This window comes from Parabacteroides sp. Y3-G-102 (genome assembly GCF_023656845.1).
GTDB classification, from domain to species: Bacteria; Bacteroidota; Bacteroidia; order Bacteroidales; family Tannerellaceae; genus Parabacteroides; species Parabacteroides distasonis.
In genome coordinates, this window is the sequence record NZ_JAMOKU010000019.1 from 1 (window position 1) to 57,671 (window position 57,671).

At 40.2% G+C, this 57,671-nt stretch carries 54 protein-coding genes and 6 pseudogenes (1 of these 60 running past the window's edge); 35 read left to right on the forward strand and 25 right to left on the reverse strand.

The features are described from left to right. Positions 1-355: 355 nt before the first annotated feature. From NBH16_RS11110 to NBH16_RS11125, 4 genes are all read right to left on the reverse strand, one after another. On the reverse strand, positions 356-904 hold the full coding sequence (locus NBH16_RS11110) for an SLOG family protein (RefSeq protein ID WP_009017692.1): 549 nt from the start codon (positions 902-904) through the stop codon (positions 356-358). 11 nt (positions 905-915) lie between these two features. Then, positions 916-1,125, reverse strand: a complete 210-nt coding sequence (locus NBH16_RS11115; protein ID WP_032532203.1) for a hypothetical protein — start codon at positions 1,123-1,125, stop codon at positions 916-918. Positions 1,126-1,167: 42 nt separating this feature from the next. Continuing rightward, positions 1,168-1,818 carry a hypothetical protein gene (locus NBH16_RS11120; protein WP_250788525.1) on the reverse strand — a complete coding sequence of 217 codons (651 nt, stop codon included), beginning with the start codon at positions 1,816-1,818 and terminating at the stop codon, positions 1,168-1,170. 70 nt (positions 1,819-1,888) lie between these two features. After that, positions 1,889-2,863 (reverse strand): ArdC family protein, encoded by a 975-nt coding sequence (locus NBH16_RS11125; protein WP_117899912.1) that lies wholly within the window; start codon positions 2,861-2,863, stop codon positions 1,889-1,891. Positions 2,864-3,100: 237 nt separating this feature from the next. On the opposite strand from NBH16_RS11125, the gene NBH16_RS11130 reads away from it, so the two are divergent. The 7 genes from NBH16_RS11130 to NBH16_RS11160 all read left to right on the forward strand — a co-directional run bounded on the left by NBH16_RS11130 (position 3,101) and on the right by NBH16_RS11160 (position 6,427). Beyond that, complete coding sequence (locus NBH16_RS11130) at positions 3,101-3,541, forward strand: hypothetical protein (protein ID WP_115649164.1); 441 nt, start codon at positions 3,101-3,103, stop codon at positions 3,539-3,541. A 106-nt stretch (positions 3,542-3,647) separates the two neighbouring features. Then, on the forward strand, positions 3,648-3,986 hold the full coding sequence (locus tag NBH16_RS11135; protein WP_117899916.1) for a hypothetical protein: 339 nt from the start codon (positions 3,648-3,650) through the stop codon (positions 3,984-3,986). Positions 3,987-4,022: 36 nt separating this feature from the next. Beyond that, entirely contained in the window at positions 4,023-4,394 is a 372-nt protein-coding gene (locus NBH16_RS11140; RefSeq protein ID WP_029427320.1) for an SMI1/KNR4 family protein, read from the forward strand. A 75-nt stretch (positions 4,395-4,469) separates the two neighbouring features. Beyond that, positions 4,470-4,811, forward strand: coding sequence for a hypothetical protein (locus NBH16_RS11145; protein WP_029427319.1), 342 nt, complete (start codon positions 4,470-4,472; stop codon positions 4,809-4,811). Between the two features lie 195 nt (positions 4,812-5,006). Next, positions 5,007-5,513 carry a hypothetical protein gene (locus tag NBH16_RS11150; protein ID WP_032581692.1) on the forward strand — a complete coding sequence of 169 codons (507 nt, stop codon included), beginning with the start codon at positions 5,007-5,009 and terminating at the stop codon, positions 5,511-5,513. Between the two features lie 87 nt (positions 5,514-5,600). Continuing rightward, positions 5,601-6,191 carry a DUF4948 family protein gene (locus NBH16_RS11155; protein WP_032581693.1) on the forward strand — a complete coding sequence of 197 codons (591 nt, stop codon included), beginning with the start codon at positions 5,601-5,603 and terminating at the stop codon, positions 6,189-6,191. A gap of 17 nt (positions 6,192-6,208) precedes the next feature. After that, positions 6,209-6,427, forward strand: a complete 219-nt coding sequence (locus NBH16_RS11160; RefSeq protein ID WP_173023019.1) for a hypothetical protein — start codon at positions 6,209-6,211, stop codon at positions 6,425-6,427. Here the strand turns inward: NBH16_RS11160 and NBH16_RS11165 are convergent. Further along, positions 6,385-7,179: an EFR1 family ferrodoxin gene (locus tag NBH16_RS11165; RefSeq protein WP_004326137.1), complete on the reverse strand. Its 795-nt coding sequence runs from the start codon at positions 7,177-7,179 to the stop codon at positions 6,385-6,387. The two genes, NBH16_RS11160 and NBH16_RS11165, sit on opposite strands and share 43 nt — an antisense overlap. Before the next feature lie 123 nt (positions 7,180-7,302). On the opposite strand from NBH16_RS11165, the gene NBH16_RS11170 reads away from it, so the two are divergent. Next, a complete protein-coding gene (locus NBH16_RS11170) occupies positions 7,303-7,656 on the forward strand; it encodes a winged helix-turn-helix transcriptional regulator (protein WP_004326138.1) in 354 nt (117 codons plus the stop codon). 228 nt (positions 7,657-7,884) lie between these two features. On the opposite strand, the gene NBH16_RS11175 is transcribed toward NBH16_RS11170, so the two are convergent. Further along, complete coding sequence (locus NBH16_RS11175; protein WP_172680561.1) at positions 7,885-8,286, reverse strand: hypothetical protein; 402 nt, start codon at positions 8,284-8,286, stop codon at positions 7,885-7,887. 197 nt (positions 8,287-8,483) lie between these two features. Here NBH16_RS11175 and NBH16_RS11180 point away from each other — a divergent pair, with 197 nt between their 5' ends. Together NBH16_RS11180 and NBH16_RS11185 are read left to right on the forward strand one after the other, a co-directional pair. Continuing rightward, a complete protein-coding gene (locus NBH16_RS11180) occupies positions 8,484-8,777 on the forward strand; it encodes a helix-turn-helix domain-containing protein (protein ID WP_004326140.1) in 294 nt (97 codons plus the stop codon). Position 8,778: 1 nt separating this feature from the next. After that, positions 8,779-9,096, forward strand: a complete 318-nt coding sequence (locus NBH16_RS11185; protein WP_005858007.1) for a helix-turn-helix domain-containing protein — start codon at positions 8,779-8,781, stop codon at positions 9,094-9,096. 93 nt (positions 9,097-9,189) lie between these two features. Here NBH16_RS11185 and NBH16_RS11190 read toward each other — a convergent pair whose 3' ends face one another. Further along, the gene (locus tag NBH16_RS11190) at positions 9,190-10,485 is read right to left on the reverse strand and encodes a site-specific integrase (protein ID WP_005789089.1); all 1,296 of its coding nucleotides are present in this window, start codon (positions 10,483-10,485) and stop codon (positions 9,190-9,192) included. Between the two features lie 337 nt (positions 10,486-10,822). Between NBH16_RS11190 and NBH16_RS11195 the strand changes: the two genes are divergently transcribed. From NBH16_RS11195 to NBH16_RS11230, 8 genes and pseudogenes are all read left to right on the forward strand, one after another. Next, the gene (locus NBH16_RS11195) at positions 10,823-11,671 is read left to right on the forward strand and encodes a FecR family protein (RefSeq protein WP_008779440.1); all 849 of its coding nucleotides are present in this window, start codon (positions 10,823-10,825) and stop codon (positions 11,669-11,671) included. 251 nt (positions 11,672-11,922) lie between these two features. After that, a complete protein-coding gene (locus NBH16_RS11200; RefSeq protein ID WP_333558129.1) occupies positions 11,923-15,234 on the forward strand; it encodes a TonB-dependent receptor in 3,312 nt (1,103 codons plus the stop codon). A gap of 18 nt (positions 15,235-15,252) precedes the next feature. Beyond that, the gene (locus NBH16_RS11205) at positions 15,253-16,740 is read left to right on the forward strand and encodes a RagB/SusD family nutrient uptake outer membrane protein (protein WP_008772533.1); all 1,488 of its coding nucleotides are present in this window, start codon (positions 15,253-15,255) and stop codon (positions 16,738-16,740) included. Further along, the gene (locus NBH16_RS11210) at positions 16,727-18,175 is read left to right on the forward strand and encodes a sulfatase family protein (RefSeq protein WP_036616062.1); all 1,449 of its coding nucleotides are present in this window, start codon (positions 16,727-16,729) and stop codon (positions 18,173-18,175) included. Before NBH16_RS11205 ends, NBH16_RS11210 begins: the two co-directional genes overlap by 14 nt. A 6-nt stretch (positions 18,176-18,181) precedes the next feature. After that, on the forward strand, positions 18,182-19,777 hold the full coding sequence (locus tag NBH16_RS11215) for a sulfatase family protein (protein ID WP_250788529.1): 1,596 nt from the start codon (positions 18,182-18,184) through the stop codon (positions 19,775-19,777). Between the two features lie 80 nt (positions 19,778-19,857). Next, positions 19,858-20,808, forward strand: a complete 951-nt coding sequence (locus NBH16_RS11220) for a glycerophosphodiester phosphodiesterase family protein (protein WP_250788531.1) — start codon at positions 19,858-19,860, stop codon at positions 20,806-20,808. 18 nt (positions 20,809-20,826) lie between these two features. Next, entirely contained in the window at positions 20,827-22,329 is a 1,503-nt protein-coding gene (locus NBH16_RS11225) for a glutamine synthetase family protein (RefSeq protein WP_044546068.1), read from the forward strand. Positions 22,330-22,832: 503 nt separating this feature from the next. Further along, positions 22,833-23,861 (forward strand): annotated as a pseudogene (locus NBH16_RS11230) (MATE family efflux transporter); the annotation flags it as partial. Here the strand turns inward: NBH16_RS11230 and NBH16_RS11235 are convergent. The 3 genes and pseudogenes from NBH16_RS11235 to NBH16_RS11245 form a co-directional block, all read right to left on the reverse strand. Beyond that, positions 23,854-24,483: pseudogene (locus NBH16_RS11235) on the reverse strand (cation:proton antiporter domain-containing protein); the annotation flags it as partial. The pseudogenes NBH16_RS11230 and NBH16_RS11235 overlap by 8 nt on opposite strands. Before the next feature lie 91 nt (positions 24,484-24,574). Then, positions 24,575-26,361, reverse strand: a pseudogene (locus NBH16_RS11240) (glycoside hydrolase family 15 protein). A 5-nt stretch (positions 26,362-26,366) separates the two neighbouring features. Next, complete coding sequence (locus tag NBH16_RS11245; protein ID WP_250788533.1) at positions 26,367-28,628, reverse strand: bifunctional alpha,alpha-trehalose-phosphate synthase (UDP-forming)/trehalose-phosphatase; 2,262 nt, start codon at positions 28,626-28,628, stop codon at positions 26,367-26,369. A gap of 702 nt (positions 28,629-29,330) precedes the next feature. Here NBH16_RS11245 and NBH16_RS11250 point away from each other — a divergent pair. From NBH16_RS11250 to NBH16_RS11295, 11 genes and pseudogenes are all read left to right on the forward strand, one after another. Then, positions 29,331-29,804: a hypothetical protein gene (locus NBH16_RS11250; protein ID WP_005868619.1), complete on the forward strand. Its 474-nt coding sequence runs from the start codon at positions 29,331-29,333 to the stop codon at positions 29,802-29,804. Positions 29,805-29,896: 92 nt separating this feature from the next. After that, a pseudogene (locus NBH16_RS11255) lies at positions 29,897-30,031 on the forward strand (helix-turn-helix domain-containing protein); the annotation flags it as partial. Positions 30,032-30,402: 371 nt separating this feature from the next. Further along, complete coding sequence (locus NBH16_RS23415) at positions 30,403-30,483, forward strand: potassium-transporting ATPase subunit F (protein WP_080504992.1); 81 nt, start codon at positions 30,403-30,405, stop codon at positions 30,481-30,483. Positions 30,484-30,509: 26 nt separating this feature from the next. Beyond that, positions 30,510-32,219, forward strand: a complete 1,710-nt coding sequence (kdpA, locus tag NBH16_RS11260) for a potassium-transporting ATPase subunit KdpA (protein ID WP_057326909.1) — start codon at positions 30,510-30,512, stop codon at positions 32,217-32,219. 16 nt (positions 32,220-32,235) lie between these two features. Next, positions 32,236-34,275, forward strand: a complete 2,040-nt coding sequence (gene kdpB / locus NBH16_RS11265; RefSeq protein WP_250788536.1) for a potassium-transporting ATPase subunit KdpB — start codon at positions 32,236-32,238, stop codon at positions 34,273-34,275. Positions 34,276-34,355: 80 nt separating this feature from the next. Then, entirely contained in the window at positions 34,356-34,937 is a 582-nt protein-coding gene (locus NBH16_RS11270) for a K(+)-transporting ATPase subunit C (protein ID WP_146376117.1), read from the forward strand. A gap of 32 nt (positions 34,938-34,969) precedes the next feature. Then, positions 34,970-35,740, forward strand: coding sequence for a hypothetical protein (locus tag NBH16_RS11275; RefSeq protein ID WP_005868608.1), 771 nt, complete (start codon positions 34,970-34,972; stop codon positions 35,738-35,740). 13 nt (positions 35,741-35,753) lie between these two features. Then, a complete protein-coding gene (locus tag NBH16_RS11280; protein ID WP_005868607.1) occupies positions 35,754-36,875 on the forward strand; it encodes a sensor protein KdpD in 1,122 nt (373 codons plus the stop codon). Positions 36,876-36,885: 10 nt separating this feature from the next. Continuing rightward, the gene (locus NBH16_RS11285) at positions 36,886-38,604 is read left to right on the forward strand and encodes an ATP-binding protein (RefSeq protein ID WP_250788538.1); all 1,719 of its coding nucleotides are present in this window, start codon (positions 36,886-36,888) and stop codon (positions 38,602-38,604) included. Positions 38,605-38,632: 28 nt separating this feature from the next. After that, complete coding sequence (locus NBH16_RS11290; RefSeq protein ID WP_057327956.1) at positions 38,633-39,979, forward strand: aspartate kinase; 1,347 nt, start codon at positions 38,633-38,635, stop codon at positions 39,977-39,979. 331 nt (positions 39,980-40,310) lie between these two features. Continuing rightward, positions 40,311-40,751, forward strand: a pseudogene (locus NBH16_RS11295) (ATP-binding protein). Positions 40,752-40,903: 152 nt separating this feature from the next. On the opposite strand, the pseudogene NBH16_RS23420 reads toward NBH16_RS11295, so the two are convergent. The 14 genes and pseudogenes from NBH16_RS23420 to NBH16_RS11360 all read right to left on the reverse strand — a co-directional run. Next, positions 40,904-41,118, reverse strand: a pseudogene (locus NBH16_RS23420) (site-specific integrase); the annotation flags it as partial. A gap of 641 nt (positions 41,119-41,759) precedes the next feature. After that, positions 41,760-42,404: a hypothetical protein gene (locus NBH16_RS11300; RefSeq protein ID WP_008779435.1), complete on the reverse strand. Its 645-nt coding sequence runs from the start codon at positions 42,402-42,404 to the stop codon at positions 41,760-41,762. Between the two features lie 4 nt (positions 42,405-42,408). Next, complete coding sequence (locus NBH16_RS11305; RefSeq protein ID WP_250788540.1) at positions 42,409-43,083, reverse strand: DNA-binding transcriptional response regulator; 675 nt, start codon at positions 43,081-43,083, stop codon at positions 42,409-42,411. Positions 43,084-43,088: 5 nt separating this feature from the next. Beyond that, positions 43,089-45,659 (reverse strand): ATP-binding protein, encoded by a 2,571-nt coding sequence (locus NBH16_RS11310; RefSeq protein WP_008779433.1) that lies wholly within the window; start codon positions 45,657-45,659, stop codon positions 43,089-43,091. Positions 45,660-45,662: 3 nt separating this feature from the next. After that, a complete protein-coding gene (locus NBH16_RS11315; RefSeq protein WP_250788542.1) occupies positions 45,663-46,874 on the reverse strand; it encodes a DNA cytosine methyltransferase in 1,212 nt (403 codons plus the stop codon). Positions 46,875-47,018: 144 nt separating this feature from the next. Continuing rightward, positions 47,019-47,987, reverse strand: a complete 969-nt coding sequence (locus tag NBH16_RS11320) for a DUF5712 family protein (protein ID WP_250788544.1) — start codon at positions 47,985-47,987, stop codon at positions 47,019-47,021. Between the two features lie 4 nt (positions 47,988-47,991). Then, the gene (locus tag NBH16_RS11325) at positions 47,992-48,573 is read right to left on the reverse strand and encodes a BfmA/BtgA family mobilization protein (protein WP_250788545.1); all 582 of its coding nucleotides are present in this window, start codon (positions 48,571-48,573) and stop codon (positions 47,992-47,994) included. Between the two features lie 284 nt (positions 48,574-48,857). Further along, on the reverse strand, positions 48,858-49,190 hold the full coding sequence (locus NBH16_RS11330; protein WP_118034144.1) for a helix-turn-helix domain-containing protein: 333 nt from the start codon (positions 49,188-49,190) through the stop codon (positions 48,858-48,860). A gap of 155 nt (positions 49,191-49,345) precedes the next feature. Beyond that, the gene (locus tag NBH16_RS11335; protein WP_118034145.1) at positions 49,346-49,726 is read right to left on the reverse strand and encodes a hypothetical protein; all 381 of its coding nucleotides are present in this window, start codon (positions 49,724-49,726) and stop codon (positions 49,346-49,348) included. Positions 49,727-49,745: 19 nt separating this feature from the next. Further along, positions 49,746-49,973 carry a hypothetical protein gene (locus NBH16_RS11340; protein WP_118034153.1) on the reverse strand — a complete coding sequence of 76 codons (228 nt, stop codon included), beginning with the start codon at positions 49,971-49,973 and terminating at the stop codon, positions 49,746-49,748. Positions 49,974-50,055: 82 nt separating this feature from the next. Beyond that, entirely contained in the window at positions 50,056-50,580 is a 525-nt protein-coding gene (locus NBH16_RS11345; protein ID WP_118034146.1) for a hypothetical protein, read from the reverse strand. After that, positions 50,577-51,299, reverse strand: a complete 723-nt coding sequence (locus NBH16_RS11350) for a T9SS type B sorting domain-containing protein (protein ID WP_250788547.1) — start codon at positions 51,297-51,299, stop codon at positions 50,577-50,579. Before NBH16_RS11350 ends, NBH16_RS11345 begins: the two co-directional genes overlap by 4 nt. A gap of 66 nt (positions 51,300-51,365) precedes the next feature. Next, on the reverse strand, positions 51,366-52,322 hold the full coding sequence (locus NBH16_RS11355) for an Acg family FMN-binding oxidoreductase (protein WP_250788548.1): 957 nt from the start codon (positions 52,320-52,322) through the stop codon (positions 51,366-51,368). Then, positions 52,312-52,926: a TetR/AcrR family transcriptional regulator gene (locus NBH16_RS11360; protein ID WP_118034451.1), complete on the reverse strand. Its 615-nt coding sequence runs from the start codon at positions 52,924-52,926 to the stop codon at positions 52,312-52,314. Before NBH16_RS11360 ends, NBH16_RS11355 begins: the two co-directional genes overlap by 11 nt. A gap of 225 nt (positions 52,927-53,151) precedes the next feature. Here NBH16_RS11360 and NBH16_RS11365 point away from each other — a divergent pair, with 225 nt between their 5' ends. From NBH16_RS11365 to NBH16_RS11385, 5 genes are all read left to right on the forward strand, one after another. Continuing rightward, positions 53,152-53,466, forward strand: a complete 315-nt coding sequence (locus tag NBH16_RS11365) for a helix-turn-helix domain-containing protein (protein WP_250788549.1) — start codon at positions 53,152-53,154, stop codon at positions 53,464-53,466. After that, entirely contained in the window at positions 53,453-53,746 is a 294-nt protein-coding gene (locus NBH16_RS11370; RefSeq protein WP_009135650.1) for a DUF3876 domain-containing protein, read from the forward strand. The genes NBH16_RS11365 and NBH16_RS11370 overlap by 14 nt, the downstream gene beginning before the upstream one ends. A gap of 81 nt (positions 53,747-53,827) precedes the next feature. Further along, a complete protein-coding gene (locus NBH16_RS11375) occupies positions 53,828-54,121 on the forward strand; it encodes a helix-turn-helix domain-containing protein (protein ID WP_250788550.1) in 294 nt (97 codons plus the stop codon). 246 nt (positions 54,122-54,367) lie between these two features. Then, the gene (locus NBH16_RS11380; RefSeq protein WP_250788552.1) at positions 54,368-54,664 is read left to right on the forward strand and encodes a helix-turn-helix domain-containing protein; all 297 of its coding nucleotides are present in this window, start codon (positions 54,368-54,370) and stop codon (positions 54,662-54,664) included. A gap of 6 nt (positions 54,665-54,670) precedes the next feature. Further along, on the forward strand, positions 54,671-54,973 hold the full coding sequence (locus NBH16_RS11385) for a helix-turn-helix domain-containing protein (protein WP_250788554.1): 303 nt from the start codon (positions 54,671-54,673) through the stop codon (positions 54,971-54,973). A gap of 65 nt (positions 54,974-55,038) precedes the next feature. On the opposite strand, the gene NBH16_RS11390 is transcribed toward NBH16_RS11385, so the two are convergent. After that, the gene (locus NBH16_RS11390) at positions 55,039-56,265 is read right to left on the reverse strand and encodes a site-specific integrase (protein ID WP_250788556.1); all 1,227 of its coding nucleotides are present in this window, start codon (positions 56,263-56,265) and stop codon (positions 55,039-55,041) included. Positions 56,266-57,089: 824 nt separating this feature from the next. Between NBH16_RS11390 and NBH16_RS11395 the strand changes: the two genes are divergently transcribed. Continuing rightward, positions 57,090-57,671, forward strand: the 5' portion of a protein-coding gene (locus tag NBH16_RS11395) for a Type 1 glutamine amidotransferase-like domain-containing protein (RefSeq protein WP_122289902.1). Its footprint extends 45 nt past the window's final position; the window shows 582 of its 627 coding nt (coding positions 1-582); it begins with the start codon at positions 57,090-57,092; its stop codon lies beyond the right edge, outside the window.

Genomic DNA, 57,671 nt, shown 5'->3' on the forward strand with positions numbered 1-57,671 from the left:
ATAAATAGATTCAAAATCTTCCATGGTCCATTGATGTGACATAACAATTGAGCTTTTTTACTTTGATTACAAAAGTAATATCACATTTTTAGAATGAAAGGGGGAGTTTATCGAATGCTTACGTTGAAACCGCTCGGCTGAATGTCTGCCAACGCTACCATCGTGATGTTTCTCTCTGCTGCTGATTGATTTGCTTTTGTCTTCATAATCTGTTATTTTTAAGTTGATTGTTTATTCTTGTTCTTTTTGATTTTTGACAAACCGTCCCGTTCGGGCAATCGGTTTCTTTGCTATCTTTCTTTCCCCGCTCCGGCTCACGAAAGAAAGTAGCGGGCGGAAAATCCGCCCTTGCGGGCTACCTGCGGTTATAGCATACGTTCGCGAACTTCTTCTTTTGCTCTACCGCCCGTTTGAGGGTGTAGAACGTACCGCCCACGGCTACCGCATCGTAATAGACCATCAGAAAAGCGGAGTTTTCCAAAAGGTAGTCGTTACGTCGTAGGAAACAGCCCTCGGTATATCCGTCCTGCAAGGTTACCACTTCATCGGCTTGCGCCAAAATGGTGTCGTAACGCCGCTTGTCGGCTTGGGTGTACCGCTCGGCTTGTCCCTTGAAGGGGACAACGCATTTCAAACGGATATGCGGGTATTCCTTTTTGAGGTTCAATACTTCCTCTGCTGCGATAAGGTCGAAGCCCTCGCACATTCCCGACAAAAAGGTGTCGTAGCCTTTTTTGATGCAATAACTCTCGATGGCTACAAATGTATCGAACGCCACCTCCCTGAAGAGTTTCTCACGGTCTGCCGTGAACTTGGCTATACGGTTGGTGCGGTGTCCCGAAAAGGCTACCGTCTTTTCCTTGCTAACGGGTGTTCCGTTTTCTGTCCATGTCCTTGTTTCCATATCGGTAAATTTTAGAGTATTAAAAGAATGATTATCAGTACGAACACGAAGCCGACAAACAGACGCCACGCAAGGGCGAAAACAAGCCGTGCCACGAAGTAAAACAGAGCCACGACAAGCGACAAGGCGAAAAACCGCCCTGCGGTGGTGGTGAGGAAATAAACCACCGAAGCCCAAAGGATTAGGCGGTATATCCGTTTGTAAACAAATGCCGTTTTCATGTTCTTGGGGCTTGTCGGGCGGATTGCTCCGCCCGTGGTTGTTTAACAGTTCCCTTTCGGGATATAGCGGTTATCAGCCAACAGCCGGAAAGTGTCGTAATCAGCCGTTCCCCGATAACTTAGGGACAGTTCAAAGGAGAGGTGTCCTTTCTCTATATAGAAAGTGAAGCGCAAGCCGTTGCGGGTTATCGTCCCTTTCGCATAGTTTCTACGTTCCCAGCTTACGGGTTCGTTCTCGATACTTTTCAAGAAGTCGGCTACCTTTCGGGCGTTCTCCGTATTTTCCTGCTCCACCTGCCTGTATATCTGCGTGCAGTAGTTTATCCAATCGTTTATTTTCTTGGCGGTGAACACGCCGATATTGCACGGCTTTTCGTATTGGCTGCCCGCCCTTTCGATGTCGTAGCGGTTGACATACTCAAAATGCTCCATGTCGGTGGCTATCCTGTATTTGTTCTCTTTGTTTATCTTGTACACATGGAAACGGATGCCGTTGTACGTGAACTCTATGCGCACGCCGTAAAATGCGGGGTATTCACCGCTTACCACGTGGTAGCCGTATTCCGCTTGGGGTATGTACTTCCTTACCTCCTGCATGAGTGGAGACAGTTCTTTTTTTGCCTGTTCCACCTTCTCGGTAAACATAGCTTTTATGTTTAACCCGTTAAATTCCTTTTCTGATAATGTTTTCATCGTCTTATGTCTTTAGTGGGGCGGACTGCTCCGCCCGTTGGTTGATACTCTTGTTCCTTTGTTGTCCCGCTTAGGCTGCTGCGGGTTCGGTTATCGGTTCGGTTACCTTGTCGGCAATCATCTTCGCCGCCTTGTTCACGTCCCCCAATATCTCCACCAAAAAGGCGGGTTCTTCCTTTAGCTTGGTGAGCCAGTGTTTCAGATAGGCGGCGTTGTTCTCCTGCGGTACGGCTGCGTAGCCGAAGAACGCACCGCAAAGGGCTGCGGTAAGTTCCGCCACAAGTTCCTCACGGGCATAGAGCGCATCCCCGAAGAAGCTGCCGAACGTGCGGTTCAGCCGTTGGGGGCTTCCCGTGCTGTGCGCCATCTCGTGCAGGAGCGTGCCGTAATATTCCGCTCCCTGCGGGAACTGCTCACGCTGCGGGCAAATGATATGGTCGGAAGAGGGCGAATAGTAGGCACTGTCCGAATACTGCACCTTGATGGGGCAATACCAATTTTGCAGATAGACAAGCTCGTCCAACGCCTCGTAAATCATCCCGTCCGAATAGTCTTCGGGTTGCTCCCCCTTTTTCATACGCTCGTAGCGTTCGGGTTGCTTTTCGGCAAAATCGGTCTGGTCGATGTTGAAGACATTGTAATACTTCATCTGCGGGATGACCTTGTAATTTTCCTGCTCGGTTGCGGGCAGCTTGCGGTATTCCTCGTACTTGATTGTCTTTTTCGTTTCCTTGTGTACCACGAACTTAAACCAATAATAGACGGGAAACGAGCGTGCGCCCTTGCAAACACTTAAATCCTCTTCCTTCGCTTGGTTGAACGTGAGGAACACGGGCAAAGTGAATTTCATGAACTCGGTGTAGAACAATAACATCAAGACATTTCCGCCGTTATAGAGCGTCCCTCTGATGTTGCGGGGCAAACCTTGTTCAAGGCTCGCAATCCACGGTTTTTGCCAATCCGTTTTCAGACACTCGATTTTCTTGATTAACAAATCGGTGAACATCGGTGCAATCTTTTCGATGGTGCTGTTCGTTGTTGCCATAACTCACAAATTTTAATCGTTATTACTCTGTTTTCATCGCTTGTCGCCCCAACCAATTTTTTTCCCTTGGCTGATTGGGAAGAACATTGACCATCATTGATAGCGGAAAAGGTGAATTGCAACCATCTGAAAAAATGGTAAATACTACCCGCAGGGTGGAGATTTGGCATTTTTTGCGGATTTGCTTTCACCTCCGCCTACCTTCGTCAATGTTTTTCCAATCAGCTTAGGGAAAAAATGCCCTGTCAGTCTATTCCAGTCAATGGTAAGTTACTTGCCGGGTGCGGGAAAAAGAAGCCTTCCGGAGAGCCGGGAACGCCCGTTTCCCAAGGCAAGGAGATACGGGCGGGAGAATACAATGGGAGGACGGTCAGCTTCCGGCTGCCGGACAAACGCCGGGGAACTCTTTCGGGCGGCACGGACGGACGTGTTCCGTTTGTCCTTCCGCCCCGATGTCCGGCTTCGGCCATGCAGCCTCACGGAATGGTCGGAAACGGACGCCGGGACGGGACAGCCCGTGCGCCAAGGTGCAAGCGCAAGACAGTGAAATCCCTTTCACCCACGTTAGGGATTGCAGGGGAAAGCCCACAGCATAGCGAGGACTTGCAACGGAAAGCCCGACCCGAAGGGGAACGCCCAAACAACCACCCGCAAAAACTGCTTTTGAGCATACCATAGAAAAAAGGAAGACCGAATATTCCGAAGTTTCGCCCTTATGATATATATTTGTAATTGAGCGAAGATAATAGCGGAAAACGTAGATAATTACATGTTAGTGTTTAATATGATGAATGAAAAATTAAAAGATAAAGTCGTTGCTATTGAATTGGCAGGAAATAATATATTGATTGCCAATGATAATGACAATTTTAAGAATGAACTTATCAGTATTGGATTTGAAAAAGTAGAACCATACTATTCTATTTCTATGCCTACTGATGATGTAGAAAAGCGTGCAGTTCTTTTTCAAAAGTTAATAGAAATCGGAACATTATTTTCCAATGGCAAGGATTGGTCGCCCTCTGAAATAGTTAGATATTACCGTGATAAAGGTTTAATAAGAGGTGATTATCTTAGGATAGCATGGAGAAATAAACAAGATTTTAATATTACTACTGAATAGATTCTTAAAATTACAAGGAATAAATAATATGAAGTTATGATTGCCGACAATAAAGAAATAAAAAAGAGGATTATAGAGCTTCAAGCAAAGCTCAACATTATTTTTCCACAACTTTACATTGATTTTCTGGCTAAAATCAATGATGGTGATGTGTATGAAGTGGATGATTCGGGTATATGTCTGTATTCATACTCTGATTTAGAGGAAAGAAATCAAACATATCAAATAAAAGACTTTGAGCCAAATTATTTTATGATAGGACAAGATGGGGATTTAGGGTACTTCATAAATGTCGGTAACCCCACTGATAATTCTATATATTCAAATGATTTAGGCGCTTTGGGTTCTTTGGAAATGGAAAAGGAATCAAACAATATCTTTGATTTCATAGGTCAAAATGAAAAATAAATACTAACACGCACCTCAATTGCCCATAAAGGTCGATTAGCTGCCAGACATCATGAACTCTAAAAAAACAATAATATGAGAACTGAAATTTTACAGTTGAAAGATTTAGGTCGTATGCCTAATGAAAGCATCAATGACCCAGATAACATTGTTGAAGTTATACGTTCTTATGATGAATTATTAAAGCGAATACAACTCCCCATATCATTTGATGAAGCTGAAGTATTGGTACAAATTTTTCCCGAGAGTTCTTTTTATGATTTGCAGTGGGACTTATTAAAACTGGTGGAATCTGTCATACGTATTGATGATGGCGACAAATATATCCAGTTAATAAACGCCTGTCCAAGTCAAGAATGGAAAGGTGTTCTAAACATTCGCTATAAAAATTATAAAAAGGAGAATATGGAATTTTAAGACCTACAAAAGCCCGCCGAAGGGGAACGCCCAAACAACCACCCGCAAAAACTGCTTTTAAGCATACCATAGAAAAAAAGGAAGACCGAACGCTCCGAAGTTTCGCCCTTATATATATATTTGTAATTGAGCGAAGATATACAGCGGAAAACGTATATAATTACATGTTATCTATTTAATAATAAGCATAAAACTATGAGATTCTTAAAAATTATGGGAATATTTACTTCTATCTTAAGTTTATTGAGTTGCGGGCATGGGAATAAACGAGTGACGCAAAACGACGGTATAAACTCCAATATCCCGGTTGCTGCCCGGATTACGATAGACAAACTGCCGGATGTATTGAGAAACGTGCAGGCAGGAAATACTGATTATGATTTTATAGGTATTTGTTCCAATGGTGTGGACTGCATCTACTTTGTGCTGGAGAACGGAAAGTTTTACATAGATTTTGAAGCTATGGGTAAAGAGCAGCTTCCCTACATAGATACCTTGAAACAGTTCGCAAAGGAACATAATTATCCTATTGTCGAAACAACCTATAACAATACTCCGGTCGATTACGAACATCTGAAATACGCTCCCGTCCTTAGCCTGAAAGTCAATGCGGACATAGACAGTATCGTAAAGGTCGGAAGCCAGATTGAGCATACCATTTTCAGGAACAATGAGCGAACCGTTTACGAAATAGTGCCTTGATTTTGCCAATAAAGACATTAAGATTTAGATAACAAACAGCACTGCCGCTTAAAGCGAAGCGCTGCCAAGCATCATCTACATAAGAATATGAGAACATTCGCCATAATCCTGCTTTTAGCAAGCCTGTTTGCCGCAAGTTGCGGAGAGCCGCCCATGCCGCCGAGCGACGAGGAAATGATACGCCACTTCGCCACGCACGAGGCGGCGTTCCGCAAGGTGTACGAAATCATGGCAGAGAGTTCAGAAGGCAGTTTCCACTATCCGCCGCTTTCTCCGGAAGAGGTCATTATACTTGATTCAACAGAGCAAAGCGATACATCCCATGAAACGAATGACGAACAAGACCTCCCGGTATATGGGCTGCTGAAGCCAGACCGAATACAGCTCGATTCCTTGTTGTCAGAGATTGGATGCGGTCTTGTCCTTGTTGACCGCAGGGAATGGGAAACGGCGGATTCGGTATATGTGAGCCTCGTTATGCCGTACTATTCCCACGGCATCGTGGATGCGGGAACGTCCAAGAGTTTCATTTACGATCCCGGATTGGAAAGCCGCCGGAACATCCGTATCACCGAACACGGCGACCTGAACGAGATCTATCGCAGGACGTACAACGACACCACGCTGTACAAGCCCGTCAGGGAAGGCTGGTACATTGAGTTAGACCATTCACGATAACCTGCAAAGAGGGACGCATGAGGATATTCCAATACATGCGCCGATTCTTCCAGATGATGACAAGGATGCGTAAGGTCATCCATATCGTTTCTATGACCTGTCGGCATGAACAACGCAAGAACGGGCTGGTTCCGGTGGAATCCTACAAACGGGAAACAGACCGGAATCTCTGGATACGCAGCATAGGAACCCGTCATTCCACACGGTACAGCATCGTTCTTTTTACAGCTGGATGATGGTATTGCAGCCGCCCTTTGGACTTCCCGATCTGAATGACATTCCGGGGACACCAGTGTACGCAAGCATGGCAAGCCTCGCAACCGGTTCCCCACCGGGGCACTCCGTTTTTCAGCGTAATATTGTTCACGGGACATACACGTTCGCAGACACCACATCCCATACAACCATTTTCCAAGGAGAAGTTCAAGTGCGAGCGACTGAAAAAAGCATTGAACAGCCCTTTGTGCAACAGATCCGATAACCTGCAATACGGGAAAGGCTTTTTCCGTTTGCCTTTTTTCAAGTCGTCGATTATTCGTGAAGTGTAAAGCTCCGCCCGTTCCAGTATCTTCGTCCTCCTTACTGAAGATACCTCGTATTCCTTCAGGCAGTTCCCTACGGTGGGCAGGTTGTAGCCATAGTCCAGACGCACGCCTTTGCCGGACATGATTTTGTCCACAACGGACACCGCACAGCCCTTGTACGTGTAATATGTGCCTATGGAGAAATAGTACACGCCTTTCCTGAACGGATAACTTTCCAAGAACCGGCGGACAATGCCGGGCAGTCCGCCCATATATACGGGGAATATAAAACCTACGATTCGGGAGTCCGATGCGGTGATTCCAGCTGACGGTGTCATTCTGAACAGCCCGGCTCCTCCAAAAGCCGCCGCAATATCCTGCGACAATTTCAGGCTGTTGCCTGTGGCGGAGAAATAATAGATGGATATTTCTTTGTCGTTTGCCGTTTTGCTTTTATAGTCCATAACATTTATTTTTGCGACAGCAAAGTTAATAGGTCTCTTTAAAAAAAGAAGAACTGTCTTGGTTATCAGTAACTTACATTTAGGTTAGTTTTCCTGTATATCAATTTGTTGGATAAAAGAAAAATGAGAAAAAAGTTAGATTACGATTATTGTTCTGCTTCCCCTATACTGGAATGGCTGGGTGACAAATGGGCTTTAGTTGTCTTATTGAAGCTACATGAGAATGAAGTAATACGTTTCAATGAACTATACAAAACAATCCCCTCTATATCGGAAAAGATGCTATCTACTGTTTTGCGGTCATTGGTAACGGACGGATTGGTAAATAGAAAAATATATCCCACAGTTCCACCCAAAGTGGAATATTATGTATCTGAATTTGGAGAAACTTTAATCCCTTATTTAGAGCAGTTGAAACAATGGGGGCAAGAAAATTTTGAAACGATAATGGAAAATAGACGGAAAAATAAGTATTGAAATTTAGTGCAAGGTACAAGTATATATTTATATATAGCTTACACCTTGCAATAACCTTAAAATGTTTATTTTCAACGATTTGCATAATCCAAAAATAATGCGAACATCTGAACCCAAGATGTTGGCAGACAGACACCGGACAACAGCAGATAGCTTTTAAGGACTAAAAGCGTGACGGATGCAAAGCCAAAATTTCAGAAAGTGCTGATATTTAGGAATAAATAACGCTTAATTTATAATCCAAGCGGCACGATGCCTGTTCTCCTGAATCGCCCGGATACAGCTGCCGGAATCAAGCCTGTACATGAAGCCCGCCAAGTTCCCGCTCTCGTACAAGCCCATGCCGATGGTCAGGCGGCTGTTGAAGTCGGTCTGGCTGACGACGTACCAGCCGCACCGGGCGAAATGCTCCTCGTAGCCGGAACGGGTTTCCAGCAGGAAATAGAACTTGCCGTCGTCCTCGAAACGGATGACGTACTCGCAACGCAGGCGGCGTGCGATCTTGCCCAAGATGCGGCTCTCCTCCTCGATGACCGCAGGAGTGGCAAGGAAGGTGTATTGTGCGATAAAGACAGCCTCGTCCATAGTGATGATGTTTGGTCGGTTACAAATATGCGAAATGTCCGGCACACGGCAAGCGGAAGAGACGGGAAATATGCGGAAGGGCGTGCGGATATGTAGAGCTTCTCCCTGCTTTTCACCGCCCGGAACGTGACAAGGCTACAAACGTGAAGCAAAACGAGGACAAGCGGTACGGTTTTGATACACGGACATATACAGACCGGTATATTTGCAGGGAAGTATAACAATAAAAACGTATCGGGACAATGGAAATAGTAAGCATCGAGAAAAAGACCTTCGAGGAGATGAAGGAACGGTTCGGCAGCTTCTCGCAGCACGTGAGGGAGCTTTGCGCCCGCTACCGACCGCCCGAAAAGATGAACTGGATGGACGGGGCGGACGTGTGCGAGAAACTGGGCATCAGCAAGCGGACATTGCAGACCTACCGTGACCGGGGGCTGCTGCCGTACAGCCAGATCAACCACAAGATTTACTACCGGACGGAGGACGTGGAGGCGTTCGTGGAAGCCATGAGCCGGGAAATGACGGAGGACGAGTGAGATGGAAGTGATCACAAGGGACACGGAAGAGGTACGGGCGTACTTCGAGGCACTGGAGGAAGGCATGAGGTACCTTGACACGGTAACGGCGCACTTCCGCCCGGCGATGAACGGCGAGGTCTATCTCACGGGCGAGGACGTGTGCAGGCTGCTGCACATCACGCCGAGAACGTTGCAGGACTACCGCACGCAGCGGCTGATCCCGTACATATCGCTGCCGGGCAAGACACTCTACCGCCAGTCGGATCTGCTGCGTATGCTGGAGGAGAACTACGTGGACATGCGCCCAAAGCGCAAACGGGGGAAAAGTCCAACATAAACGCACGGGGGTGTGCATCGGGAAATGCAGCAAAGGCAGGGACACCGCATCGGAAGTTCCTGCCTTTGCCGCATTCTGCACCGGGGGAAGGCGTCAAGCCGTTTCCCGGAGGGAGCGGCGCACCCGCTTCCCGTCCTGTTTCCTGTCCTTCTTCTCCAGCACGCTCCGCTGCATGGCGGCGAGGTTGCCGGAGATCGCCCGGAAATCGGAGCTTACCATCCTGTTGGTCACCTCGGCGTAGATCTGGGTCGTGGAAATGTGCTTGTGCCCGAGTATCTTGGAGAGCGCCTCGATGGTGCCGCCGTTGCAGAGATAGACGGTCGTGGCGAAGGTGTGGCGGCTTAGGTGAAAGCCGATCTCCTTGTGGATGCCGCAGGCTTTGGCTATCTGTTTGAGGTGCCTGTTGCACACGCTGTTGCTGGGTATGGGAAAGACAAGGTCGCCCCCGGCAAGCCCTTTGTAACGTTCTATCAGCTCCTTGGCAATCTCCATGAGGGGGACGTTGCTCGACACACGGGTCTTGGTGCGCCGGGTGATGATCCATTCCTCGCCGTCGAAGTCCATGCGCTGTATCTTGTCATGAGTGAGCGTCTTTATGTCAATGTAGCTAAGCCCGGTGAAGCACCCGAAGAGGAACATGTCCCGCACGAGGCTGGTCTGTTTCTTGACGAACACGGCGTTAGCCAAGGTGCGCAGCTCCTCCTCCGTGAGATAGCCCCGGTCGGTCTCCTGCATCTCAAGGCTGTACTCGCCGAAGGGGTCGGTGCGAACGATGCCCCGCCGCCACGCCTTGTCGGTCAGGCTGAGCAAGGGCATAGTGTATATCCAGAGGGTGTTGGCGCTCAATCCTTTCTCCACCCGCAGGTACTTGTCGAAATCGGCGATGATCTCCTTGGTCAGCTCCTTGTAAGCCATGTCGGTGCGCTTCTTCTTCTCCCAAAGGAAGGTCTTGAAATGGTTGTAAACAGCCAGATACTTGTTGTAGGTGGACTTGGCTCGCTGCCCTTTCTCCACCATCGCCCCGAACTCCCGGTTCATGTTCCCGAAGTCTTTCAGTATGCAGTTCTCCATCACGCCGACACCGAGGAAGGCGTTGCGCAATTTCTCGGCGGTGACGAAATCCTCTTCCCGGAGGATGCGGTGGTAGTGGTTGGTGAGCCGGGCGGAGACCTCCTTCAGTTGCCCGTTTATCTCGTTTGCCTCGGCGGACTTGCCTTTCGCCTTGCCGTTCTCCCAGAGGTCGGGGGTGACGAACAGCTTGGTTCCCACCGCCTTGTCATCCCCGTCAACGGAGATTTTCACCATGATGGGGGCTTTCCCGTCCCGGTTTCTCACTGCGGATCTCTTGATGTAGAACGAGGTCGCAAACGTACTTCTCTTTGTTTCCATAACTCTAAAATTTTCGTTTCTAAAGGTAGTTACTTATTTCTTACCAAGAGCTATGCAAAACAAGGCAAAGCGATGAAACAGAACTCGTTATGCCGTATATACCCCATTTCGGAACCGGTAGCTGTTTAGTAGCCGAACTTTGTCCGAAAGGGGTGTTTTCAGGCATTTTATGCCGGAGTCCGTTTCCACCCGCTCTGCATACAAGATGCTGACCTGCATTTATTTATGTAGAACTTTGCTTTTCTTTGCGCCTTATGCCGATTTTTTCGAAAAAAATAGCCAATCCCTTTAAACGAATTTAGCATACCCTTACTCCTCATCATAAGAAAGACAAAATATGGAAACAAGAAAAGAGGTCATAAAGCAAATGGGTGATGAGATGAAAGAGGATATTTTCCTTGAGGTGAACCGTCGTATCCATCGTAATCTACGTAAAAGATTTTGGTTGAAAGCATCCGCTATCGCCGCCTCTATTGCTCTTTTACTGGGAGTCTCTAATTATATCTCATATCATGAAGGCTATAAGAACCAAAACAGCCAAATGGTCGAGATGGCAAACCCGATGGGCATGAGGTCATCGATTGTTTTATCGGATGGAACACGAGTGATTCTGAACGCAGGTACTACCCTTAGCTATCCGGCCGCTTTTGTCTCAAGCCAAAGAGAAGTGAAAGTGAACGGGGAAGCTTTCTTCGAAGTATCACATGATAAGGACCACCCATTTATCGTAAGTGCGGAAAACGTGAAGGTGAAGGTACTTGGAACTAAGTTTAACGTGAAAGCCTATAAAGAAGATGACCATATAGAGGTCACTCTTACTGAAGGAAAAGTAGGTGTCGGACTAGGAGGACATCACGACATGATGTACATTTCTCCGGGCCAACAAGCTCTTTTCAATAAGATGAAACAGTCTTTTTCGAAATATGAAGTAAATTTAGACTACTATACATCATGGAAAGAAGGTAAGTTCTACTTTAAAAGTGTAACCTTCCTAGAGATAGCCAAGCAACTAGAACGTCGGTTCAATGTACATATATCGGTTGAACCGGCAAAACTTCAAAGAACCGTTTTTTCAGGTGATTTTGTGCGGGGTGAAAACTTAGAGCAAATACTTCGGATTATTACCGCAGATAAACGAACGGACTACACCATGCGAGGTGACAGTATATGCATCTATGAGAAATAAAACAATTGAGTATTAATCTTATAAAAATGATACGAGTATGAAAGACACGACATGAAAATAACAAAAAAACGGAAAATGCTACCAACATCTTCCGTTTTGAGAGAATGATCTTAGTTCGAATTATAGCGACACAATTACAAACCTAAAATCAATACGAAGATATGCATTTTAAATTAAATATTAGGCGTTATTCGCCGATTTCTCACTTCCATAAAATCGTTAATATTATGAGATTATCCCTAGTACTATGTATGTTGACTATTTTCTGCGCATCGGCTACCGTAAGTTATTCGCAGGTCAACGAGATTTCTCTTCATTTGGAAGATGCCACGTTGGAACAAGCTCTTGAGGCGATCAAGCAACAGAGTGAGTATTCGTTTTGGTATAGAAACGATGAGATTAATCTAGGCCGTAAGGTTTCTGTAAATATCAATAATCAGAATATCGCAAATGTATTAGATAGGCTACTAGCCACTCAAGGACTGGCTTATACCATTAACGAAAAGCATATTGTTATTTACAAAACAAACGAGAAAGCTTCTCATCCTATGATTACGAATAATAAAAAAATAACCGGAAAAGTGACAGATGAGAAGAATGAACCTATCATTGGAGCGAACGTAGTAGTAAAAGGCTCTACAACTGGTACAATTACTGACATGGATGGCAATTTCACATTAGAGGTACCCGATCAAGCTACTTTACTTGTATCCTATATCGGCTATACTCCTAAAGAAGTGGCGGTTAAAAATCAAAACAATCTTTCTATCATGATGATAGAAGACTCGAAGACAATTGATGAAGTTGTAGTTATCGGCTACGGTTCTGTGAAAAAAAGTAATCTGACAGGAGCTGTTTCCTCTGTAAAAACAACAGAGATACAACAAACTCCTATGACTTCTATCGACCAAGGATTAGTAGGCCGAGCTTCCGGTGTACAAGTTACGCAAACTTCGGGTATGCCCGGAGCGGTAGCGTCTATCCGTGTACGTGGTAGTAGCTCTTTACAAGGAGGAAATGAGCCGCTTTATGTAATCGATGGTTTTCCCGTATATAGTGGGACAGGTTTCGGCTCGACGGGTGGTAATACACAAATCAGTGGATTATCTACGGTAAACCCTTCTGATATTGAATTTATCGAGATTCTAAAAGATGCTTCCGCAACAGCCATTTATGGAGCACGTGCCGCTAATGGTGTTGTACTTATTACGACGAAGAGTGGTAAGAAGGGACGTGATATAATAACTTTTGAATCTAGTTTTGGTGTACAAAACGTAGCGAAGACAATTGATGTCATGAATGCGCAAGAATATGCGGCATTGGTTAATGAGGCCTATACGAACGATGGATTGGATGCGCCCTATAACACTACACAATTAGGCGAAATCGCTAAATTGGGTAATGGAACAAATTGGCAAGATGAAATTTTCCGTCCAGCTATGATTCAAAGTTATCAATTGACGTTTTCCGGAGGTGATAACAAAACAACATATGCGATCTCAGGGGGGTATTTTGATCAAAAGGGTGTAATTATTAACTCGGATTTCAAACGTTACTCATTACGATTGAATCTTGATAGACAAATATTCAATACACTGAAAGTCGGCACTCATATGTCTGGTACCCACACGATCAGTAGAACATCGGCAACAGATGTCGGTGGACGTGACGGAGTCGTGAACGGCGCTTTGAAAATGAATCCCATCCAGTCTGTCTATGCGAATGAAGAGACGGGTGAGTATACGCCAACTAACGACCCCGGGTTATTAATCCCGAATCCGGTAGCTACCGCAAAAGAAGAAATATACAATAATGCGACTACACGTGTGTTAGGTGATGTTTATGCGGAATGGGAATTCTTAAAAGACTTAAAGCTTAAAGTATCTTTGGGGATGGATATTATGTATTTGAAGCAAAATAAATATACTCCGTCAAATATCTACCAATCGTTAGGTATCGCATCTGCGAAAGTCGGTGTAAACCGTTCTATTAACTGGCTGAACGAGAATATACTTACTTGGAATAAGACATTCAAGGATATTCATTCTTTGAATATTTTAGGAGGCTTTACCATTCAAAGAAATAATGTGGAATCCGTAACGGGAGCATCTTCTAATTTCGTGAATGATGTCATGAAGTATAATAACCTAGGAGCCGGATCTATTTATGATAAACCGGAATCTTCTGCTACTCAATGGAGCCTTATGTCTTATTTGGCACGTATTAATTATTCGTTATATGACCGGTATTTATTCTCTGTTAACGGACGTGTGGATGGTTCTTCTCGTTTTGGTGGCAACAATAAGTATGGATTTTTCCCTTCGGGTTCTGTGGCATGGCGTATCTCTGAGGAAGGTTTTATGGAACCGGTTAAAGCTGTCATTAATAATTTAAAGTTACGTACCAGTTATGGCTTCACTGGAAATACAGAAATCGGAGTTTACGAATCCTTGGCTACATTGGGAAGTAATAGTTGGACAATCGGAAATCAATTGGTTTCTGGATTTTATCCGAACAGGATACCTAATCCTGACTTGAAATGGGAAAAAACAGGGCAATTTGATATTGGTTTTGATCTTGGGCTATTTAATAATCGCTTGCGTTTAACGGCAGACTATTATTATAAAAAAACAACGGACTTATTATATAATGTAGCGATTCCTAGCGCCTCCGGTTATGATTCTATGTTGAAAAATATTGGTAGTGTCCAAAATAAAGGTTATGAGCTTTCTATTGAGAGTGACAACTTAAGCGGGGCATTCTCATGGACAACAGCCTTTAATATTTCATTCAACCGGAATAAAGTATTAGAGTTGGGTGGGGAAACGTATAAAGATGTAGGTACATACGACGATCATTTAAAGACGAGTGATATCCGTCGCTTGATCGTTGGTCAACCAATTGGAGTATTTTATGGCTATCGTTTTGACGGTATTTTCCAAAATGAAGCAGAATGTGCTCAACAAACTTCTTCACCCTCGCCTATCGGTGTCGGACTCCGTCGTTATAAGGACTTGAATGGAGACGGTAAGATTGATGCCACAAACGATCGGGAGATATTAGGAGACGCAAATCCGAAATTCTTTGGAGGTATGACCAACACGTTTGCTTATAAAGGATTTGAGTTGAACGTATTCTTACAATACTCATATGGGAATAAGATTTTCAATTATAACGCAATGGAGCTTGAGTCGCCGACTGGTGGACAAAATGTATATCAGGATCTCGTGAACCGTTGGACACCTACGAATCCAAGTAATGAATATCAAAAAGCGACAACGAATCGGAATAATATCGTAAGTGATCGGTTCATTGAAGACGGTTCTTTCTTGAAATTAAAAACTGTCTCATTGTCTTATAGTTTCCCGAAATTGAATTGGAAACATATCGGAGGTCTGCGATTGTACGTAACCGGACAAAACTTATTGACTTGGACTAAATACAGAGGCTATGATCCGGAAGTGAGCTATCGAGGCGCTTCAACTTTAGAGGCAGGAGAGGACTTTGGCGGTTATCCGCAAGCCCGTACCTTTATGTTTGGCATTAAATTGGATATTAAATAACTTTTAAATCGACTCAAAATGAAAAAATCGTTCATATATATATTTTCAGCTTTCTGTTTCTCTTGTGGAATCAACAGTTGTTCTTTCCTTGACGAGAATCCCGTGGACCGTTTGGTCGTGGATAATTTTTATACAAGCGAGAAAGACGCACAGGCAGCGGTAGATGCTACTTATCAGCAATTAAACAGCTTATATAACCGTTTGATGTATATGATGGCAGAGCTACCTACCGATATGATGAAAAATGGTTTAGGTATGCCGAACGCAAACTTACAAGACTTGGAGTTTCTGCGATTTAACTCTCAGAATACATTTGTAAAAGATATGTGGAAAAATTGTTATTCCGGTATTTCTAGGGCAAATACGGCGATTGTTAAGATTCCAGAGATCAAAATGAATGAAAGTAAAAAGAACCGATTGATCGCTGAGGCTCGTACACTTCGTGCTCTATACTATTTCAACCTCGTTCGTTTCTTCGGCGATGTTCCTCTAATCTTAGACTTGAAAACCGTAGAAGATTCAAAAGGACCACGTGATTCTAAAGAACTGATTTATGATCAGATTATAGAAGATCTTACATTTGCGGAAGAACATCTTCCTTTAAGATCTGAATATTCAGCTTCCGATGAGGGCCGTATCAACAAAGGAGCCGCTAAAATTTTATTCGGTAAAGTCTATTTAACTAAAGGGGATTTCCAAAAGGCGAAAGATAAATTGGCAGAGGTAGTCGAGCATGAATCTGAATATGGTTTCGGTTTACACAAAGATTACCATGCGAACTGGCTTCGAGATACAGAGGCTGGTATTGAGGCTGTACTTTATATTGAGTATAAAGAACCTCCATTTCAACATAATGGTGAAATGGCGCTTGCTGGTCCGAAATATTCCATTCCGGGGAGCTTAGGAATCTCTGCCCTTAATGAGGCTGATATCCCGACACAAGAATTGTATGACCAGTTTGATAATCGAGATTTGAGAAAAAAGACTAATTTCAAAACAGAGTTCGCTCATCTTAAAACCGGTGAAATATTGAAATCAAGTATACCTCTTAGCGGTAAATTCTGGGTTGAAGGGCTTGAAACGGGTGACCGTTGCGATGTAAATATGCACATTATCAGGTATGCGGACGCTATATTAATGTATGCAGAGGCATTAAATGAAGTGGGCGAATCTACAAAGGCTCTCGCTATGTTAAACAGGATACGGGAACGTGCTTTTGGTGATGATTCTGGAAACTTTAAACCTATGTCGAAGGATGAGTTTCGTACAGCTATATTAAATGAACGACGGCTGGAATTCCCTCACGAAGGACATCGTTGGTTCGATTTAGTACGTACCGGTACATTTATTCAACGAATGAAAGAGCATAGTGCATATGAAGCAAAAGTAGCGGAAGCTAATAAAACTGAGATTGCGCAAAATATCAAGGAGCATATGATCCTTATGCCGATCCCTCAATCCGAGATAGACTTGAATCCTAATTTAGTACAAAATGCGGGATATTAGAAAATTGTTATTTATAACTGGGGTAGCAACTGTTACCCCGGTTATTATACAAGCCCGGGACAAACTTCCTAATATCGTGATCTTTTTTATGGATGATATGGGATATGGCGATTTAACAATCACCGGTGCTTCTGGATATAACACGCCTACTATTGACCGACTGGCCTCTGAAGGAATGTTTTTTACCCACTTTTATGCAGCCCAACCTATAAGTAGCGCATCGAGAGCCGGATTAATTACAGGGTGTTATCCAAATCGAGTGGGGATTTCGGGGGCATTGATGCCTCAAGGCCGTATAGGAGTGGCCCCTAATGAGGAAACTCTTCCGGAAATATTAAAAACTAGAGGTTATTCTTGTGGAATGGTCGGTAAATGGCATTTAGGTCACCTTTATCCATTTTTGCCTTTGCAACAAGGATTTGATGAGTATCTTGGGTTGCCTTATTCCAATGATATGTGGCCAGTTGATTATGACGGGAATAGAGTGACTCCAGCATCTAATTTACCAAACAAATTACGGCATCCGGCATTACCATTAATCGACGGAAATGAAAAAATAAGAGAATTGTGGACATTGGATGATCAAGCCGAGCTTACTACATTATATACGGAACGGGCGATCCAGTTTATCAAAAAGAATCGTGAACAACCATTTTTTCTTTACTTTGCTCACTCGATGCCACATGTTCCGCTTGCTGTATCCAACAAATTTAAAGGAAAGAGTAAACAAGGTTTATATGGGGATGTCATGCTTGAGGTAGATTGGAGTGTCCAACAAGTTCTAGAAACAATAGAGGAATTAAACCTAGATGAAAATACTTTGATTATCTTTACGTCGGATAATGGGCCTTGGTTTAGTTTTGGTAATCATGCCGGGAGTACCGGAGGTTTGAGAGAAGCGAAAGCTACCACGTTTGAGGGAGGACAACGTGTTCCTTGTATCATGCGTTGGAAAGGAGTGATTCCTAGAGGTACTGTTTGCAATCAATTAGCCAGTACGATTGATATACTTCCTACATTAGCATCGTTAACGGGAGCAGAACTTCCTAAGAAAAAAATTGATGGGGTCAATATCGAAAAATTGTTATATAGCATGAATGTTGAGTCTCCTAGAAAATATCTGCTCTATTATTATGGGGAGAATAATCTGGAGGCCATTCGGAACGATCGATTTAAATTGGTATTCCCTCATGAACATGCCACTTATTTAGAGGCAGGAGTCGATGGGTATCCCGGGAAAATTGGGAGAGAACATATCGATTTATCTCTATATGATTTGCGTAGAGATCCGGGAGAAAGATATGATGTGAAAGATCAATATCCGGAGGTGATTCGTCTATTACAATCTATAGCAGAAGAGGCTCGGTTGGATCTGGGAGATGATCTCACGGGACAAATAGGTTTGAATCGTCGGGAAGTAGGTTACATAAAATAATTATATATGAAAAATACTATTAATTATGGAGCTATATTAGCCCCTGCCCTTTTGTTCTCCGCATGCGGAACAGGGCAAAAAGAAGTGGCAGAGAAGCCGCTCAATATCATTCATATCATGACGGATGATCATTCGTATCAAACTATTAGCGCTTATGGACATGCGCTAGGTAAATTGGCTCCTACACCAAATTTAGATCGTTTGGCTGCGGAAGGTATGTTATTCAGGCAAGCCTTTGTAGAGAATTCTCTGTCTACTCCTAGCCGTGCTTGTTTGATGACCGGTCTTTACAGTCACCAAAACGGACAAAGACAGTTAGGAAAAGGTATTGATACGACAAAAGTATTCTTCTCTGAAATCTTACAACAGCACGGTTATCAGACAGGTGTTGTCGGTAAATGGCATATGCAATGTGAGCCGAAAGGTTTTGATTATTATCATGTGTTATGGGATCAGGGAGATTATTATAATCCGGAGTTTAAAAGCAAAGAATCGAATGGCAAGTATGTAAAAGAAGAGGGATATGCGACGACCCTTACGACCGATCACGCTATCGAGTTTTTGGAAGAGAGGGATAAGGATAAGCCTTTCTGCCTGCTGGTTCATCATAAGGCTCCACATCGTAACTGGATGCCGGATACGAAATATATGGATTTATATGAGGATGTAGAGTTCCCATATCCAGATACTTTCAATGATAATTATGCTACTCGTTGCGATGCCGCACGTACACAAGAGATGAGTATAGACAAAAATATGACTTTGGTTTATGATTTGAAGGTAGATGAGCTTAAAGATAAGGAGGCTTATAAAAAGGAATGGAATATTGATGGTTGGCAGGCCTCTTTGGATCGTATGACCCCGGAACAACGGGAGGCTTGGATCGCTTCTTATAAGCCCCGCAACGAAAAATTCATTAACGAGAACCTGAAAGGCGAGGATTTGGTTAAATGGAAATATCAACGTTATATCAAGGATTACGTACGTTGCATCAAATCTATTGATGATGAGGTGGGGCGTTTGATCGCCTATTTGGAAAAAGAAGGGCTTATGGATAATACCGTGATCGTTTATACCTCGGATCAAGGTTTTTACATGGGTGAACATGGCTGGTTCGACAAACGTTTCATGTATGAGGAATCTTTCCGTACGCCGTTGATTATCCGTTATCCTGCTAAAATCAAGGCGGGAAGTGAATGTACAGCCTTAGTACAGAACATTGACTATGCCCCGACTTATCTGGATATAGCCGGTATCGAGAAACCTGATTATATGGTAGGAACTTCTTTAGTCCCCTTGTTTGGAGGCGAGACACCAAGAGATTGGCGTGAGTATCTATATTATCATTATTATGATTATCCTGCGATCCATATGGTACGTCGCCACGATGGCGTACGTGACAGTCGTTATAAATTGATTCATTTCTATGGAGAGAAGAATGAACATAATGACGCGATTAACTGCAATGAGCTTTACGATTTGCAAAGTGATCCGAATGAGCTGAATAATTTATACGATAATCCGGAATATGCTGATATCCAAACTCGCCTGCAAGTACGTTTGGATAAGTTCCGTGTAGACCAGAAAGTTGACGAATATTAAGGTGCTAACTCTGTAAAATCATTTATTTTGTGTAAGTTTGGCGGATAGAAAGAATCATTCACCTAAAATACGATCGTGAAATGAAACTCAATTTATCCGCCAGATTTTTAATGCTGGCCCTACTTTGTGGTTCTTGCGTATTGAACACGCCAAAGGAGGAGCTTGAATACAACGGAATGAATACGCTACAGATATCAAATGTAGATGATTTGATATCTTTCTACCAATATGCGGATGACCGAATTCCTTTAATTAGCGGACACCGAGGTGGACGGGGAAAAGGCTATCCTGAGAACAGTATGGAAACCTTTGAAAATACCCTCTCTTATACTCCTGCCACGTTTGAGATAGATCCGAGGTTAACCAAAGATAGTGTTATCGTCCTTTTCCACGATGATACACTGGAGCGTACCAGTAATGGGACTGGGAAAGTTTCTGATTATACTTGGGAAGAATTGCAAAATTTCCGTTTGAAGGATCCCGAAGGAAATATCACAAACTATCGTATCCCGACTTTAGAGGATGCGATTCGTTGGGCCCGTGGAAAAACAATCCTAATCCTTGATAAGAAGGATGTTCCGATGGAGCGCACTGCTCAGTTGATTACCGATATGCAAGCGGAACCTTATGTAATGATTACGGTTCATGATGGTGCCTCGGCTCGTTTCTTTTACGAGAAAAATCCGAATTTCATGTTTGAGGCTTTTGTAAAAACGAAAGAGGCGGTTCAAGACTATGAGGATAACGGTATACCTTGGAACCATATCATGGCTTACGTAGGACCTAAGATTACCCCCGAAGTCCGTGAGGTGATCGATATGTTACATGAAAGAGGTGTCATGTGTATGATCTCTACCGCCCCTTCCGACGATAAACTATCCACACCCGAAAGTCGTGCTGAAGCATACCGTATGATCATCCGTCAAGGCGTGGACATCATAGAGTCTGACCGACCTATAGAGGTTGCTGAAGCGATCTCTAGCTTGATTCCGGTTAGCAGTTCCAAAGGAAAGTTTTTCTCTACACTATAAACATAATCAATATAAGACATGAACAAAGAACTAGAAATGACTCCCAACGTATTAGTGGAGTTTTTACAAAAGCCAGCGTCCGAGTTTACGAAAGAGGACATTATCCGTTATATCTATGAGAAAGATATCCAGATGGTTAATTTTATGTATCCTGCAGGCGACGGACGTTTGAAAACACTAAACTTTGTAATCAACAATGCGGCCTATCTGGATGCGATCTTGACTTGCGGTGAGCGTGTGGATGGCTCTAGTCTTTTCTCGTTTATCGAGGCGGGAAGTAGTGACCTGTATGTGGTGCCCCGTTTCCGTACGGCTTTCGAGGATCCGTTTGCGGAATTACCTACGCTTACCATGCTTTGCTCATTCTTCAATAAGGATGGAGAACCCTTAGAAAGTTCCCCGGAATATACCTTGCATAAAGCTTGTAAGGCTTTTCATGAGGTGACGGGAATGGAATTTGAGGCAATGGGTGAATTAGAATATTACGTAATCGCACCGGATGAAGGCGTTTTCCCTGCTACCGACCAAAAAGGTTATCATGAATCCGCTCCTTACGCTAAGTTCAATGAGTTCCGGACGGAGTGCATGCACTGCATAGCGCAAGCCGGGGGACAAATTAAATATGGTCATTCAGAAGTTGGTAACTTTACGTTAAATGGTTTGATCTATGAGCAAAATGAGATCGAGTTCTTACCATGTCCTGCGGAAAATGCAGCGGATCAATTGATGATCGCTAAATGGGCGATCCGCAATCTAGCGCATGAATATGGATATAACATCACTTTCGCTCCGAAAATTACGGTGGGAAAAGCAGGTTCCGGTCTGCATGTCCATATGCGTATCATGAAAGATGGCAAGAATCAGATGTTAGCGAATGGTATCTTATCCGAAACCGCCCGTAAGGCTATCGCTGGAATGATGTGCTTAGCTTCCTCTATTACGGCTTTTGGAAATACGAACCCAACCTCATATTTCCGCTTGGTTCCACACCAAGAAGCACCTACGAATATTTGTTGGGGAGATCGGAATCGTTCAGTTTTAGTTCGTGTTCCGCTAGGTTGGGCCGCAAAAACGGACATGTGTGCTTTGGCGAATCCATTGGAACCTGCCAGCCATTATGATACGAGCCAAAAGCAAACGGTCGAGATGCGCTCACCGGATGGCTCCGCTGATTTATACCAATTATTGGCAGGATTGGCAGTTGCGTGCCGCCATGGTTTTGAGATCGACGATGCTTTGGAGATCGCTGAGAAGACTTATGTAAACGTGAATATTCATAAGGAAGAGAATCAAGATCGCCTAAAGACATTGGATCAACTCCCAGACAGTTGCGCAGCCTCAGCTGCCCGTTTAAGACAACAGCGTGCTGTTTTTGAAAAATATAACGTATTTAGTCCGAGTATGATAGACGGCATCATCCGTAAACTGGAATCTTATGATGACGCTTCTTTACGCAAGGACCTAGAGAATAATCCGGAAGAGATGTTGAAGCTGGTCAATACTTATTTCCATTGTGGCTGAAAATCCTTTTTATGGTTTCACAAGAGGGTGTGTCATGACACACCCTTTTTATGTCCTGCTTTCATCTCTTGAACTTTCCATTGTGTTTTTTTGAATATCCGAGCACAAGAGAGACCATAAATTAAAACGAAAATATTCTAGAGAAGAAAAAAAGATATAATAGTAAAAAAAACATGATAAAAAATTGTTATTTACAAATAAAGGCTTACCTTTGCCAACATCAAAACAAAATGATGTTATAAATTCATTTTGAAGTTATATGTTTTTCGAGTTTAACCTTGACTGTGAGCACAAAAGATTATCGCGAAGATCTTTTGAACGGTTGGATAGAGACGTCTATTTAGCCGTTTTTTCTTTTAGCCCTATCCAATAAAGCTATTCAGCTATTTGACAGATACAGCTTTATTTGTCACGGAGATTTTATATCCTTTTATTTTATGGATTACGAAATAACATACTGCATAAAAGCGGTATGTTGTATCGCACTATTATACAGTTGAGCAATGAATTATACATATAAACAAATATGGCTCATCAACTTTCCTGTAATGATGAGCATCTTAATGGAACAATTAATCAATATTACGGATGCTGTTTTCTTAGGCCACGTTGGAGAGATAGAATTAGGAGCGTCCGCTATCGCCGGAATTTATTATTTGGCGATTTATATGCTTGGTTTTGGATTTAGCATTGGATTGCAAGTAATGGTAGCTCGAAGGAATGGAGAGCAAGATTACAAGGAAACCGGCAAGACCTTTTTTCAAGGCTTATTTTTCCTTTTGGGATTGGCTATCTTTCTTTACCTTCTCATTCATACGGTTTCCCCATTTATATTAAAGAAGCTGATCGTTTCCTCGGATATTTATCGAGCGGTAATCCTATACTTGGATTGGCGTAGCTTTGGATTGTTGTTTTCATTCCCATTTTTAGCGATACGTTCTTTTTTAGTGGGGATAACGCATACAAAAGCTCTATCTTGGGCTGCTGCCATAGTGGTATTAATCAATATTCCTTTAAATTTTTATTTGATATTCACTAGGGAATTAGGAATCTCGGGGGCGGCAATTGCCTCTTCTTTGGCAGAGATGGGCTCCTTTATGATGCTTTTCTTCTATATGTGGATACGATTGGATAAAGAAAAATATGGGTTAAGGCCGGTCTATAATGGTAATTTACTTATAAAAGTCTTGAAGTTATCAATATGGAGTATGCTTCATGCGTTTATTAGTGTAGCCCCTTGGTTCTTGTTTTTCGTTTCAATTGAACATTTGGGAAAAATAGAGTTAGCAATTTCCAATATAACCCGGAGCGTATCGGCTATATTTTTTGTGATAGCGAATTCTTTTGCGCTTACAACAGGCTCATTAGTCAGTAATGCGATTGGTGCGGGAGAAGGGAAGGCACTATTTTCAATCTGTAGTAAAATTCTGAAATTAGGTTATGCCATAGGATTTCCCTTGGTTGCGATTGCTTTATTGTGTAATCTATGGATTATTGGTTTTTATACGAGTAATGAACTATTGATACAATTATAAAGTCCGCTACGGGAGAATCCGAAACACCAGTAGCGGTATAGGCTCCGAAAAACAGCATGAAAAGGACAATACCGGTTCCATCGTTCAGCATCGACTCGGCATCCACTAGCGTCGAGAAACGTTTACTGGTGCCTAGCTCTTTCAACAATGCGACAACGGCCACTGGGTCTGTCGCACTTATCAAGGCTCCGAACATCAATGCAAAGGTCCAGTTCCACCCTTCATAAGAAGGGGCGAACGTTCCGATCCCTATCATCAAGGCAGCCGTCAGCAACATCGCAATAATGACACCCGGTACGGACAATATAGTGGCATTTGTCAATGTTTTTCGAAAGATATGCACGTCCAGTTCATAAGCAGCGTCGAATATCAAGATCGGAAGAAAAATATAAAGTATCATATCGGGATTAGCATTTCCGGCAAGATCGATCGATGATTTTAATATAGGAATGCTTTCCAACCAGCCTATCCGGTCAAACGTACCGATCAATAATCCAAAGGCAAATAGCCCGACCGTGTAAGGAAGAGGCATCTTTTTTAATCCGAATTTTAAAATCGTACCTCCCATCAACCCTATCAATACAAAAAATAATGGGGCCAGTAAATTATTCGTTTCCATATTGATTCCTATGAGCTTTGTCCTATAAAAATAGAATAAAATCTCTTTCATAGTGAAAAAATATTTCCAAAATGAAAGAGATACAGAAGGTTTATTTAAAAGACAGTCGTATGTCCTCTTCCGAAAACAATATAGCGGTATTGACTAGTGCCAAATGGGAATATGCTTGAGGAAAATTCCCCAGTTGCTCCTTGGTTTCAAAATCAATGTCTTCACTGAAAAGTCCCAAGTGATTTGAATTATGAAGCATTTCCTCAAACAGACTACGTGCTTCTTCTTTTTCTCCAATGACATAAAGAGCACGGATGAGCCAGAACGTACAAATAGTAAAGGCGGAAGAGGGGAGTCCGAAATCATCATGAGATTTATAACGGTACATCAACCCTTTATAAAGTAACGCATTCTTTATCGCTTGCACTGTTTTATGGTAGCGTATGTCTCTCGGATCGATAAATCCGTACGGTTCCATTAACAACAAGGACGCATCAAGGTCGGAATTACCGTAGGTTTGCGAGAAACTTTGCATCTCTTCTTTCCAACCGTTTTTCATGACATTTTCTTTGATTACGGTCGCTTCTTCCGACCAACGTCTCCGGTATGTCGGTTTGTTTAATAAATCTGCAATACGAGCTCCCCTGTCTAATGCGACCCAGCACATAACTTTGGAGGAAACAAAATGCTGTCCTTCTCCTCTAATCTCCCAAATGCCTTTGTCGGTTTTTTCCAGTCAATCATCACATTCGTCAGGATACTTTTTACCATTTCCCACATATCTTCCACCTCGTCCAATGTACCGGGCATCAAACGATAGTATTGGTAGATCAGGTCCATTAAATAGCCGAACGAGTCATTTTGAAGCTGGTGGTAAGCATCATTACCGATCCGAACGGGTCGTGAGTTCTTATAACCGGAAAGATGTCCCAGAATAACTTCCGTCAATTTTCTTTCTCCGCGAATACCGTACATGATCTGGTAGGTATCGTGTTGAGAAACAAAAGTAGACTGGACAAATCTCATGAACCGCCTTGCGGCTTCCACATGGCCTATCTGGAACAAAGTTTCAATGGACATGGAGGCGTCGCGCAGCCAACAAAAACGATAATCCCAGTTACGGACTTCTCCGATCGTTTCCGGTAGGCTAGTTGTTATGGCCGCCAATACGGCTCCATTATAAAAAGACATCAATTTTAAAACTAGGAGACTTCGCTCAATGATATCGTTATAGACCGTAAACTTCTTGGTTCGGTCAGTCCAATTCAACCAATAAACCAGCGTCCGGCAGTATTCCAGTTTCTCACGCTCAATGTTGACAGGTATTACTTTCTCGTTATATGAAAGTAGCAAGAACTCGTCCTTAGCCAGTACGATTTCTTTCTGTTCCAAGATGTTGTGCAAAGGTAGTGAGGAATAAAGATATTGCCTATCTTTGCTGTTAGAAGTAGAGTAGGTCTCTATATATTCCGAGGTCGTGTTGAAAATTGTCTTTCCACGGGCATAGTCCGGAGCCGGCTCATAGTTGATTTTAAAACGGGGAGTACCTTTGATTCTGCGGATATATCGGTAGATCTCTGCCGGACGATAACAATTGCTCGCATCGCTCAGATGGTAACAAGGCATGAAATCTACAACGGCAAATTCATTTTCTTCTGATACGAAGTTGGTCGAAAGAATATTTGTATGAGGAACATACGATTGCGATATTTGATAATCCGGAGAAACCTCGAAGCCGAAATATCCCCCTTTCTCCCGATCGAGCAATGATGCAAAGATGGAAGGTGAGTCGAAGTTAGGGAAACATAACCAATCTATACTGCCTTTATCCGAAATCAAAGCCGCAGTGCAGCAATTTCCTATTACTCCGTAATTTAACTTGTCCATAAAAATTATTTTTTATTTGTCCACAATCCTTTAAAAAAATCAACGGTGGCTTTCAGTTGACCTTTTATGCTTTTGGAAGTCGTTCCGTAACTAACACCTTCACCCGACAGTTTTTCCAAAAAAGGCAATACTTCTTCCTGCGAGGACAGATTGTATTTGGCTTTTTCAGATACAATTCCAACTTTAACTGTTATGGCGGATACTGGAAGAGCCCGGAACATATCCTCATCCGTCGTGTCATCTCCCATTGCTAGTATAAAATCATAGCGGGAAGCCAATAATAGGCGAGCTACTTCCGAACCTTTTGTGCATTCTGGAGATTTTATTTCCACGACTTTGTTGCCCTGCATGATTTGTAATCCCTTTTTCAGGCAAACAGGCATTATAGCCTTTGTTAGCTGTTGCGCTCTCAGCTCTCCCAGCCAGGCGTCCGATTCTCTATAATGCCAGGCAAGAGCAGCTTCTTTTGTCTCAAGATGAGAGTACGGGGTTTTGCTTACAAACAAATTTAGAATAAACAATAGCTCCGAATCCCACTCTCGATTGCCTATGTTTTTATGCCATGCGCCTTTTTCCTTGTAAAATGCACCATGCTCGGCGGCAAAAGACAGAGGAAGATCTCCCAGCCATTTCTCCAATGTATAGTGGTCCCGCCCGCTATTAATGGTTACATGATTCCGAGAGTCGGAACAAAAACGCTGTAACAGGTCTCGTAATGCAGGTGTTGGAACTGCATCTTCCGGATGATTTTTGAATGCAGTTAATGTTCCGTCGTAATCCAGCAAAATCAAGCGCTTTTTCGCTTGGTCATATAATGTTTTGATTTCGTTCTGGTCTTGTGCGGAGATCTTTTTCTTTTGTAATCGTTTGTTTTTCTCTGCGGTCTGCCGCCATTCTCTCATGAAATCCGCAGCCCATTTGTTTACGGTTTGAACCGAAAGGATGGCTTGCATTCGCTGAAGCCTTTCTCTTTGTTCCTCCAATGGCATTTTCAATGCACGGCAAATGGCTTGTTCGATCTGGTCCGTGTCGTTTGGATTAATCAATAAAGCATCAGACAATTCAACCGAAGCACCGGCCATTTCACTTAAAATGAGTACCCCCGGATTATCTTGTTTGGTAGCGACATACTCTTTTGCCACAAGATTCATACCATCGCGCAAAGGGGTTACCAAGGCTATATCGGCAACATAATACATCGCTACTAATTCCTCAAAAGAGAAACCGTGATAAAAATAACATACCGGAGTCCAATTCATGGTAGAGTAAGTTCCATTGATAGAACCGATCTCCTCGTCTATTTTGGTTTTCAATTCGGCATAACTGCCTACATGGTCGCGAGAGGGGACGATAACCATCGCCAATGTCACTTTCCCGTGATATTCCGGATGATTTTTCAAAAAAGAGGCGAATCCGTAAAGACGGTGCAATATTCCTTTGCTGTAATCCAGTCGGTCTACCGATATGATTAACTTATGATCTCCAAATAGAAGTCGTGTTTTCTCTACTGCGTGGTGGACTTTGTCATCAGCTATCACATTGTGATAAAGATCATAGTTTATCCCCATCGGTAATGCATCCACACGGGTTACACGATCATTCATTTGAACTTCATCCAGATTGAAATTCTTATGAAGGACGCGTTCCGTCGCACTGATGAAATGACGCATATAATCGTGAATGTGAAAAGCGACAAAGTCGGCTCCCAAAAGTCCGTTCAGGATCTCGACCCTTTCGGGCAGAATCCGGAAAAGTTCATGTGAAGGAAACGGAATATGGTGGAAATACCCGATATGAAGGTTGGGAAACTTCTCACGGAGCATGCCCGGCAACAGCATTAACTGATAGTCCTGTACCCAAACCCAATCATTAGGTTCAACTATCCGAGATATCTCTTCACAAAAAACAGCATTGACTTCCCTATATGATTCCCAAAAGTTCTTTTTATATAACGTATAAGCAAAAAAGTAATGACAGAGGGGCCATAGGGTACTGTTGCTATATCCTTCGTAGTAATTTTCATACTGCCTGTCGGATAAGAATACCGGATGATAATTATTTTTTTCCAATTGACTGCAAATGTCATCTTTTTCCGTCTTTTGTTCTACGCAGACGCCAGGCCAACCGATCCAATGTTTTTCACAATCAACGTCCAATGACTTCAAACCTGTAGCCAGCCCTCCTTCGCTCCGTGAAAAAACAAATTTTCCATCGGAGGAACGTGTAACTTTTACAGGCAACCTATTCGAAATGATAAATAATCTCATATTTGAAATATTATATACAACACAAAGCAAAATCCATACCAATTTGTATTTGTCATTGATAAACAGATGTTTGTAAATAGGGAAGCCTAAGTAATATTACCAAAATGAAAAAGTGTTTTTCATTTTAGTTGGTTTTTTTTACTTTCAATTTAGAATTGATATTTTTAATCAATTGATATATAGTGATTTATGTTTATTATTCTTAAATTGGTCTGATTTTGGCATTATCTTTATCAGTTTAGATTTCCGAAGAAAGTATCATTAATATTCATCTTCGGTTGTCTGCTATAAGAAACAATGTAGAACAACAAAGAAACAAAATGGTATTTTTTATTTATCAATTAGGCTCGCTTGCCTCTGTATGGGCAATCAGCAATTTAATAAAAAAAGATGTTCCTCAAAGGATCAAAAACAAGATTATCGTTCTGTTACTAGTAACAAGCTGGATTGGTGTTTTTGGATATTTTTTCATTTTGAAAAACAGGATTGAAAAATGGTAGCCTTGCAAGAAGTATTTGGTTGCCCATAGAAGGATATAAGTTTCATATTATATATTATTGCAATTAAAGTTGTTTTATGTGTACCAAAATCTTTTTCTCCATTCATTATGTAAAGATTTGAATTGTTTTTTTCTTTTTGAGCCGTGGATATAATTTATTCACGGCTTATTTAAAAGATTTAATTTCAAAAATTAGGATACAAATGGAAAAGAATATGCGGATGAAATTTTTGAAGCAACGGATAACGGTAATATTACTGTTTGTGGCTAGCGTATGTATATGTGGTAACATCAATGAATTCTATTTCTTCGAAAATGATTATTATTTTAAATATCTGCTGAATACTTTTACAGGAATCATCCTTTTGACAGGAATTGCCTATTTATGCTATCCTCAAAAGAAGACAAATCAGGAAAATGAATTGGTGCTGAATGAATACAAACTGGTGTATGAAACGGAGTCTACCGCATCGCAATATTTTATTTCTGATACAGAAGCTTGGAACACATTAAGAAAACAATTGAAAACAACAGCTCGGGGACATGCTATTTTATATATCAGCGAAAGTTGCGAATTGCCTATAATCAATAACACGATTTTAGCTAAAAAGAGAAATTTCGATTGTTGGAAGCCTGTCTGTGCAGGGCAGATATCTAAAGATTTTGGTGAGATTTAAAGTGATCATAAAAAATATATGGCATCCATAAAACGATGTCCATGGAAAGGAAATGTCAATTATCTGAAAATATGGGGAATAATATTGAATTGGACCTAATCAGCGTTGAAAAGCACCTCATTCAGAAAGTTCTCCAACATACCAACGGATACAAACCCGAAGCAGCTCGTCTTCTTGGGATAGGCTTAACCACACTTTATAAGAAGATGGAAGCCTATGGACTATAATGTGGAACACTTTGTTCTTGCATACCCGGTAGGTTACCTAAAACAGGCAGCTTGCCTGTTTTATATACCTTTTCAAAATGAAAATATCCTTTTCATTTTGAAAAGGATTGAGCATATTACATAATAATATTATTTTTTTGATTATATAACTGATAAACAATATATTGTGCATAAACTCGATTTTTTGGCACAACTTTGGCATATAGTAGGGCGGAAAACAAATAAATAGTATTAACAATTAAAAGAGACAAGTATGGAAGATACGTTATCATTTTTGTTCTTGTGTGCTACCGGTGTAGTATGCTATTGGTTTTTCTTCAAGTGTGTGGACTGGTTTGAGAAAATTTAATGTAAGAAAGGAGAATTAAATTATGTTTTTAGCACTGTTTATACTTTGCTTATTGATCTTCGGGTATTTGATGTATGTCCTAATTAAGCCCGAAAAGTTTTAATGGTAATTATTTTTTTAAGTGAAAAGATGAATACAGAAATTTTAGGTGTAGCATTGCAGATATTGCTGCTGCTGGTTATCAGTTACCCGCTGGGAAAGCATATCGCCAAGGTGTATAAGGATGGAAACGACTGCATGCGTTTCATGGCTCCAATTGAAAGATTTATTTACAAACTGGCGGGTATCAACCCCAATGAAGAGATGGATTGGAAGGCATTCTTGAAATCTCTGCTTATTATAAACGTATTTTGGTTCTTCTGGGGTATGATCCTGTTGGTATCGCAAGGATATCTTCCTTTGAATCCTGATGGGAACAGCGGACAAAGTCCAGATTTGGCGTTCAACACGTGTATTAGTTTCATGGTTAACTGTAACTTGCAGCACTATAGCGGAGAAAGCGGTTTGACTTATTTTACACAGTTGTTCGTCATCATGTTGTTCCAGTTCATCACTGCTGCAACAGGTATGGCTGCTATGGCTGGAATTATGAAATCGATGGCTACCAAAACAACTAAAACAATCGGCAACTTCTGGCACTATTTAGTGATCAGCTGTACACGTATCCTTTTCCCGATGTCTCTGATCGTGGGTTTCATCCTGATCATACAAGGTACGCCGATGGGCTTCGACTCCAAAATGACAATCCCGACATTGGAAGGAGCAGAACAAACTGTTTCACAAGGCCCTACAGCTGCAATCGTTCCGATTAAACAGTTAGGTACGAATGGTGGTGGTTACTTCGGAGTAAACTCTTCTCACCCATTGGAAAACCCGACTTACCTGACCAATATTGTAGAATGCTGGTCTATTCTGATCATTCCGATGGCATTGGTATTTGCTTTGGGATTTTATCTGAAACGTAAAAAGTTAGGTTATGTGATCTATGGTGTAATGCTGTTTGCTTATCTTTTGGGGGTATTCTGTAACGTTCACTATGAGATGGCAGGTAACCCGAAAATCGACGAGATGGGTATTGACCAGTCTTGCGGTGCTATGGAAGGTAAGGAAACCCGTCTGGGTCCGGGCGCAACCGCTTTGTGGTCTGTGACTACGACCGTCACCTCTAATGGTTCCGTTAACGGTATGCACGACAGCACAATGCCTCTTTCCGGTATGGTGGAGATGTTGAACATGCAGATCAATACATGGTTTGGTGGTGTCGGCGTAGGTTTCATGAACTACTATGCATTCTTGATTATAGCCGTATTCATCAGCGGTTTGATGGTCGGACGTACGCCGGAATTCTTAGGTAAAAAGGTAGAAGCCCGAGAAATGAAGATTGCGACGATCGTTTCGTTGGCTCACCCGTTCGTGATTTTGATCTTTACGGCTATCTCTTCCTACGTATGGGTATATGCCCCTGAATTCGTAGAGAGCGAGGGTGGCTGGTTGAACAACCCCGGTTTCCATGGTTTCAGTGAAATGTTATATGAATATACTTCTTCTTCTGCTAACAACGGTTCCGGTTTTGAAGGATTAGGCGACAATACCTATTTCTGGAACTACACTTGCGGTTTGGCACTGATCATTTCACGTTATTTGCCAATTGTCGGACAGGTAGCTATTGCAGGTCTTTTGGCAAACAAGAAGTACACTCCGGAAAGTGCGGGTACATTAAAGACTGATACGGTTACATTCGGTGTGATGACATTCTGCGTAATCGTCATCGTTGCTGCCTTGTCATTCTTCCCGGCACAAACATTAGGCCCGATCGCCGAATATTTTAGTATTTACTAATTGACAGATTAAGAAGATGAGAAATAACAAAACTGCTTCTTTATTTCCAAAGGAGCTCGTTATAGAAAGTTTGAAGCAATCATTCGTTAAGTTGAATCCGCGGATGATGTTCCGTAACCCGATCATGTTTATCGTGGAGGTGGTGACGTTCGTCATGTTGTTTGTTACGATTTGGGCTGCTGCCACCGGTGATACAACGCAAGGATCTTTCGGTTACAATATCTTAGTGTTTATTGTATTGTTCGCCACGTTGCTTTTCACCAACTTCGCAGAGGCGATTGCAGAGGCACGAGGCAAGGCTCAGGCCGACAGTTTGCGTAAGACCCGGGAAGAAACTCCTGCCAAATTGTGTGTCGGTAACAAGATCGAAACGGTCAGTTCTTCTCAGTTGAAGAAAGGCGACATCTTTATTTGTGAAGCCGGCGACACGATTCCTTCCGATGGTGAAATTATCGAAGGTCTGGCTTCTATCGATGAAAGCGCCATCACAGGTGAATCTGCTCCGGTGATCCGTGAAGCGGGTGGAGATAAGAGTTCTGTAACAGGCGGTACGAAAGTATTGTCCGACCAGATCAAGGTGAAAGTGACGACCGAACCGGGTGAAAGTTTCTTGGATAAGATGATCGCCTTGGTGGAAGGCGCTTCTCGCCAGAAAACTCCGAACGAAATCGCCTTGACAATCTTGCTGGCAGGTTTTACATTGGTATTCGTTGTTGTTTGCGGTACCTTGAAGCCGTTTGCTGATTATTCCAACACGACGATTACGATCGCGGCCTTTATCTCTTTGTTCGTTTGTTTGATCCCGACTACGATCGGTGGTTTGTTATCTGCCATCGGTATTGCCGGTATGGATCGTGCGTTGTCTGCTAATGTGATCACCAAATCCGGTAAGGCGGTTGAAACAGCCGGTGACATTGATACTTTGCTGCTCGACAAGACCGGTACGATCACGATCGGTAACCGTAAAGCAACCCAGTTCTATCCGGTATCCGGCATTGACGAACACTCTTTTGTACAAGCTTGTCTACTGTCCTCTCTTTCTGACGATACACCCGAAGGTAAGTCAATCGTGGAACTGGGACGTGAAAAAGGTGTACGTGTACATGATCTGAATACATCCGGATCAAAGATGATCAAGTTTACGGCAGAAACTAAATGCTCAGGAGTGGATTTGGCAAACGGTACTCGCATCCGTAAAGGAGCTTTTGATGCTATTCGTAAGATGAGTGAGGCTGCCGGCAACAAATATCCGAAAGAGGTGGCCGATTTGGTTCAGAAGATCACGAGTAACGGCGGTACTCCGCTGGTTGTTTCACAGGATGATTTCATCATCGGTGTGATCGAATTACAGGATATCATCAAACCGGGGATCCAAGAACGTTTTGAACGTTTGCGTAAGATGGGTGTGAAGACGGTAATGGTAACCGGTGATAACCCGTTGACCGCAAAATATATCGCTGAAAAAGCTGGTGTAGACGATTATATCGCCGAAGCCAAACCGGAAGACAAGATGAACTATATCCGTAAGGAACAGGAAAACGGTAAGCTGGTCGCCATGATGGGGGACGGTACGAACGATGCCCCGGCCTTGGCTCAGGCAAACGTTGGTGTCGCAATGAACAGTGGTACGCAGGCTGCCAAGGAAGCTGGTAATATGGTTGATTTGGACAACGACCCAACGAAACTGATCGAGATTGTCGAAATCGGTAAACAGTTGCTGATGACTCGCGGTACGCTGACTACTTTCAGTATCGCTAACGACGTGGCCAAGTATTTCGCTATCGTACCAGCTCTGTTCATGGTTACGATCCCGGCATTGGCCCCGATGAACATCATGCACCTGCACAGTCCGGAATCAGCGATCCTAAGTGCGATCATCTTTAATGCGATCATCATCCCGATTCTGATCCCTCTGGCATTACGTGGTGTGGCTTATAAACCGATTGGTGCTTCCGCATTGCTTCGTCGCAACTTGCTGATCTACGGTTTGGGCGGTGTAATTGCCCCGTTCATTGGTATCAAGTTGATAGATATGATTGTAAGTTTATTCATGTAAAAGTAAAATCAATATTAAAAACCTTCCTCCCTTTGTATGAAGATAGGAGGAAGGTTAAGAAAATAAAACAATAATTCATTATGATATCAAATCTTTTTAAATCATTAAGACTGACAATTGCATTTTGTTTGTTCTTCAGTGTTTTCTACATTTTCGTTTTGTGGTTGTTTGCCCAAGTGGCAGGACCGAATAAGGGTAATGCCGAACTGGTTACATTGAATGGAAAAGTAGTGGGGGCCGCTAATATTGGTCAGAATTTCACGCAAGATATTTATTTCTGGGGACGTCCTTCCCATGCCGGTGACGGTTATGATGCATCCAGTTCGGCAGGTAGTAACAAGGGACCTTCCAATGAAGAACATTTAGCCTTGTTGGAAGAACGTATTGATACATTCTTGGTTCATCATTCTTACCTAACCCGTGAAAAAGTTCCGGCTGAAATCATCACGGCCAGCAGTTCCGGTTTGGATCCCCATATCTCACCGAAAGCGGCTTATGCACAGGCCAAACGTGTAGCGGACGCTCGTGGATGGTCGGAAGAAAAGGTAATGGGTATCGTCAATTCTCATGTTGAGAAACCGTTATTGGGTATGTTCGGAACGGAGAAAGTAAATGTATTGAAATTAAATGTTGCGCTTGATCAAGCATCAAATAACAAATAACAAATTTTTAATAAGTCAATTAGATTTAGGTTATGAAATCATTCGTAAAAAAAGTAGCAGCCTTGGCAGTTGTATTCTCAATGGCATCTTCTACGTTGGCTAATGCACAGGAAGAGGATGGTAAAGTAAGTTTTTCTGTACAGGGAGATTTGGTAAGTTCCTATATTTGGCGTGGTTTCTACCAAACTGGTGCTAGCTTCCAGCCGACACTATCACTGGGGGTAGGTAATTTCTCTTTGACAGCCTGGGGATCTACCGATTTTCAGGGAGCAAACTCTACATCTATGCCTGCTGCTAAAGAGATAGATTTAACGGCAGCGTATACATTCGGATCAGCTGGTCCTACATTGTCTGTCGCTAGCTTATGGTGGGCAGGGCAAGGCTCTTGCCGTTATTTTAACTTCAAAAGCCATGAAACAGATCACCATTTTGAAGCAGGTTTGGCTTACACTTTGCCTATTGAGAAGTTACCTTTGTCTATCACTTGGAATTTCATGTTTGCCGGTCAAGACAAAGATGAAAATGGAAACCAAAACTATTCTTCTTATGTGGAGTTGAATTTTCCATTCACAGTGAAGGGCGTCGATCTGAATGCAACTTGTGGTGTTCTTCCGTATGATGCGGGAATAACTACGTATGGAGGTGATGTAAATAGTGGATTTGCAGTAACGAATGTTGCATTGAAAGCAACGAAAGATATCAAAATCACGGATTCTTTCTCATTACCTATTTTTACACAGGCAATTTGGAACCCTCGTATGGAGGATGCCCATCTTGTCTTGGGAATTTCTTTAAGACCTTGATATAATAATACGCATGGACCGAGAACAAAGTGTACAACATTTTTTAGATTTGTTGAAAAAGTCTCGTCGTGGCAATTTTAAAATCTACATCGGCATGATTGCCGGTGTAGGTAAATCGTATCGGATGCTATCAGATGCCCACCAATTACTGGAAAGCGGTATCGATGTCAAGATCGGTTATATAGAAACACATGGGCGAGTCGAGACGGAGGCATTGGTGGAAGGATTGCCTATCATCCCCCGCCGCAAGATATTTTATAAAGGAAAAGAGATCGAAGAGATGGACTTGCAGTCGATTCTCAGTATCCATCCTGAAGTTGTCATCGTTGACGAATTGGCTCATACCAATGTCGAAGGCAGTAAGAACGAAAAGCGTTGGCAGGATGTCATGGATATACTGGATGCCGGTATCAGTGTGATCACGGCGGTCAATATTCAGCATATAGAAGGACTTAACGAGATGGTGCAGGACGTGGTTGGCATTGAGGTCAAGGAACGTATTCCTGATATCGTACTGGAGCAGGCTGATGAAGTGGTCAACATAGACCTTACCGCTGACGAATTGCTGGCTCGGTTAAAAGCCGGAAAAATATACAAACCCGATAAGATACAAACAGCATTAAATAATTTCTTTAAGGCTGAACATATTCTTCAGCTTAGGGAGTTGGCATTGAAAGAGGTAGCTTTGCGGGTAGAAAAAAAAGTGGAGAATACCATTCCAGAGAATCTCGGTGTACGCCACGAAAGGTTTATGGCCTGCATCAGCAGTAATGAGAAAACTCCCCGTAAGATCATACGGAAAGTCGCACGGTTGGCAACCCGATATAATTCCAAGTTTTTTGTACTGTATGTACAAACCCCAAGAGAAAGTTCCGACAGGATTCCGTTGGCAAGTCAAAGGCATTTGCTTAACCATTTCAAGTTGGCAACGGAACTTGGAGGAGAAATCATTCAAGTGCAATCCCCACATATAACGGATGCGATCGTACAGGTTTGTAAAGAAAAGCAAATCAGTACGCTATGTATCGGACGACCAGCTTTAAAATATCCTTCCGCTATCCTTGCGATGGTTCACTATCGGAACATGTTAGAAGAGTTGGCTCAATTAGGCATTGATTTAATAATATTAGCATAAAAATCCTTCCATGAATATGAATATAAAAACAAAGTTGACTTATGGGATAGGACTTTTATTTGTCCTGATCACTTTATTAGGTGGATTGGCTATAAAAAACATTCATAATGTATCGGATGACACGCAGAATATCCTAGCGGATAATTATAATTCACTCCTTTATTCCCGTCAGATGCTCGAGTCACTGGATGCCATTCGGGAAAATCCGAATGCCCGAAAAGAGTTTGAGGCCGGCTTGGAAGCTCAGAAAAAAAATCTGACAGAGAAGGATGAAGACATACTGACTAACCGATTAAGTTCGAACTGTGAAAAGGCGTTGGATGACATGGATGATGAATCGATTCGGCAGATACGCCAGACGATTTATACCATTATGGCAGTCAATATGTCTGCCATTTATGAGAAGAATGAAGTGGCTGTCCACACGGCGGAAAGGTCTCTCTTTTGGATCTGGACGGTAGGGATTGCTTGTATCGTGATCGCCTTCCTCTTTCTGGCTCGCCTGCCACGCTCGGTCAGCGTACAGATCCGGAAATTGACGGATGGCATCAAGGAAATCACCAATGCCAATTACAGCAAACGGCTCAATTTGGGCAATGAACCGGAGTTTAAGGAAATAGCCACGTTGTTCAACGAGATGGCCGAGCGCTTGGGCGAATACAGGAACAGTTCGCTGGAAGATATCCTGCAAGGGAAAAAATATATAGAAACAATTATCAACAGCATTGCAGAACCTATCATAGGCTTGAGTAAGGAACGGAAGATTTTGTTTGTCAATGACGAGGCTTTGACTGTTTTGAATTTGACACGGGAAAACATTATCGACAAACCGGCTCCCGAAGTGGCGTTAAAAAATGATCTGCTGCGCCGTTTGATCCGCCAGTTGGTACATCCCGATGACAATAAGGATCCGTTGAAAATCTATGCGGACAACAAGGAAAGCTATTTTCAAGTAAAATACATCCCGATCAACGTTAACAGGCAGACTGGACTGGAGGGTAAGTATGTCGGGGATGTGATCCTGTTGAAGAACGTGACCGAATTTAAAGAAAAAGATATCGCAAAGACAACCTTTATTTCAACGATCTCTCATGAACTGAAGACACCGATATCGGCTATCATGATGAGCTTGGAACTGCTGGAAGATAATCGGATCGGAAAACTGAATACAGAACAGGAGAGCCTTTCCAAGAACATAAAGGAAAATAGCAACCGTTTGTTGGAGATCACTGGCGAATTGTTGAAGATGTCACAGGTAGAAAGCGGTAAGCTCTACCTGAATCCGAAGATTACCAAACCGATCGAACTGATCGACTATGCCATCAAGGCGAACCGGGTACAGGCCGAGCGTTTTAACTGTCAGATCGAAGTGGAGTATCCTGAAAAGATCACCAAATTGTTTGTCGACAGCGAGAAAATTGCTTGGGTTGTGACCAACCTGTTATCGAACGCCATCCGTTATTCGTCGGAGAACGGACGGATTATCATCGGTGCACGACAGATCGACAAAGCCGTCGAGATCTATGTCAAGGACTTTGGAAAGGGCATTGACTCGCGTTACCACGAAAGTATTTTCGACCACTATTTCCGTGTGCCGGGAACAAAAGTACAAGGTAGCGGTTTGGGACTTGCCATCAGCAAGGACTTTGTGGAAGCTCATGGTGGTACGATCCGTATCGAAAGCGAAGTCGGTAAAGGTAGCACGTTCGTGATCAGATTCAATGTATAAAAAGTAAAATCAAAAATCAGATAGTCTAATGAAAGTATTAAAATTTGGTGGTACTTCAGTCGGTTCTGCCCAGCGGATCAAGAATGTCGCATCAATCATTTGCGATCAAGAACAGAAAATAGTAGTACTCTCTGCCATGGCAGGGACAACAAACTCTTTAGTGGAGATATCTGAGTGTTTCCATAAGAAAGATCCGGGAAAAGCCAATGCGATCCTTTCTGCTTTGGAACAAGCTTATGTCAATCATATAGAAGAATTATACCAAAGCGATACCTACAAAGAAAGGGCCATGCAATACATGCTTGAACGGTCTCAACATGTCTGGTCTTTCTCTAATATGCCTTTCAGCATGTTCGATGAAAAGGAAATCTTGGCGCAGGGTGAGCTAATATCAACCTTTCTGATGACCTGCTATCTGGAAGAACAAGGAGTGAAGGTAGTTTTATTGCCTGCGTTGAACTTCATGCGAATTACAATGGACAATGAACCGGACATGGAATATATCGCTAAACACCTAAATACACTTTTGGAGCAAAACAAAGAGGCAGAAATATATATTACGCAAGGTTTCATCTGCCGGAATGCTTACGGCAGCATTGACAACTTGGAAAGAGGAGGAAGCGATTACACCGCCTCTCTAATTGGAGCGGCTATCCAAGCAGAAGAGATACAGATATGGACGGATATTGACGGGATGCACAACAACGATCCACGGTTTGTCAATGACACCGCTCCTGTTAGGCAGTTGAACTTCGACGAAGCCGCTAAGTTGGCACATTTCGGTGCCAAGATACTACATCCGACTTGCATCCTGCCAGCCAAGGAAAAGAACATACCGGTACGCCTCTTGAACGCATTGCAGCCAAATGCGTCGGGTACATTGATCTCGAATACGGCGGAAAAGGGTGCGATCAAAGCTGTTGCCGCCAAAGACAACATCACGTATGTCAAGATCAAGTCGCTCCATACGATACCGACACCTCATTTTCTGAGCATCGTGTTTGATACGTTCTATAATTACAATACGCCGGTGGACATGGTGACCACTTCCGATATCGGGGTTTCCGTAACGATTGATGATGACAAGCATATAGACGAAATTGTGGGTGTATTACGGAAATACGCAACGATTACAGTCGAAAAGAATATGGTGATTGTTTGTGTTGTTGGTGACCTAGAATGGCAAAATGTCGGTTTTGAGGCACGTATCATCAATGCATTGAAAGATATTCCCGTACGGATGATTTCATACGGCGGAAGTAGTAGTAATGTATCGTTGGTGATGAAAGCGGAAGATAAAGTGCATGCTTTGAAGGCGCTTAGTGAACACTTGTTTTCCGTATCAGACAAACCTGTGTTATCATCCGTTTCTTAAAAGAAAATTAAGATTAATAGTTGAGCATATTTGTTTTTTGATTTGTTTTAGAAATGAAGCAGAAGCAGTCTTTTTTTGTAGAGACTGCTTCTATTTTTCGGTAATAAACAATGAAAATTCTTCAGTGTATTGACAGGTGGAAAATTTGGTATAAACTGTCCCCCCATTGTCCTATCTAAAGAGTTCCCCAAAATCCAATTTAAATTGCCCCACCCAAAAAACATTAAAAGAGTTACAGAATCAGTTCATAATTCTACATTAATCTATTAAATAGACAAAACAGATAGTATTCCCAATAAATCAATCAGCATGAACAAGATTTGTCAAGGAGGTGTGCGACTTGTTTGTCATGGGAAGCTCCGGTACAGGAAAGAGCTACATTGCCACAGCCTTGGGATACAGAGTCTGCCAGAAAGGATTGAAAGTACTGTATGCCAATACTTCCAGACTTTTAGGGCAGTTGAAGGCCACCAAGGTAAAAGGTAGCATCCTGTAGGAGCTGAAAAAGATAGAAAGGACGGATATGCTTATACAGGATGATTTCGGCTTGCAACCGTTGGACAACGGAAGCAGAATGCATCTGATGGACATCATCGAAGACCGATATGGTAAGAAATCAACACTGATTGCATCACAATTGCCGGTCAAAGACAAGTATGATGTCATCGGCAAGGAGACAATAGCCGGCGCAGTCATGTACAGAATAACTCACCAAGCCGCAAGAATTGAGCTGCACGGAGAGTCCTTACGCAAAATTTGCGGGAAGAAATGAATGACTATATTGGCAGTAAATAAAAATTACAAACCCAGCACAAATCGAAAGCTAATGAGTTGATTATATGATGTTTTTTTGTATTTTAGGAAAAATAAATCGGGGGTCAATTTAAGTTGGATATTGGGGATCTGTTTCATTCGAGTTTCCAAGTTGTCGTTATACTCCTTGAACACATTATATAATGTTTTGAAAGTTTCGTCCTTTCCCTGATAGCGGTTTACTATGGCACGTGCGGAGACAATCTTTTCCTCCAATTCCAAGTCTTGGTAAATCTGATAGAATTTCACACGCAGAGGTACTTTCCCGTTTTTAACGTTTTACTACGCTTAATGAAGAACAACACGCTGAATATTTCTCTTTCCATACAGCTCAATTTTTAATGATACAAAGTTAGGAAATCGAACCGAGAACCCGGTTATGTAAAATAGATCAATGTGCTGTAAAAAAACGAAGTAGCACTTGTGCTGTGTAACATTTTAGGCTTTCTAAAACTATCCCCCGAATAAGGATGTATAGTTTACTTTAGTCCCACTTATTTTACCTATTCTTGAAAATGAAAAATCCCTAAACTTCTTTGAAAGTTAGGGATTTACATCGTTTTGCCTTCTTAAAAAGTGGTGCCACCAGCAAGAGAACTTTTAGCTTCTCTCTGTTGATTATCACCGTTTTATAGTTTCTTCCATTTGGAAATCCACATGATTTAGCACACGATTATGTTTTATCGTTTTGCTCGCTATAAGAACGATTCTTTATTTAAAGATCTCATTGTTTATATATCGTATATGATTCTCCTGAAGGAGTCACCATGCTGATCTTTAAAACTTTATATTTTAGCTTCAAGCATATCCCATGAATTATCCCGCTAATTTGCTACGTGCTTTTGCGGTAGTTTGCTCATGGAGAATACTGAGGGCAAAGATAGTTAATATTAATTCTAATACAAATCTGAAATAGAAATATAGTTAATAAATTACTCCTTTTCTTTGATGAAAAAGGAATACAAACTTAATGTTGTAAACTCATTTCCGTCTTAGTTTCATATAGTAAATTTGCTAATGCTATATAGTTAGGTATATTCTTTTTAGTTAAGAGTTCAGTAATTTCTTTATTTATAAAAAGTTTTATTTGTAAATATAGATATTCGAAATCTTTTTGTGAAGTTATTGTTCTAGACCATGCACATTGTATAGAATTAACAAGCTTACTTCTATACAATTCGATAACTTCAATACTAATATCAGGATATGCATTAGCATCAGCATCTCTTTCTACGAGAACTTCTGACCAATCTGTTAGCATATTACCAAACCCGATAGAACTTTTGAACTCTATATTTTTGTTACTATCAATGAATTCAGCAGACCTACATGCTAATAAAAAAATCCGTTTATTAGCAAGCAAATGAATCTTCTCATTTCCAATAAATGGCGTATTATCACCTTTATATAAGCAATGACTTGCACCATGTCCTAGAAATATTATAATAGTATCTTCATCGCAAGTTTTAATTGCATCTATGGCTAATTCAACATCTTTCTCATTTGACTCAAAGCGTATTCCTTTGAATGAATCCATGTTAGATAGAAAATCAAATATAGGATTAAGAAATAGAGTCGTTTCGTCCATTGGGTATAAACATAATATTTTCATAATCCTAACTTATTTCTATTATATACGCAATTGTTTGTTCAATTAATTCTTGTTGAAATTCTTGTCCTTGATAGGTCGATTTTTCAATTTCATCAGGGATTTGACTCAGTTTTTTTCCACTAAATATAGGATAGGCTGATGATAATTTTAAATCAGGATACTCCCGCAATTTTTTTAATAAAATTTGCTTAGTAGAGGTATCCTTATTCTTAAGCACTTTGATGACAGAAGCTGCATATCCAGTCCTATCAATAAATTCAGATATATGATGAAGCATCAGTTTTTTTACATCATTTATGAGAGTTGGTAGATCTTTTGAAGCAGGATCACCCATAACGCTTTTGATTGCTTTTTCTAAATTGCCAGAATACAATATTATAGGTACTTTTTCACGTATACTACGGATGATTTCAATAACATCTAATCCATTTACAACATCATCACTTAAATCAAAGTCAGAAGCCACTACATCAATATGTTTTCCTTCTATTTTACTTTTAATACAAGCTTTGAGTTTATCTTTATCTATGTTCTGCTCTTCATTTAAAAGCTCAGGGCTTGTGGTATTTATGAATATAATTTCAACATTATGCCCCTCTTTTTTTAAAATATCCTGAATCTGTGCTTTAAATGTATGTTGTTGATCTTTATCATCAACTATCAAACAAACTTGTTCCATAACTATTAGAATATTAACCTAAATGTAGCTCCTGTATTAAAATGCTTGTTGTTACCTATGAATTCTATATCTCCATGAAGCTCTTTTTGTAGAGTCTCTTTGATAGTATTTAAGCCTATGCCAGATCCTCCATTTCTATTGGTAATGCCAATTTCAAATAATGAATTATCTCTATATAAAGCTTCTTCAACTCCACAGCCATTGTCTGAAAAATCAACAAATAATTTTCCATTCTCTTTTTTAAAGTCCACATATATCTTTTTTGCTCCTGCTTTTTTAGAATTACTAATTAAATTATCGAGTATTACAGATAGATCTAACAAGGAAATTTTCCTAATAAAAGATTCTTTGAAGTCTTGATTAAATTGTATATTATCAATAGAGACAGAGTAATTTGGCAAATATTCCTTTATGTAATTGGGTATATCTACCTTCGTGTGTTCTTTTAGAGAATTAATATCAGCTTTCGTCAGTAGACTACTAAGCTTATTAATGCGTTCAATATGAAATTTAATATATCCTAATTCATGCAATATCTTATCGTTATCAGGTATAGATTGTATTAAACTCATAATACTTTTAGAAGAACTTTCTAATTCCGTCGATGATATTTTTATCGTATGAATAATATCCTCAACCTCAGGTGTGATATTTCGAGTTGCAGACAAATATTTATTTTTCTTTTTTTCAACATCACGTTCTTGTTCTGCTTTCTGTTGCTCTATTTCAGCTTTTGCCCGACGTTCTGTTTCTTCTTTAGCTTTTTGTTCAGCTTCTATTTTCTTTAATTCGGCTTCTTTTCGTTGTAATTCAGCTTCCTTAGCTTGTAATTGTGCTTCTTTTTTTAAGGCTTCTTCTTTTTTTCGTCGTTCCTCCTCAGCTATTCTTGCTTTTTCTGCATTTTGTGCTTTAGCTTCTGCTTCTTCACGTTTTTTTATTTGCTCTTCCAATTTTCGTTCTGCTTCTTCCTTTGCTTTTTGTAATTCGTAGATTTTACTTTCTGCTTCTACTACTTTTACTTTTAAGTTCTCATCATTAGTCTTCTCTGCTATTTCCTCTAAATCTTGTAGAAATTTAGGCTTCAATTCGTTTAGCCGGTTTGATATTATATCAGTAAGATCTTTGTTGTAATATAGTACTTCAATATCTTTGTCTTTTACTAAACTTTTAACAATTTGAACAAAATCTATTTTGCTACCAATACTATTCTTTACTATTGATATATCTTCTGTTTCTTTATCATTTGTCAGTAAATAATCTCGGTGCTCTTGTGCTATTTCATCATTCTCAAAATATTTTTCTCTTTTAAAACGTTCTCCCCAAAGTACTCCTGAAACATATCGTTCCAAACGCCTATGTGCTTTTTCGAATGATTTTAATAATTGATATGATCCCTTAGTTTCTACTAAGCCTCCATCTCTACTTGAAACTTCTTTGAATTGAAAATTATTATTCGTATTTATTTCAACTTTACCAAATAAATCTCTAGTTCCTAAAAAACGACTATGTCCTTGTTGTGCCCTATAATCTAATCCCCAACTATCATCCCCCTTATTCCCAAACGGATAAACTCTAAATCCGTTTTTAAAAAGGAAAATGGAACCATAATTAACTGGTTCTATTCCCATACGGCGTGTAAAATTAACTTTGGCTGTCCTATTTAAATAGAATAAACTAATTTTGACATCATCTAGTAGAGGGTACTTTCTATTTATTTCTCGAATTTTGTATATATTATCACCTCTATCAATTACGGTTGTTAAAATTTCATCCTTTGTTATTTGTACGTCAATTTGAGTCGTTTTCAAATTGAGAATATCTAAAATAGAATTTTTAATTACTCCATTAATCCTATCCCGATCAATATATTTGGGGTTATCGAATTTGTCAACAGACCTATCCTCTTCGAATTCTCTTTCACATATTATTTCTATTGAAAAATCATCAGTATTGGAGAATGGATTAATTAACTTTTCTAATGAATGCTTAAGCCCCTTCAATTTTTCCCTATCCCATGTAGAATTTAACGGCTTGATATCAAGAATAGTTCCATGAGTAGATTTATCAGGAAATACTTCAAGATTATATGGTATTTGTGAATAATCAACATTAATATTTACAAATTCGTTATGTTGATCTTCTTCGAATTTTGACCAATTAACATTTATCTGTTCACATGTCTCAGAATCACTAGTTTTTGTTGTTAATATTAGCCTTTTCCCTAGCCTATCACAAGAAAATCGTCCGATTCCTTTAGCTCCTGCATAATATCTTTTATTTTTTATTTTATCTCTATAAGAATCATTTTTGATAATATCGGCATCCTCTGAACCATCTCTTTTTGCAGAATAAGCAACAAACAACCATTTGTCCTGAAGATCATTAAAGGACATCCCTTTCCCATTGTCAACAATTCTTATTGAATTTGTTTCAAATGTAATAACTACTTTTTTTGCATGTGCGTCATATGAATTTTTAACAAGTTCAAAGATGGCGACATAATCATCAGTAATCAAATCTTTACCAATAATATCCTTAAGCCCTGAACTAATTTTAAACTCTAATTTCTTATCCATAAGCTACATTTCTTTTAATACAATACCTGCTAACTCTCCAAAAAGTGGAGGGATTGCATTTCCTATTTGGGTATATCTAGGAACTTCTATCTTCCGTAATTTTCCACCTGTTGTGTATTTCTTTTTAATTTCATACCAATCAGGAAACGTTTGTAATCTAGCATATTCTCTTACAGTCAAGATACGAGGTTCAGCATAATGTATATAATCATCCGGATGAGTTGTTAATGTTGGGCTTATTCCATTCATGTCAAGAATTGTAATTCCCCTTTTCTTTATATTCCAATGTTCTCTTTCTTTATTTTCGATTCTCTTGTTTCTTTGTGGATATTCTTCCAGCAAAGTTTTAAAGAGAATTACAGTGTCTTTGTTGTGATTGGCAAAGCTATGGCTATCTGGTATTATTCTGTCTTTCTCACATTCTTTGCGCATGACTTCTTGAAATTTGGATTTGGTTTTAGAATATATACCAGCACTAAAGCCTTTTCTGTCAGGGCATGGCATGACACCATTACTTTGTAATAAATCAGAAATAGCATCTGCTACTGTTGTTATTTGATTCAGTCCTTTGCTTCTAAGAAAAACTTCTTTTTTTTCTTTGATTTTATCAATGAATTCTGAAGCATTATTATTTAGAGAACCTATTAAAATAAATCTCTTTCTTTTTTGAGGAATACCATAACAAGAAAAGTCAAAAACTTCAGCTTTCACATTATAACCTAAATCTTGAAGCTTTTCAATTACAATTTGAGAATATGGAATAGATTTATCTTTATCTGTTTTTTTTCTAAAAGCATATGTAAATCCTTTTACATTTTCAAAGAGAATTAACCGAGGCCTAACTAATTCTATAAACTCTATATATGAATAAACTAATTTATTTCTAATATCTTCCTCTATTCTTTTTCCAGCCATTGAAAATCCTTGACAAGGAGGTCCTCCTGCAACTAAATCTATAGTGCCTCTTAAAGATTTTAATTGCTCTTGATGACTTTTTAAGACATCGTATATATCATGTTCCTTACATTCTAACCAACTTGGCCAATCAAAATGTTTTTTATTGTCAATTAAGTTATATTTTAGAGTTTCAAAAGCGAAAGGGCTTTTTTCAATAGCAAAAAGCCCTTTCCAGCCAGAAAGATGTAGTCCTAATGAAAGTCCACCACATCCTGCGAATAGGTCTATATATTTTTTTGTCCGTAATTCAGGCATCATACAAATTATTTTCTAAAATGCAAAATTAATCAAATATTCTAATTTGGCAAATTAAATCAAGCTCCTCTAATAAACTTTATTTCTGTAGAATATGTTAGTATCTTAATGTTTTTGATTAACTATTGTTAACTATTTTGGTAAGATTTACAATCTACGATGCTTTCTCTTTTTCTTCTTAGATTTGGGTATTTGTTCTTCATGATTAAGAGGAGTCTTTCCTGATGTAACAAAAGATAGAAGTGATCCTGATATAAAACTATTCTCTATATTGGAAGATGGACTGACAGATATACAACTTTTTTGTTTAGTGATAACAGGCTCCTCTGTATTGAACGTTTGATTATTTCTTTCCTTGTTTTCAAGATTGAAAGTAAACAAGAAATCTAGTTTATTATCTTGAAAGATTTCTGCTTTTCTTGTATTGGATTGAATCTCATATTCTTGCTGTTTAAGTTGTTCTGTTAAAGGACTGTTTTTCATCCCTTTGTAATAATCAAATGATTCTGTTAGTTCTCGATTGTAACCAAACAGTTTATCAAATCCTTGTTCAACTCGTCGGAATAGGTTTACTCGCTCAAAGCCACCTTTTATTACTCCGTTCGTGGTATTTCTGTGGTTAGTTAGCGGTGAAAGTTTCTTTTTATTGGCTTGATCTTTCCGGCTCACTATCAAATGACAGTGCATATTCAGTTTGTTATCAGAACGGCTACGGTCAAAATGAATCTTCCCGTAAAACTTTATATCCGAAGCGGATAGCTCTTTATTGAAGTTCTTAGCATATTCAGGAATAAACACCTCACGAATATACCGTTTCATGGCTTCGGCTTTCTCCTGTTCCGTGTTTCCCATTGCTCGAAGCTCATTTTCTGATGGGCTGACATGGATAGCGTAAAATTTAGCATCCGTTTTTAGGAATTGCCCGATATTACTATCTATATCTTTTATTACTTTTGATTTATAGATGTTATCATCTGTCAAATTGAAAAAGCCTTCGGTAAAGATATCTTTTTCCATGCGTTCCAAATCTTCATGTTCCATGTAATTGGCTCGCTGTCGGCTACTTCCGGAATTATTATATGTTCCGTTCGATGGTGGAGCAAAGTCTATATGCATAAGCCTATGTATTTATTAGGTTTGTAATCTCTGTTTTTAGGTTATCTTTTCTTTTGCTATCCATCACCCCACAAGCAGAAAGTTCCGAATAGAGTTGTATCAGGTGGAGCAACTTTTTATAATCCTGTTGGTGTATCTGGTAAAGTGCGTTAATCTGTTTGGACTGACTGTTTATCACATTGGCATGATTGCCGAACTGTTCGCTTAACTTTTTCAGCACGGCTGTTTGTCTCTCCTGACTGGTTTCCAATTGAGAGAGTATAAGAGTTTCCAAAGTTTTGCCGATAGTATCGAAACGCAAAGCAATAGAATTTGTTACCCGTATCATGTTCAGTTGTTCTTCCTCATAGTGACGAATGAAGCGAATAATATCATCCTGTCTCTTATTTATTTTCGCCAGTTCCGATTTTACGGATTCAGGTGCTTCGGATGGGTTGATATGTGCCTTATCTATATACCCGAACGCCAACTTTACAACTTCACTCTTTTTCAGTGAATAGCGTTTGCATATCTTCTCTACCAAAGCTGCCGTTTCCTTGTCTATGGAAATGGTAGTGAATATCGTTTTTCGACTGCTGTTTGGCATGGTAATTACTTTTTTATAGAAATATGAATAGATAAATACCTGATAATAAGCATTGCAAAGAAAATGCTTATTACAGGTATCATTACAGCGTGTTCTTGTAACACGCTAAAGCCGAAGGCTTTGCCCCGCAGGGCAAGAGGGAAGAACAGGACTTGTCCAGTTCCCTCTTGCTCGATTTAGCGAAACGGGCTGAACCGATAGGTGAAGCAGTTTCTGCTAAATCGGGGTGGTAGCACAGAGAAATAGCCTAAACACAGACTTCTTTCTCTTGCTACCTTTTGCTTTCAAGGCTGATTCTCTAATTGATTGGCTTTTTCAAACTGTTTGTAGGTTTGGAAATCGGCACGTTCACGAACGAAAGACCGAATATCACCAGCACGATAATAAGTTTTCTTTCCGATGGTGAAGAAAGGTAGTTGACCGCTTACCCTATAACGTTGAAGAGTTCGGAAAGATACTTTCAGAAGAAAGGCTAAATCCTGATTATCGAGTATCTTTTCATTATCATCTAATACTTTATCAGTATTGATTAGGGATTTTAAGTCTTTCCCTATTTCAGTAAGTTTCTTGGATAGCCTCTCCATCCATTTCTCAAAGTTTTCGTTGTCTATATACATTTTGCTTCATTTTTTAGTGATACATCATGAATGTCAATCGATTGATGATGCAAAAATCGGTAGAATGGAGAATCAGAAAAAGAGGAGTAGTTACCTACTCCCCTGAAAATAAAATTCAAATAGTTATAAATGAGTGGAATATAAAAACATTTTGTCTAATGTTTGTTAGCTCGTTTACGGGCTTCTTTGTTAATTGCATTCTTTAAGGCATCTAATGTTTTGGTCAGATTGAATGGTTTACGCATAAAAATAGCATCCAGTTTATCGTATATACTTCCAAATCTTAAATTGAAAAGGACTTCAAAACCGTGAGCTAAACGAACTAATGGGACGGGCTTTCCGTCTTTTCCGACTACTTCGCCTAAAAAGGATAATCCTATTACTATTTCAGCAATACCAATAATCCCCAAGTCCTTTGACTTAGGGATTACATATAGATCTGATTCGAATGTTGGTGAGGTGGGAGAATCAAATGATTCAGGATGCTTAATTTTTAGACTTAATAGTTCCAATTCTACATTGATAATAGCCAGCACTTTGTGCAGATAAGAATTTTTAAGCGCATTTTTCCCCCTGCCCGTACTGATATAGCTCTTTTAAGGGTGCTATCTCAATACGAGTGAGATTCAGCATCCGAAAGATATTGGAGTTATCTTTTGAACTGCCAATTGTTGCTATGCACCTGATAAATTCGTCATAAGCGTCTTGCATTTCTGTGTCAGTTACTTTTTGTGAGGAATCAGTCAATAAGATGATAATCCTCGTTTTTGATAAATCATTCATAGGCATGAGTGTTTAATAATTAATGAGTATTAATAATCAGACCAAAGTCTGTTACATGTTGCTGAATGATTTCTTTATGTCTTTAAAACATGAATCCAATCTTTATTGAAATAGCATGATGGCTTAACTTCTCTGCAAACTCAGCTGTAAACAATGATTGTTTTTGCGTTTTCAGCCGTCCAAGTTTCTGGGATTCATATCCTAAAGTCAAGAATAACTTCTTACTTTTACAAATTGAATATTCTACCCCAACAGACGGATTCAAATAAAAACCTCCATTAGCATTTTTATCCGGTGCAAAACTATATCCAACGCCACATTCTATATAAGGAGTGAATTTTCTAGGCTTTATGATTAACAATTTTGCATCGGCAAATAGCGGAATCAGAGTTTTCTCATAAATAGATAATCCTGTCCCGATACCGACCGATAGCCGTTTGTTGATAGCATAATAGCCAAGAGCTTGCCACGCAAACGGAGTGGTTGCCGGCTCGTTCATGTCAATCCCTGTTCCTACACTTGTAGCAAAAGTGAAGCGTTCTGTTTGTTGCGCTGTTGCAATAGCAGTAGCGCAACAAACTATAATAAGTAGAATAATCTTTTTCATTGAATAATTACAGTTATACGTTTCACAATATGTAAAGCAGTTGTCAGCTCCGATGTATCTTTATTGACTTCTCCGGAACTACCGTCAGGGCTGCTATGCCCCATCAGATTTGCTTCAAATGATTTTTCACCTGACGATAAATCTACATTGGCAGCGTATACGATTGCAGGTTGTCCGCTTCCTTCTTTACCTCCTGAATAGTTGGCTTCTCCATCTTTGGCTGATTTAGGGAAGGCTTCATTGAAATCAGTGGAATGATTTATTTCTATTTTTACTACGAACTTCTTTAATGCTGTTGCCGGATTTAGTTTAATATCAAAGCTTTCGTGTGGGGTCGCTCCTGATATGCCATCTATTAATGGCTCTTTCTTTGTTGGCAAATAAAGTCCATCATCGTATTTAACTCCACGTGAATAACACCAATGAGGTAGAGCTTCTTTTCGTCGGTTTCCTCCCGATGCTTGCAAAGATTGAGTGGCGATTTTATGAGTTACATAAACCGTTGAAAGATAATTCCCTTGTGTATCTTCCAACCAAATAGCAATTTGCGGTGGATTCTTTTTATTAATACCCAAAAACAAAGGAAAATCATGCAGCCATTGTTCACCCTGCTCTATGCAGATTTTTACATCTCCTTTCTCATACTCAATTAGTTCCTTTTGGCAGGAACAAAGGCTAATGAGCCATAAATAAATGAATGTCAATCCCATTTTCTTCATGTTAGTTTTATTAAATTGTTATTATATCATTTGTTACTTATCGGGAACATTGCAAGCAAAAAAAGATTATCTTAATAATGTTTCAATATTCTTACGAGGAGAATAGGGCACTGGATTGGCATAACCTATTCTCAATATCAAGGTAGGATATTCCTTATTAATAGGTAACTCTTTTCGTAGAGCAATCGACAATGTGGTAACTTCACATGGTTGGTTCAGGAAAGCGTAAGAAATTCCTATTTCACTAGTTTTTAATAAAAAGCGTTGAAGGCTTCTCCCTAAATTAAGCCATTCTTCAATGGTATTATTCTGCGTGGTATATATAACGAAATGTGAGGAAGAACCGATTTTCTTCCTATCCGATTTATTTTGCATATTGGATTTTAGGAATAAGCGAACTATGGGGCGTGCAAATATTTCGGGCAATGGCGGGTTTCCGAAAACGAGATAACTTAATCCGTTTTGTGTCTCTGTAACCTGTTTCTTATTAAATCTCATCCACGAAAGTAATTCATTTTTAAAAGCAGCATCATTCATTTGAATTTCATTCCCTTTCAGTATGTATTTGATTATTGTGTCGGCAAATGGTGTACCTATTTCGGCAAAGTAGAATTGAACAGCATCTTCTTTTTGAATGGATTGAAGCTGTTGCAGCATTTCATTCGATACTTTATTACCATTATAGACACTACGGTTTGTTTGCCGTTTTTCTATTTGATGGAATAGAGAATTTTCAACCATGAGGTCATTCTTTGTTAATTCAAGAATGATTCCTTTGATGCTATATTCAACTATTTGAGTTGTATAGCCGAAATGGTTAGCCGCAATAGATAGGTTTTCGACTGCACAACCTAAACTAATGAATAACTCCCGGTTATTTCTATCAACGACAGGTAATGCAACCTCGAAGTTTGGAATAACCGTAATTGTATTATCAGCAATGTGAAATTTCCAAGGTTGCGTGTTATGTCCCGAAGGAGCCTTAGAAGCATAGCTGGGTATTTGTATGAAATCAGTGTTCATTTTGAAATATCTTATTGATAAAGACCTCAATTCCTTCGTTTATTTGTTCCCAACCGGAGTTTTCATTTAGGGGGATGCCGTTATATACCGGACAGAAATCTTCCAGCATCACCAGATAAGTAATAGATGCAGTCAAGAGGGAAGCCATTACCGCTATCTCCTTTTGCGGATGTCCTGTTAGTTCACTCACTTTTTTAATAAGGTCTATTCCAACTTTCTCCCGCTGCTCTCTTAGCTTTACGATCATATCATTATTGCAAGATAGTTCCCAGCGATAAAGCCTTTTTAAAGTAGGATTATTCCTTAATTGCTCAATCTGTCCTTGAAACATACCTTTCACGAATGCAGGTAGTTCTTTACGGCTGGGATATTCAAGTGGGAAATTGAGCCAAAAATCATGTTGCCGTATGTAAGCAGCCATAAGTCCCTCTACCGAACCAAAATAGCGGTATATCAATATCTTTGAAACACCTGATTGGGTAGCTATAGCGTTAATGCCGATTTTCTCGAAGCCATCTTCGGCAATCATTTTACCGATAGTATCCAGCAACCGTTTTTCAGTAGCTTCCCGATCTCTTTCGCCTGTTGTGCTTTTTCCTGCCATTTTATATATTGTTACTATTTGGGAACAAATATATGTTACTTATCGGAAACATACAAATAATCTGCTTGGTAAATTTGCAGTGGTAGAAAGTTTTTTACTATCAAGCCAATGCTGAACTTACTATGCCATCCATAGACAGTTTTTAAAACGGCTCTTGATTCTTCTTTCATTTGCCGATGAAAATAGAATCAACACGTTTTATAAACCATTTAAATTTGAAAAAGTATGGAAGTAGTAACCATCGAAAGAAGAACATTTTCGTATGTCTGCGAACGGTTCACGGAGTTTGCCAAACAGATAGAAAGTTTGTGCAGCACTCATACACAGAAAGTAGAAAACTGGCTGGACAGTCAGGAAGTGTGCCTGTTGTTAGGCTTTAGCAAGCGAACGCTGCAATATTATCGGAGTAGCGGAAGATTGGCTTATTTTCAAATAGGCAGTAAGATTTATTATAAATCTGCTGATATTGAAAGAATTATTGCAGACAGTGAAACACTGAATCAATCACCCAAACAAACCACGCCTTATGAAAAGAACTAAAGAAGATTATCCGTCCTTCAACCTGTTTCCCATTGTCGGCACATGGGAAAGCGTTAATCTGAATCCTACGGTTATCATTTACCGGAATGACAAAAAACATCTCCTTTCTATTATATATGTATCGGAAACCACCAAACAGGCTTCTCCTGCTACGTATGAGATACAGAAAGATGGTAGCCAGTATTTTATTGCCACTGCATCCAAGCGGCTCTATATAGATTATGACCGGATAAAAGATGTACTTAGCATTTCATCATTAGGTGATTATCTGCGTAACTAACTTATCAACCAGCTAATCATATAACTGATTAGCTATCTGGCAATCTTGAAATCAATATTTCAATAAAACAATTTTTCAATCATGGAACTTATAAATAAAGATACACCGCAAGTCAAAGAATTTATTTCTTCGCTCGATTCAATGCTGAATGGCATTGAAACTATTGTCAAGCATTACAAACCTCACCTGAACGGGGAATGCTTTCTTTCTAACCATGAAGTTTTCAAGAAACTGAATGTCAGTTTGCGAACCTTGCAAGAATGGCGAGATACAGGATTAATCCCCTTTATCCAGATAAAAGGCAAAATCATCTACCGCCAAAGTGATATTGACAAACTGCTCCAAAAGCACTACTTTGAAAGTTGGAAGGAATAACCTGCCACTCTCAAAACATTGTTTTTCGGAATTTAATTTGAATCATTGACTTATCTAGTGAAGTATTTAGTCTGTGCAAGTCTTTAGATGAAAATACGCTCGAACATAGTGAGAGGAAGATTTTCTTCTAAACCGAAGGCTTGGACTTGAACAGGCTAAATGCGGAACTTACCTTTGTCAATGTTTCATATTGAGTTCTGAAAAACTTACTTTAAAAGAAAATGAATTTTGAAAAGTAATTTATATATGGATATAGTAGCAATAGAAAGAGTTTCCTTCGATTCTTTTAGAAAGAAGCTGGAACAGATTATATCATTGGCAGATAATACTTCTTTATCTCCCTCTGATATGTGTATTGAGAAAGAATGGATAGAGGGCAAGACATTGGCAGCTTCGCTAAATATTTCTCTGCGAATATTACAGTCTTTACGGGAGAACGGCAAACTTTCTTTTTCGACTGTTGGTAAGAAAGTATATTATAAGGTTGCCGAAGTACAAAAATTATTGGATTCAGGTAGAATAAAAGTAACCATTAAAGAATAATTACTTATGGATTTGTACACGAATGAGGATAGCCAAGAATTATTGCAATCGTTAGATAGGGCTTTACCTTATATAGAATATGCATTGAAGAATAATAAGCCCATGTTTGAGGGTGAACGGTATTTGACAAGTGAAGAACTTTGTTCCATTCTCAAAATCAGCCGTAGAACTTTACAGTATTATCGGGATGATGGTATTTTCCCTTTTATTCAACTGCCGGGCAAAGTGCTATTTCGTGAATCGGATATTAGGAAGGTTTTGGAAGATAGGTTTCGTTCTACCTATAATATAGAAGATTATTCTCTTTAGCTTTTAATATAATGAAGATAGATAAATGGCTACCGTCCGAATGGATTGGGTAGCCGTTTTCATCTTTAGGTGGTTTTAGGAGAGAAATTTTCTCGTACATTCTGCATGTCTCGGAGAATACTCTGATCTAATACTTTTGCGTACCGTTGTGTCATTTTCGTATTGGTACGACCGAGCATCTTAGATACATTTTCCAATGAAACATTGTTAGCCAGCGTAACGACAGTCGAAAAAGTATGACGCCCTGTATGAGTGGTCAGGTTCTTTTTAATTCCGCAGAAATCAGCTATTTCCTTTAAATAACTGTTTGCCTTTTGGTTGCATGGAACGGGTAATAATGTACCTTTCTTTTCGCAAAGCGGATAGCCCTTGTATTTATCCAATATAGCTAACGGAATATCCAAGAGTGGAATGTTACACATGATTTTTGTCTTTTGGCGAGCCTTTCTTATCCAGATGTTACCTTCATTATCTGTTACCAAATGTTCAGGCTTCAATTCGGATACATCTATGAACGCTAATCCAGTCCAACACTGAAATAAGAAAATATCACGTACCAACTCCAAACGTGGCACATTGAAAACTTTAGTCCGTAAAATTTCTAATTCTTCTTTGGTTAGAAACTCCTTATGTACTTCCTGCTCATGAAAATGGATATTCATAAACGGATTTTTATCTATCCAGTCATTTGCAAGAGCCCTATTAGTAATCTTCTTGACTACTTTCATGTAACGGATAACTGTATTTTCTTGCAGATTCTTTTTTGATTTCAAGAAATGAATATAATCCTGAATGATGGCATTATTTATTTCTTTCATCGGAATATCCTTTAGATGATACTGTTTTAGAAGCATTTCTTTAAAATACTTCAAGCATGTATCAAAACGGGAGATAGTGACCTTTGCGTAATCCTTGCCGATCAGTTCTCTGCATTTGTCGTTGTGTTCTTGGAATACTTCAAAGAACATCTTATGTTTTTCATCCAGTCCGAGAAAACGTCTTTTAATCTCCATCGGATTAATTAGTTTGTTTTCATCTTCCAAAGTCCGATGAATCTCATACAAGCGTAATTTTACCGATTCCAGATAACGGTTTACTTCTACTGATTTAGAATCTTTACCTGTACACCGTTCTTTGGCTTGCGACCAAAGTTCAGGCTTAACGGTCCGTTTTAGCTGCATTTCAGCTAATTGACCTTGAATAGTTATCCGTAACATGATAGGTGTTTCACCTGATTTTACTGTTCTTGTTTTGCGGATGAAGAACAGTACGTTGAAAGTCTGTCGTTTCATACTCTAAAAATTAATGTTTAAAGTTACTGAATCGTGCAGAATAGCAAGAATTAAACGATAAGACAATCAACGACTTACGGTACAATTCGTGGACATTTTTTGCGAGACTAAAATTGTCCACGATTTAGCACTACGGAAGTGCGTTATTTTGCCAAAAATATGCGGATTGGGAGAAAAAGAAAATCCCTAAAATGTTTAATTTTCAGGGATTTACCAAATTTGAAGTCTTTTAAAAGTGGTGCCACCAGCAACCGAAAATCGGTTTATATAGCACTATTTCTCAATAAGTTATATCTTTATTACGATGTTAGTCCCTTGAATAAGGTTTTCACAACTTTGCACCGTTCAACACAAGTTTGTGTCTTAGGTTCGATTTCTGTGTGCAAAGGTAGATATTTATTTGGAATTATCAATATTTTCAAGAACTTTTTTTTATTTACTACTAAGAGTCTGTTTGAATTTTGTTCAGCATTCTTTTAGGAGTTGTTTTGAGGATTTTTCTCTGTATCATTAAGAAGAATTGCAGGCTATGTGACGGAAGGTTTTCAATATCCATGAAGTATATAGAAAGAACTTTAGTCAAAATGTCAGGTATCAATTTTCCCAATAGATTGAATCGTAAAGGAGTATTTTTATCAAGCAATATGTATAACTACATAAACCCCACTGGTTTCGAAACGTGCAGCCACATTACAAATTGGGTAAATTTCAATAATGGATTGTTTTGATGAAAAAAACTCTTCAATATTAGACTTACTGACATAGGGCTGTCATAGAAGACGCTATCTTTGTATCAAAAAGAATTCAACTTAATATTATAGAATATGAAAAGATTATTTTTATGCTCATCATTTGCTGATGTTGCTAATCTATTTGTCGATTGTGCCAAAGAAGATTTGCAAGGGAAAATTATAGCTTTTATACCAACTGCAAGCCTTACAGAATCAATACGATTCTATGTAAAAAAAGGGAAAAAAGCTTTAGAAGAAGCAGGAATGATTGTTGAAGAAGTCGAGATTACCCAACTGTCCAAAGAGGAAATATCTTCTATATTACATAAATGCGATTATATCTACATAACAGGTGGAAATACATTTTTCCTTTTGCAAGAGTTAAAAAGAAAAGGTGTTGATAAAATTATATCTAAACAAGTGCAATTGGGTAAACTGTATATTGGGGAATCTGCCGGAGCAATAATAGCCTCTCCCGATGCAGAATATATGAGAAGTGTGAATTTTGATCCAATAGAAAAGGCTCCTGAATTGAAAGACTGTACTTCTTTAGATTTGGTCGATTTTTATACGATTCCCCATTATGGAAATTTTCCATTCAAGAAAAAAGGTGAAAAGATAGTTCAACTATATAATGAGAAGTTGCAGCTTATTCCTATAAGTAATAAACAAGCT

What these genes read in the sequence shown, in the direction of transcription:
- NBH16_RS11365 (WP_250788549.1), top strand. Translation starts at nt 53,152, where the DNA reads ATGGAAGTAGTAACCATCGAAAGAAGAACATTTTCGTATGTCTGCGAA.
- NBH16_RS11245 (WP_250788533.1), bottom strand. Translation starts at nt 28,628, where the DNA reads ATGAGATTATTTATCATTTCGAATAGGTTGCCTGTAAAAGTTACACGT.
- NBH16_RS11320 (WP_250788544.1), bottom strand. Translation starts at nt 47,987, where the DNA reads ATGCATATAGACTTTGCTCCACCATCGAACGGAACATATAATAATTCC.
- NBH16_RS11390 (WP_250788556.1), bottom strand. Translation starts at nt 56,265, where the DNA reads ATGAAACGACAGACTTTCAACGTACTGTTCTTCATCCGCAAAACAAGA.
- NBH16_RS11225 (WP_044546068.1), top strand. Translation starts at nt 20,827, where the DNA reads ATGAACAAAGAACTAGAAATGACTCCCAACGTATTAGTGGAGTTTTTA.
- NBH16_RS11130 (WP_115649164.1), top strand. Translation starts at nt 3,101, where the DNA reads ATGCCCTGTCAGTCTATTCCAGTCAATGGTAAGTTACTTGCCGGGTGC.
- NBH16_RS11115 (WP_032532203.1), bottom strand. Translation starts at nt 1,125, where the DNA reads ATGAAAACGGCATTTGTTTACAAACGGATATACCGCCTAATCCTTTGG.
- NBH16_RS11360 (WP_118034451.1), bottom strand. Translation starts at nt 52,926, where the DNA reads ATGGCAGGAAAAAGCACAACAGGCGAAAGAGATCGGGAAGCTACTGAA.
- NBH16_RS11270 (WP_146376117.1), top strand. Translation starts at nt 34,356, where the DNA reads ATGATATCAAATCTTTTTAAATCATTAAGACTGACAATTGCATTTTGT.
- NBH16_RS11300 (WP_008779435.1), bottom strand. Translation starts at nt 42,404, where the DNA reads ATGAAAATATTATGTTTATACCCAATGGACGAAACGACTCTATTTCTT.
- NBH16_RS23415 (WP_080504992.1), top strand. Translation starts at nt 30,403, where the DNA reads ATGTTTTTAGCACTGTTTATACTTTGCTTATTGATCTTCGGGTATTTG.
- NBH16_RS11355 (WP_250788548.1), bottom strand. Translation starts at nt 52,322, where the DNA reads ATGAACACTGATTTCATACAAATACCCAGCTATGCTTCTAAGGCTCCT.
- NBH16_RS11220 (WP_250788531.1), top strand. Translation starts at nt 19,858, where the DNA reads ATGAAACTCAATTTATCCGCCAGATTTTTAATGCTGGCCCTACTTTGT.
- NBH16_RS11305 (WP_250788540.1), bottom strand. Translation starts at nt 43,083, where the DNA reads ATGGAACAAGTTTGTTTGATAGTTGATGATAAAGATCAACAACATACA.
- NBH16_RS11125 (WP_117899912.1), bottom strand. Translation starts at nt 2,863, where the DNA reads ATGGCAACAACGAACAGCACCATCGAAAAGATTGCACCGATGTTCACC.
- NBH16_RS11285 (WP_250788538.1), top strand. Translation starts at nt 36,886, where the DNA reads ATGAATATGAATATAAAAACAAAGTTGACTTATGGGATAGGACTTTTA.
- NBH16_RS11210 (WP_036616062.1), top strand. Translation starts at nt 16,727, where the DNA reads ATGCGGGATATTAGAAAATTGTTATTTATAACTGGGGTAGCAACTGTT.
- NBH16_RS11155 (WP_032581693.1), top strand. Translation starts at nt 5,601, where the DNA reads ATGAGAACATTCGCCATAATCCTGCTTTTAGCAAGCCTGTTTGCCGCA.
- kdpB (WP_250788536.1), top strand. Translation starts at nt 32,236, where the DNA reads ATGAGAAATAACAAAACTGCTTCTTTATTTCCAAAGGAGCTCGTTATA.
- NBH16_RS11190 (WP_005789089.1), bottom strand. Translation starts at nt 10,485, where the DNA reads ATGGAAACAAAGAGAAGTACGTTTGCGACCTCGTTCTACATCAAGAGA.
- NBH16_RS11185 (WP_005858007.1), top strand. Translation starts at nt 8,779, where the DNA reads ATGGAAGTGATCACAAGGGACACGGAAGAGGTACGGGCGTACTTCGAG.
- NBH16_RS11215 (WP_250788529.1), top strand. Translation starts at nt 18,182, where the DNA reads ATGAAAAATACTATTAATTATGGAGCTATATTAGCCCCTGCCCTTTTG.
- NBH16_RS11385 (WP_250788554.1), top strand. Translation starts at nt 54,671, where the DNA reads ATGGATTTGTACACGAATGAGGATAGCCAAGAATTATTGCAATCGTTA.
- NBH16_RS11180 (WP_004326140.1), top strand. Translation starts at nt 8,484, where the DNA reads ATGGAAATAGTAAGCATCGAGAAAAAGACCTTCGAGGAGATGAAGGAA.
- NBH16_RS11145 (WP_029427319.1), top strand. Translation starts at nt 4,470, where the DNA reads ATGAGAACTGAAATTTTACAGTTGAAAGATTTAGGTCGTATGCCTAAT.
- NBH16_RS11310 (WP_008779433.1), bottom strand. Translation starts at nt 45,659, where the DNA reads ATGGATAAGAAATTAGAGTTTAAAATTAGTTCAGGGCTTAAGGATATT.
- NBH16_RS11135 (WP_117899916.1), top strand. Translation starts at nt 3,648, where the DNA reads ATGATGAATGAAAAATTAAAAGATAAAGTCGTTGCTATTGAATTGGCA.
- NBH16_RS11110 (WP_009017692.1), bottom strand. Translation starts at nt 904, where the DNA reads ATGGAAACAAGGACATGGACAGAAAACGGAACACCCGTTAGCAAGGAA.
- NBH16_RS11275 (WP_005868608.1), top strand. Translation starts at nt 34,970, where the DNA reads ATGAAATCATTCGTAAAAAAAGTAGCAGCCTTGGCAGTTGTATTCTCA.
- NBH16_RS11250 (WP_005868619.1), top strand. Translation starts at nt 29,331, where the DNA reads ATGGAAAAGAATATGCGGATGAAATTTTTGAAGCAACGGATAACGGTA.
- NBH16_RS11315 (WP_250788542.1), bottom strand. Translation starts at nt 46,874, where the DNA reads ATGATGCCTGAATTACGGACAAAAAAATATATAGACCTATTCGCAGGA.
- kdpA (WP_057326909.1), top strand. Translation starts at nt 30,510, where the DNA reads ATGAATACAGAAATTTTAGGTGTAGCATTGCAGATATTGCTGCTGCTG.
- NBH16_RS11200 (WP_333558129.1), top strand. Translation starts at nt 11,923, where the DNA reads ATGTTGACTATTTTCTGCGCATCGGCTACCGTAAGTTATTCGCAGGTC.
- NBH16_RS11325 (WP_250788545.1), bottom strand. Translation starts at nt 48,573, where the DNA reads ATGCCAAACAGCAGTCGAAAAACGATATTCACTACCATTTCCATAGAC.
- NBH16_RS11380 (WP_250788552.1), top strand. Translation starts at nt 54,368, where the DNA reads ATGGATATAGTAGCAATAGAAAGAGTTTCCTTCGATTCTTTTAGAAAG.
- NBH16_RS11195 (WP_008779440.1), top strand. Translation starts at nt 10,823, where the DNA reads ATGGAAACAAGAAAAGAGGTCATAAAGCAAATGGGTGATGAGATGAAA.
- NBH16_RS11340 (WP_118034153.1), bottom strand. Translation starts at nt 49,973, where the DNA reads ATGAATGATTTATCAAAAACGAGGATTATCATCTTATTGACTGATTCC.
- NBH16_RS11150 (WP_032581692.1), top strand. Translation starts at nt 5,007, where the DNA reads ATGAGATTCTTAAAAATTATGGGAATATTTACTTCTATCTTAAGTTTA.
- NBH16_RS11350 (WP_250788547.1), bottom strand. Translation starts at nt 51,299, where the DNA reads ATGAAGAAAATGGGATTGACATTCATTTATTTATGGCTCATTAGCCTT.
- NBH16_RS11345 (WP_118034146.1), bottom strand. Translation starts at nt 50,580, where the DNA reads ATGAAAAAGATTATTCTACTTATTATAGTTTGTTGCGCTACTGCTATT.
- NBH16_RS11140 (WP_029427320.1), top strand. Translation starts at nt 4,023, where the DNA reads ATGATTGCCGACAATAAAGAAATAAAAAAGAGGATTATAGAGCTTCAA.
- NBH16_RS11120 (WP_250788525.1), bottom strand. Translation starts at nt 1,818, where the DNA reads ATGAAAACATTATCAGAAAAGGAATTTAACGGGTTAAACATAAAAGCT.
- NBH16_RS11370 (WP_009135650.1), top strand. Translation starts at nt 53,453, where the DNA reads ATGAAAAGAACTAAAGAAGATTATCCGTCCTTCAACCTGTTTCCCATT.
- NBH16_RS11205 (WP_008772533.1), top strand. Translation starts at nt 15,253, where the DNA reads ATGAAAAAATCGTTCATATATATATTTTCAGCTTTCTGTTTCTCTTGT.
- NBH16_RS11165 (WP_004326137.1), bottom strand. Translation starts at nt 7,179, where the DNA reads ATGGACTATAAAAGCAAAACGGCAAACGACAAAGAAATATCCATCTAT.
- NBH16_RS11170 (WP_004326138.1), top strand. Translation starts at nt 7,303, where the DNA reads ATGAGAAAAAAGTTAGATTACGATTATTGTTCTGCTTCCCCTATACTG.
- NBH16_RS11375 (WP_250788550.1), top strand. Translation starts at nt 53,828, where the DNA reads ATGGAACTTATAAATAAAGATACACCGCAAGTCAAAGAATTTATTTCT.
- NBH16_RS11280 (WP_005868607.1), top strand. Translation starts at nt 35,754, where the DNA reads ATGGACCGAGAACAAAGTGTACAACATTTTTTAGATTTGTTGAAAAAG.
- NBH16_RS11160 (WP_173023019.1), top strand. Translation starts at nt 6,209, where the DNA reads ATGAGGATATTCCAATACATGCGCCGATTCTTCCAGATGATGACAAGG.
- NBH16_RS11330 (WP_118034144.1), bottom strand. Translation starts at nt 49,190, where the DNA reads ATGTATATAGACAACGAAAACTTTGAGAAATGGATGGAGAGGCTATCC.
- NBH16_RS11290 (WP_057327956.1), top strand. Translation starts at nt 38,633, where the DNA reads ATGAAAGTATTAAAATTTGGTGGTACTTCAGTCGGTTCTGCCCAGCGG.